Here is a 57,671-nt window from a genome sequence, read left to right as displayed (position 1 = left end):
AAACCCTCGGTATTCGCATCGGTGTTGAAGAAACCCGACGATACGTTCCCACCTCCGAGGACGTTCTGGTAGCCGGAAATGGCGTCGCCGTGGTTGAAGAAGCCCGATACGTCGTTACCCGTATTGCCGAAGCCGGATGTGGTCACCCCGGGCACGGTCAGGGCGCTGCCGATACTGGTGTTGTAGTCACCAGAATTGAACAAGCCGGTGTTGGTATGACCCGAATTGAAGAAGCCGGTGTTGAGACTGGACGAATTGCCGACGCCGGTGTTTAGGCTGCCCCCATTGAAGAATCCCGTGTTGAACGAACCGGTATTTCCGACGCCCACGTTCGCGCCGTTGCCGCCGTTGAAGAAGCCCACATCGGCCCCGGCGGCATTTCCGAAGCCGAAGTTCTGAACGCCGGCGTTCCCGAAACCTGCGTTCATGCTGCCGGCGTTCCAGAAGCCGGTGTCGGTGTGACCCGCGTTGCCGACGCCGAAGTTCTCATTGCCGGAGTTGAAAATGCCGAAGTTTCCATCACCGGAGTTGAAGAACCCGACGTTGTGGTCACCGGTGTTGCCGAAACCGATATTTCCGACGCCGGTGTTCAGCGCGCCAAACCCGATCTGGTTGTTGCCCGTGAGCCCGAAACCGATGTTGTTGTTGCCGTTGTTGCCGAACCCGAAGTTGTTGCTGCCGGTGTTGCCGAACCCGGTGTTGAAGCTGCCCTGGTTGCCGCTGCCGATGTTCTGCGAGCCGATGTTTCCGCTGCCGTAATTGTTGTTGCCGATGTTTCCGCCGCCGAGGTTGCCATCGCCCTGGTTGCCTGAGCCGAAATTGTTGGTGCCCTGGTTGCCGCTACCGAAGTTGACGTGACCGTTGTTGCCGCCGCCGACGTTGCTGTTACCGACGTTGCCGACACCGAGGTTCCCCGAGCCGACGTTGCCGCCGCCGAGGTTGGCGTTGCCGAAATTGCCGATGCCGGTGTTTCCGTTGCCGGTGTTTCCGCTGCCCGGATTCGCGCTTCCGGTGTTGCCGCCACCCAAGTTCCAATTGCCCTTGTTGCCCAGACCGGTGTTGATGTCAGGGAGACCGACGACGCTTGAGGCAGCCGCCGCGGGCACGCCCCCTAGCAGGGGGCTGAACACCTGCCCGATACCCGGCAACCCCGCCAGCGCCTGCTGCCACGACGGCAACGAAGCCGCGGCTGCCGAAGCCCCACCGTGGTACCCGACCATCGCCGCCACATCGGTGGCCCACATCTCCTCGTACAGACCCTCGGCAGCCGCAATCGCCGGCGCGTTCTGACCGAACAGGTTCGATAAAACCAATTGCACGAACGCATTTCGGTTGGCCGCCACTGCCAGCGGGTGAATCGTGGCCGCCCGCGCGGCCTCAAACGCACTGGCAACGGCCTTGGCCTGAGCCGACGCGCCCGCGGCCCGCTCCGCAGCCGTACTCAAGAACCCGGCATACGGTGCGGCCGCGGCGGCCATCGCCGCCGCGGCCGCCCCCTGCCAGGCCTGACCCGCCAGCCCCGACGTCACCGACCCGAACATCTCCGCCGCGGACCCCAACTCAGCCGACAGCCCGTCCCACGCCGCCGCCGCCGTCAGCATCGGCGCAGCACCCGCACCAGAGAACATCCGCAACGAGTTGATTTCCGGCGGCAATACCGAGTAATTCATGAGCGTCCCCTTTCGCTGAGCGACTACAGGCCACCCCGCTCCGATCCACCTGCTCGCATCACGTCAGGCGATCGGCCCCCTTCGCTCGACCTGTACAAATGGACTTTAGGGAAAACTCAGGCCGAAATCAGGGAATCGGTGAAAATAGTTCCAGCACAAGTGGATTAACGCACGCAACGATCGTTGGGCACACGGCATCGACAACTGGGCCGCCCGCTCCCGCGGGTAGCTGGGCGGCCCGAACGCCCGTTATGGCTGACCGAAGAAGCCCGCTTGGTTGTCGCCCTGGTTGAACAGACCCGCGCTGTTATCACCGGCGTTGCCGATACCCGAGCTGCCAGACCCGGAGTGGTAGATGCCTGAGCTGGATCCCAACGGCGCCGAGATTCCCACGCCATAGTTGAAGGCCTGGGAATTGGCGATGCCGGTGTTGTCGTGGCCGGTGTTGAACAAGCCGGTCTGTCCGTCACCAGTGTTCGAGAAACCCGAACTGTCGTCGCCGATATTCTGGAAACCCGAAGTCCGGTCACCCGAGTTGAAGAAACCAGAGACATTGGTACCGGTGTTTCCGAAGCCCGACGAGGTCGCCCCGACCGGAGTGACCGAGCTGCCGACAGCGGTGTTGAAGTCGCCCGAGTTGAACAAACCGGTATTGACGTTGCCGGCGTTTCCGAAGCCCGTGTTCAAGCTGCCGGCATTGAAGAACCCGGTGTTCTTACCCTCCGTCCCGAAAACCGCACCGCCAGAATTGAATGCGCCACTGTTGTCATGACCGGCGTTACCGAAACCTAGGTTGGCACCGCCCGCGTTCCCGAAGCCAACGTTGTTGCTGCCGGCGTTTCCGAAGCCGAAGTTCAGGCCGCCCGAGTTTCCGAAGCCAGTGTTGATGCTGCCGGAATTCCAGAAGCCGCTGTTGGTGCCGCCCGAGTTGGCGAAGCCGAAGTTTCCGTTACCGGAGTTGAAGAAGCCGAAGTTTCCGTCACCGGAGTTGAAGAAGCCGATGTTGTTGGAACCGGTGTTGCCGAAGCCCATGTTGCCGGTGCCGGTGTTCAGCGCCCCGATGCCAATCTGGTTGTCGCCCTCCAGGCCTATACCGATGTTGTTGTTGCCGTGGTTGCCGAAGCCGAAGTTGAGGTTGCCGATGTTGCCGAATCCGACGTTGGACGAACCGATGTTGGCGCTGCCGAGGTTGAAGGATCCGATGTTCGCGCTACCAAAGTTGTGGCTGCCGAAGCGGTTTGCGCTGCCCAGGTTGCCGTCCCCGAACACGTTGGCAAAGCCGAAGTTTCCGCTGCCGAAGAAGTTGCCGCTGCCCAGGTTGAGGTTGCCGAAGTTGCCCCAGCCGAAGTTGATGTTGCCGAAGTTTCCGCTGCCCAGGTTGGCAAAGCCCGAGTTTCCGCCGCCGAGGTTGATGTTCCCGTTGTTTCCGCCACCGAAGTTGACATTGCCGACGTTTCCGGGACCGAAGTTGAAGTTGCCGTGGTTGCCACCGCCGAGGTTCCAGACGCCCAGGTTGCCAAGCCCGGTGTTGATATCGGGCGGGGTGAACGGCGTAGGCGCCGTCAGCGCAGTGACGATGGGAGCCGCAGGGCCGAGGTCAAGCAGGAATGCCGGCGCACCGGCGCGACCGAAGAAGCCGGCCTGGTTGTCGCCCTGGTTGAAGAACCCTGCGCTGCCGTCGCCCGCGTTACCTACACCGGAGCTGCCACTGCCCGAGTGTGAAATGCCCGAGTTCGCCATTCCTGAGTTGTAGAAGCCCACACTGTTGTCTCCGGTGTTACCGACGCCGGTGGAGAAATGGCCCGAGTTGTTGAAGCCGGCGTTGTAGTCACTGGAGTTGTTGAAACCCGAGGCGTGGCCGAAACCGAAACCGCCATTTGTGTTTTGGAAGCCGGATGAGTCAATGGCCGAGTTGTAGAAGCCCGAGCTGCCCGCACCGGTAACCCCGAAGCCCGACGACGTCACACCGGCCGGGGTGAGCGCGCTACCGACGCCCGTGTTCAGGTCGCCGGCGTTCATGAAGCCGGTGTTGATGCTGCCCGCGTTCCCAAAGCCGGTGTTGGTGTCACCGGCGTTCCACCAGCCGGTGTTGTAGTTACCCGAATTGGACATGCCGGTATTGCCGATGCCCGAGTTGCCAAAGCCCATGTTATTGAAGCCCGAGCTGCCGAAGCCCACATTTGCCGCACCGGTGTTGCCGAAGCCGAAACTTTGCTCCGCGGCGTTGCCGAAACCGGTATTGAGGCCGCCGCCGTTCCAGAAGCCGGTGTTGGTGGTACCGGCGTTGGCGAAGCCGAAGTTTCCGTTGCCCGAGTTGAAGATGCCGAAGTTACCGTCTCCGGAGTTGAAGAAGCCGATATTGTTCTTGCCCGAGTTCCCGAACCCGAGGTTTCCGACGCCCGAGTTCAGCGCGCCGATCCCCACCTGGTTATCACCGGTGAGACCGAACCCGATGTTGTTGTTGCCGTTGTTGCCGAAGCCGAAGTTGAAGTTGCCGTTATTGCCGAACCCGACGTTGTAGAAACCATGGTTGCCGCTGCCCAGGTTGAGCGAACCATTGTTCCCGCTGCCGTAATTGGTTTCGCCGCTGTTGCCGCCACCGAAGTTTCCACCGCCGAAGTTGCCGAAGCCGAAGCTGCCGTCACCGCGGTTGCCCAAACCGAAGTTGAGATGGCCCAGGTTTCCGAGGCCGAAATTGCTGTAGCCGGTGTTGCCACTGCCCAGGTTGTAGGAGCCGAAGTTTCCGCTGCCGAAGTTCAGGTTGCCGGAGTTTCCCCCACCCAGGTTGACGCTGCCGTGGTTACCGCCGCTGAGGTTGAAGGAGCCGTTGTTTCCCCCACCCAGGTTCCAACTGCCCAGATTGCCCAAACCGGTGTTCACCGCCTGGATGGCGGCAGCGGCCGGCGCACCGAGGCCGGGTAAGCCCTGCAGCCAGGACGGCAACGCCGCCGCGGCTGCCGAGGCCCCGCCGTGATATCCCACCATTGCCGCCACATCGGCGGCCCACATCTCCTCATAGATGCCCTCGGCCGCGGCGATCGCAGGAGAGTTCTGGCCGAAAATATTAGACAACACCAACTGCACGAACGAATTACGGTTGGCCGCCACCGCCAACGGATGAATGGTCGCTGCCCGCGCTGCCTCAAAAGCACTGACCACGGCCTTCGCCTGAGCCCCCGCTCCAGCGGCCCGAGCCGCCGCGGCGCTCAACCACCCTGCGTACGGGGCCGCCGCGGCGGACATCGCCGCAGCGGCCGCCCCCTGCCAAGCCTGACCCGTCAAACCCGATGTCACCGAGCCGAACGACTCGGCCGCCGACGCCAGCTCAGCGGAAAGTCCGTCCCAGGCCAGGGCGGCCTCGAGCATCGGCGCCGAACCCGCGCCCGAGAACATCCGCAGCGAATTGATCTCCGGCGGCAAGACCGAGTAGTTCATGTGAGGTACCCTTCCGCTTCACCCAGCGCAGGTCGCCCCGATTTTCGACCTGTAAATAGGACTCTAGGAAAAATATCGGCGCCATATTCGCGGTTCAGTCAATTTGCTTCCGAGCAATTAACCAGCGAACGGACGAGTGGCCACTACGTAGATCGCCAATACCGCGAGCGGGGCCACCAAGGGCAACCACGGCAGCTGCACGGGAAACGACACCGCGACCAGACCGGCGAAGGTAAACCCCAGGGCCGAAACGATTGTTGGCCAGCTCGCCACGACGACACCCGCGGGCCCACCGGGCGCGTGCCGGCACACCAGATAGCCAACCGCGCACAGTCCCGACAACGCGGCCAGCACTTCGGGCGGATCGGCGGCCAATAGCACCGACACCGTCAGCAGCACGGCAAGCGTTGCCGCAGAACGAAACACCGTTGCGGCCGCGACAGCGACGACGGCGGCAATCGCGGCGACAACGGCTGGACCGTGCGCTCCAACCGTCGCGGCCCCCACCATCAGCACTCCGAATGCCGGCGCGAAGATCTGAGGTTGCAGTAGCGCCACCACGTCAGCGCCTTACCGCTAGCCGCCCGCGCAGCCGACGGCGCCGGTCGGGCAACGCACTCATCGACTGTTCCAACGACCGATCACCCGGCCAGGACAGCACATCCACACCGATGGTGGCCATGTCGCGATACATGGCGGAGCGCTGCAGCGACCACATCCGGATCACCAGCGGGTCCTGCTCACCTTCGAATGGCGAACTGTCCAGCACGTCGACCGCGACCACGACATGGCCGCGTTTGCGCAAATCGATGAGCGCCAGCGCGAATTCGGTGTCGAGCAGTGTGGAGAACGCGAAGACGATCGCCCCGGCGGGCACCGCGGCGCGCGGCGCCAGGGTCCCGGTGGTGTTTTCGAAGCGGTCACCGGCTGCCAGCACGGTATCGAGCACCCGATAGAACTGGCGCTGACCGATGTCGGCGCCCAGCCAGCGCGGACGATTCCCACCGAGCGCGACGATCCCGGCCCGGTCGCCGTTTCGCAGCGCGGTCTGAACCACTTGGGCGGCCCCCCGCACCACCCGTTCGGTGGCTAAGGTGGCCGGGCCCGCCGGCTGTTGATACGTGTCGATCAGCACCACCACGTCTGCGGCCCGGTCGGTCAACCGCTGCGTCACATGCAACCGGCCGCGGCGCGCGCTCACCGCCCAGTTCACCGCGCGCAACTGATCTCCCGGCACATAGGGGCGAATGTCGGCGTATTCGACACCGGGGCCGATATGCCGGGTGAGGTGGGCACCCAGCCGATCCAGTAACTCGGTCTGCGGGATCGACGTCGACTGTGGCGGTGTCAGCGGAAAGACGATGACGTCGGCCGCGTCGACGGTCCCCGATCCCCGCACCAATCCGCCGCGCGCGATGAGATCCACCCGGGCCCGGATGGGATAACGTCCCCAGCGTTGCGTCACCGCCGCAACGGTTTTCGCTGGCCGATCATCGGTTTCGACGACTTCGAGCTGCATGGGTTCGGGGGCAGAAACCGCGAATTCGACTGCCGCGGTCGGTGTTTCCGTCGTTACCCATAGTGCGACCCGGGCCCGCTCATTTTCGAAGCATCGTTGCGCATCCGGTTCGGCGTGCACCTGGATCGTCGGAACGGGTTGCTGCCAGCTGATCGAGCAGAGCACTCCGAGCAGGGGTGCGACGAACGCGATCAGCTGCCATTTTCCGCCGATGACCGCTGCGACAAGTGCTACCGCGGCACAGGTGGCGATCGCCAGCGTCAGTTGGGAAGCACGCCAGCGCAACTCGACTTCACGAGTTTGGATCACCCCGAGCCGCCTGCGCCTGCGCGCGGAACAGGCAACCGCCGCAACAGTTCTCCGATGACGTCAGCTCCCTGAATCTTGCGCACCCACATCTCTGGACGCAACGTGATCCGGTGCGCCACCGCGGCGATGGCGAGCGCTTTGACATCTTCGGGGATCACATAGTCGCGCCCGAGCAGCAGGGCACGGGCGCGCGCGAGCTGGACCAGGTCGAGTTCTGCGCGCGGGCTGGCGCCCACCGCCACCTGCGGATGGTTTCGGGTCGCGGTAGCCAGCGACACCACATAGTGCAGTACGTCCTCATGTACCGTCACCTGCTCGACCGATTCCCGCATGGCCAGCAGATCGTGCGCGTCCACCACCTGGTTCACCGTCGGCTCTGCCGAGCCGCGTTCCAGGCGGCGGCGCAGCATCGAGGTCTCGTCCCGCTCCGAGAGGTAGCGCAACTCCAGCCGGATCGCGAACCGGTCCAGCTGTGCCTCCGGTAAGGGATAGGTGCCCTCGTACTCGATCGGGTTGTCGGTGGCCAAGACGATGAAAGGCATTGGCAGCCGGTGGGTTTGGCCGTCGATACTCACCTGGCCCTCGGCCATCGCCTCCAGCAGCGCCGCCTGCGTCTTGGGCGGGGTGCGGTTGATTTCGTCGGCGAGCAACAGGTTGGTGAAAATGGGCCCACGCCGGAAATCAAAGCGCCCGGACTGCATGTCGTAGATGGTCGAGCCGAGCAGATCGGCGGGCAACAGGTCGGGAGTGAACTGAACCCGGGTGAATTCCAGACCCAGCGCGGCGGCGAAGGATCGCGCGATCAGCGTCTTGCCCAGGCCGGGAAGATCTTCGATGAGTACGTGTCCGCGTGCCAGGACGGCGGTGAGAATGAGCGTAAGGGCCGAGCGCTTACCCACGACGACACGTTCGATCTCGTCGAGCACCGCCTCGCAATGAGCGGTGGTCGTAGCGGCCGGCATAGTCATAGTTCAGTCATACCTGTTCCAACTTGTGCAGGATTGCTTCCAGCGCAGCACGACCGGGGCCCGGAGCGCGGTCACCGGTGCGGGTGACGTTGTTGGGGTTCACCCATTGCCATAGTTCAGTGCCGAAAAGCATTTCGCCGGTGGCGACGAAGGCGGCCGGGTCTCGCGCCTGCCGTTGCCCGGTAGCGATTTCGAACCGCCGGGCCAGCATCGGCCGCAGGTGGCGGTCCCAGTCCGTTCGAGTCGATTCCGACCAGCGGATGGTCGTCTCGGTGTTGGACAACCAGCGGCGCAACCCCGCCGCCAGATCATCGGATTCCGGGTCCGCCGGCGGGCCGCTCGGGTGTCCGAGGACACGGCGGACGTTGAGCAACACCAGAGCCAGAGCGACGCCCGCCCCGGCTACCACATAGCGGCGATCCTGCAATATCAGCGCCAGCAGCTCTATCCCCACCATGAGGAAAACGCCCATTACGATAAGCCTCTTCATGCCGGACTCCGGGTGCTCAGTTCATCACGGACCAGCTGCAGCACCCGCACCGCCACCTCGCGATGACCCTCGCTCATCACATGCGGACTGAATCTGGCTTCGGCGAACAGCTCTACCAGTTGGACGGCGTTATCCGCCTGCAGCGCATGACGTTCCACGGCCCGCGCCAGCACTTCGGTGGGGGTGTCGAATTCCTGGGGAGCAGCACCGGGCACGTCGGCCAGCTCACGCTCCATCGCCGCGTAGCACGCGATGATCGCTTCGCGGGGTTCACGACTCAGGTCGGCGATTTCGGCGAGCCCGACTTCGGCTGCCCGGGCCAGCGATTCGGCTGCCTGCGGCGGTGGCGTGGTCTTCGGAGCGTCGTCTTGGGCGACAAGAGCCGTTGTCGTCGGGCGCCGTCGCCGGGACACGATCACTCCGGCCGCAACGACCAATAGCAGCACGGGCGTGCAGGCGATCAGGATGCCGAGCATGTCCCCGTTTTTCTTGTGCTGCGTTAGCGGTTTGGGTGGTGGGGCGGTGCCGGGCGCCGACGTCGACGCGCTCGAATCCGGATTGGGTGCGTCCACGCTGACTTCGTGGGGTGCGAGTATGCGCGACAGCAGCAGCGCGATCAACAGCCAGGCCACAATCGCACCGAGCGCGATCAGCACCACGCGCCAATTCGGCCGGCCCGTGCCGCGGCCCACCATTTCAGGAAGTTGCCCGGCACTGGGCGCCACCGCACGTGGATCACGTAAGCGCGCGATGATCGAGAACACCAGTATGGCCAGCGTCGCGGCGATGGCCGTGACGAGCATCGTCAGCGCTGCCCGGTTTCCACCGGCCTCCGCGAGCCGCGATCCGTGCTGCGCCGGAAGGTATCCGCGAAGCGCGGCGGCAGCCAAGATCAACAGCGCGATCACGACGATAACGCGGCCCGTGGGCTTGTCAGACATCAACGCACCCCGAGGCAGTAATGCGCCTCATAGCCGAAGGCTAGCGGCGCGCAGCCGCGTGGGTCCAGCTTGTCACCGGGGCCATTTATCCGTCGCAAACATGTTCGATCTCGGTTTCCGGCCCCACCTCGAAGGCGCCGCGACACTGTAGCTGCCGCGACGACACGCCGAAAACGCTCACGCTAACTACAGCCTCGCGGAAAATGGGGTGAAGCTACCGTCGAGCACCTGCAGGTGGCCGATCGTGCGCCCGGTGACCGCGGCCGGGTCCACCAGCGCGAGTTGCACTGCGGCCCGGGCGAATTCGTCCGCGGAAGCGACGTCGTCGAACTCGCGCGCGTAGTAGGACAGGCCCGGAGTGAGGATCGGTTTGGACGGCGCCAGCGCGTTGACGGCGATGTTGTGCTCGGCAAGATCGAACGCCGCGCATTGGGTGAGGTGCTCGAGGGCCGCCTTGGATCCGCCGTAGCCGGGCAGGACGCCACCGCTGCGGTCGGCGTAGGGGCCGTCGCCGGGTAGCCGCGAGGCGATGGAGGTGATGTTGATGATCGCGCCGCCACCGGCGGTGATCATGTCGGGAGAGACCAGTTGCATCAGCTCATAGGCAGCGAACACCGCGATGTCGAAATGGCGGCGGAAGGCGGCCAACGGCGTGCTGACGAACCCTGGCCAGCCGGGCTTGGCCGCTTTGGCGGATCTGACCCGCGGCTGGTCGCCGGGGGCCGGCGGACGCCCCGGGGCGGTGAACGCGGCATTGTTGACCAGAATCGCAATGGGGCCCAAGGCATCTCGCGCCTCCTGCACCAGCCGTGCAACGTCCGCGCGGTCGGTCAGATCCGCGCGTACCGCCATCGCCTGCCCGCCGGCCGCCTCGATGTCGGCGACCGTCTCGCCGATGGTGCCCGGCAGCCGGTCGTCCCACACCCGTTCGGTACGCCCTGCAACGGCCACCGCAGCACCCTCGGCCGCCAGTGCCAAAGCGATAGCCCGGCCCAGTCCGCGACTGGCGCCGGTGACGATCGCGGTGCGCCCGGCAAGCCTCATCGGGTCACCCCGTGCACGACGATGGCGGTGGTCTGCTCGACCCAGGTGTCATCGAGTTTGTCGTCGGGAGACAACAGCATTCGCAGCATGGTGGCTCCGCCGATCAATTCGATCAGGCGTTCCGGGACGACGTCGGGATGCGCCTCACCACGCTCGACGGCCTCCTGCAGCCGCACCCGCACGAGCGTGAACAGGTCGGTGAAGCGGGCCAGAACGCGGGCGTTGAGTTCGGGGTCGGCCGTCATGTCGGCCACTAAGCCCGGCAATGCGGCCCGCACTACCGGGGTGGTGAACACGTCGCGGGTGGCCTCGATCATCATCCGGATATCGGCGGCGAAGTCGCCGGCCGGAGCCTCGAGCGCGGTGGGCGCCACCGGGAAAGCCGCCTCGTGCACCAATTCAGCCTTGCTCGACCAGCGCCGGTACAGCGCGGATTTCGTGGTTCCGGCTCGCTCGGCGACGGCAGCCAAACTGAGGTTCGAATAGCCGATTTGCACAAGCAGTTCCGCAGTAGCCGACAGGATGGCCGAGTCGATGCGCGGATCCCGGGGCCGCCCGGCGCCGGGGCCCTTGTCAACCGAGGACGGGTCTGCTTTCATAACGCTACCTACCGTATCGTAATTACCTCACGAAGGAAGCCCCGTGGCCAAAGACTCGGCCCCCGACAACGTCGACCGCCTCCAGCGCTCGAGCCGTGACGTGAGCACAGTGCCGGCGGTGATGTCGCGATGGCTGGGCACGGTGCTACCCGACGGGGTGACACCCGAAGTGACCGTGGAAAGCGGCGTGGACTCCACGGGCATGTCGTCGGAAACCATCATCTTGACCGCTCGCTGGGAATCCGGCGGCCAACCGGTTGAGCAGAAGCTGGTGGCCAGGGTGGCACCTGCTGCAGACGACGTGCCTGTCTTCCCCACCTATCGGCTTGACCATCAATTCGAAGTGATCCGCCAAGTCGGCGAACTCACCGACATCCCGGTTCCCCGCGTGCGCTGGATCGAAACCACCGGCGAGGTTTTGGGCACTCCTTTCTTCCTGATGGACTACGTCGACGGCGTGGTGCCACCGGATGTGATGCCATACACCTTCGGCAACAACTGGTTCGCCGACGCACCGGCCGAGCGGCAACGACAATTGCAGGACGCCACCATCGCAGTGCTGGCAAAGCTGCATTCAATCCCGAACGCGGAGAAGACGTTTGGCTTTCTCACCGAGGGCCTCGCCGGAGACACCGCACTGCGCCGGCACTTCAGCTGGGTGCAGTCCTGGTACGACTTCGCCGTGCCGGACATCGGCCGTTCGGCACTGCTGGAACGGACCTTCGAATGGCTGGAAAGCAACTGGCCATCCGACGCGGCCGCGCGTGAGCCGGTACTGCTGTGGGGCGACGCCCGGCTGGGCAACGTCCTGTACCGCGACTTCGCCCCGGTCGCGGTGCTGGACTGGGAGATGGTGACGCTAGGCCCGCGGGAGCTCGACGTAGCCTGGATTATCTACGCCCACATGGTATTTCAGGAGATGACCGCCCTGGCGACGCTGCCCGGCCTGCCGGAGGTGCTGCGTGAGGAAGATGTCCGCGCCACCTATCAAGAACTCACCGGCGTGGAACTTGCTGACCTGCACTGGTTTTACGTGTACTCCGGTGTGATGTGGGCGTGCGTGTTCATGCGTACCAACGCGCGGCGAGTGCATTTCGGCGAAATCGAAAAATCCGACGACCCCAATTTCGCAGAATCGCTTTTCTACCACGCGGGATTGATGAAGCGTCTGATCGGAGAGGAGCAGTAATGTTAGGCCCGCTCGACGAGTATCCGGTACACCAGGTACCTCAGCCGATCGCCTGGCCCGGTTCCTCCGACCGTAACTTCTACGACCGCTCCTACTTCAACGCCCACGACCGCACCGGCGACATCTTCGTGATCAGCGGCATCGGCTACTACCCCAACCTCGGCGTCAAGGATGCCTTCGTGCTCGTGCGCCGCGGGCATACCCAGACCGCGGTGCACTTGTCGGACGCCATCGACTCCGACCGGCTGCACCAGCACGTCAACGGTTATCGAATCGAGGTCATCGAGCCGCTACGCAAACTTCGGCTGGTCCTCGACGAAACCGACGGCGTCGCAGCCGATCTCACCTGGCAGGGGCTTTTCGATGTCGTCCAGGAACAGCCGCACCTGATGCGCACGGGCAACCGGGTCACCCTGGACGCGCAACGGTTCGCCCAAGTCGGCAGCTGGAGCGGACACCTCGTCGTCGACGGCGAGGAAATCTCCGTCGACCCCGCGACGTGGATCGGCAGCCGCGACCGCTCGTGGGGCATCCGGCCGATCGGTGAGCCCGAACCGGCCGGCCGGCCGGCCGACCCGCCGTTCGAAGGCATGTGGTGGCTGTACATGCCGATGGCGTTCGACGACTTCGCCGTTGTGCTGATCATCCAGGAGGCGCCCAACGGCTTCCGGTCCGTCAACGATTGCACCCGGGTGTGGCGCGACGGCCGCATCGAACAGTTGGGCTGGCCGCGGGTGACGACCCACTACCGCTCCGGCACCCGCATCCCGACCGGGGCCACCATCGACGCGACCGCTCCCGACGGCACGCCGGTCCACTTCGACGTGGAATCCAAACTGGCGGTGCCGATTCACGTCGGCGGCGGCTACGGCGGCGACGCGGACTGGCTGCACGGCATGTGGAAGGGCGAAAAGTTCGTCGAGCGGCTGACCTACGACATGAACGACCCGGCCATCATCGGGCGGTCCGGCTTCGGCGTCATCGACCACGTGGGGCGCGCGGTCTGCCGCGACGGCGACGCGGATCCAGTCGAGGGCTGGGGCCTCTACGAACACGGCGCACTCGGCCGCCACGACCCGTCGGGATTCGCCGACTGGCTAACGGTCGCGCCGTAGCTCGTCGACAATCTCGGCCAGCGTCTGCAGCCCGATAGGCGAGGGCTGATAGAGGCACACCGTGTCCGAGACACCCGAGACCCGGTCCCGGATGTAGGCCGCGATCTCGGCGGGGGTACCGCAACCGGCCAGGGTGTGCAGGATCTCGTCGTCGATCAGGTCGGCCATCTCCTGCCAGCGGCCCTGCTTGGACATCCCGTTGAGTTCGGGTTGCAGATCCTCCCAGCCATGGGCGGCCAGCACCGGACGATAGGCCGGGGTCGACCCGTAGAACGCCAGCAGCCGACGCGTGCTGGCATCGCTGTCAGCCGAGGACACGATGATCTCGGGGATGATGGCGAAGTCCTCGGCTCGCCGTCCGCCGGCGGCGAGGCCCTCGCGCACCGCCGGCATCGTGTGCTGGTGCAGGAACCGTTTGGAGCCGAACGGCATCACCAGCAGGCCATCGGCGTGCGCGGCGACGGCCTGGGTGAGCTTGGGACCCAGCGCGCCGACGTAGATGGGCGGCGGGCCATACGGATTCGGACCGGGGTTGAAAGTCGGCGTCATGAGCGTGTGCTGGTAAAAGTCGCCGCGAAAGTTCAAGCGGGAACCGGTATTCCACGATTCGAAGATCGCCCGCAAGGCAGCGACCAGTTCGGTCATCCGGGCCACCGGCCGGTCGAACTGGGCGCCGAAGCGCTTCTCGATCTGGGCCCGCACCTGGGTGCCCAGACCGAGGATGAACCGGCCGCCGCTCAGTATCTGATGATCGTTGGCCTGATGGGCAAGGTGTATCGGATTTCGCGGAAAGGCGATCGCCACATTGGTCATCAGGTCCAGACCGCCCACCGTGGCGGCCAGGGTCAGCGGGGCGAAAACGTCGTGCGGTCCTTCGAAGGTGGCCACCCCGCTAGCGCCGGCGTCGCGCAATTCCCGCGCGCGCTCGGCAGCATCGGTGAGCCCATACAGGGCGGTGTAGACCTGCAAAGTGCCCGCCTGACCAGGGGAAGCAACTGACGATCGAAATTTATCCTACGGGGAGCCGACTAAATGGGGTTCACTATAGGGCGTGACAAACCCTCCGCGGATTGTCGACGTTGTCGTGGTGGGGGCCGGCTTCGCCGGGCTGTCTGCAGCCCGTGAGTTGACCCGACAGGGCCACGATGTGCTGGTATTCGAGGGGCGCGAGCGTGTTGGCGGTCGCTCTTTCACTGGCAGCGTCGCAGGATTACCAGCCGATATGGGCGGCTCATTCGTGGGCCCCACCCAGGACGCGGTCCGAGCGTTGGCGGCCGAGCTGCAGGTGCCGACCACCCCGACCCCCCATCAGGGCAAGAACGTCATCCACTGGCGGGGCGGGCCACGCGCCTACCGCGGGACGATTCCCCGGCTGTCGCTGGCTGGGCTACTCGACATCGGCCGGTTGCGTTGGCAATTCGAAAGAATTTCACGCAACGTCCCGATTTCGGCACCGTGGGACGCCCGACGGGCTCGCCAACTCGACGAGGTGTCGTTGGGTCAATGGTTGCGTTTGGTCCACGCGACCGCCTCCTCGCGCGACCTGATGGCGATCATGACGCGAGTGACTTGGGGATGTGAACCCGACGACGTGTCGATGCTGCACGCCACCCGATATGTCCGCGCCGCGGGCGGCCTGGACCGGCTGCTCGACGTCGAGAACGGTGCCCAGCAGGACCTGTTTCCGGGTGGCACTCAACAGATCGCCGAGTTGGCCGCCGCCGAACTCGGCTCCCGGGTGGTGCTCAACGCGCCGGTCCGTCGCATCGAGCGGCACGGCGCGGGTGTGACGATCACTTCCGATCAGGGCCAGGCCGATGCCGGGTTCGTCATCGTAGCGATCCCACCGGCCCATCGCGCAGCCATCGAGTTCAGTCCCCCGCTACCGCCCGAATACGAACAGCTCGCCAAAAACTGGCCACAGGGCCGGCTCAGCAAGGCCTACGCCGCATACGAGACGCCGTTCTGGCGTACCAACGGTTTCTCCGGCCAGGCTCTGTCCGACCGGGGTCCGGTGTTCATCACCTTCGACGTAAGTCCTCATGACGGCCCCGGTGTTCTGTTGGGATTCGTCGATGCCCGCGCGTTCGATTCGCTGCCCACCGAGCAGCGCCGCCGCGATGCGTTGCGGTGCTTCGCGGCACTGTTCGGCGAGGAGGCGCTCAAACCCCTCGACTATACCGATTTCCGCTGGGGCACAGAGGAATTCGCACCGGGCGGCCCGACGGCCGCGGTGCCGCCGGGCTCGTGGACGCGATACGGGCGATGGTTACGTGCGCCGGTCGGGCCGATTCATTGGGCGGGCACCGAAACCGCGGACGAATGGACCGGATACTTCGACGGCGCGGTCAGGTCCGGCCAGCGGGCGGCCGCCGAGATCGCGGCCCTGCTATGAGCTGATTCGGTGCACCCGAGACCGGGCGACCGATTCGGCCAGGACGCGCAGCTGGCGATTGACCTCCTGCGGTTGCTCCAGCATCGAGCAGTGGCCGCCGGGCAGTTCGACCAGACCGACGACGTTGGGCGCGGTGGCCGCGATCTTGCGAGACTGGCTGATCGGCGTCAGCCGATCACGTTCGCTACCGATAACCAGGGTCGGCACCGTCAGACCGTCCAGGTTGAGGTAGCGCGATCCCATTTCCCCGACGAGCATTCTGGCGCAGCCACCGCGCCCCGCCGGTGACGTCTGCACGAACAACTCGTAGATCAGGTTTGCCGCACTTGGGTCGGCATCGGCGGCAACCGCCATCATCGCGACCAGCTGCCGAGCCGGTATCCGGATCGCGCCCGGAAGCGGGAAGCCGCCCAGGGCGCCGATCAGGCTCCGGCCGGCCAGGACCCGGGCCGCCGCCAACCCCTTGGGCACCGGCAGGAAGCGCACATTGGACACCAGGTCGCCGGTGGTGGTGTTGATCATCGCCACGGCGTCCGCACGCCGGGAAACCTTGTGGCGGTAGCGTTGCGACCAGGCTGCGATGGTGATGCCGCCCATCGAATGCCCGGCGATCACCGCGCGCTCGTGCGGAGCCAACGTCGCGTCCAGTACCGAATCCAGGTCGGACGCAAGGTGTTTGAGACTGTAGCCACCCCGGCGCGGGATGCCGCTGCGTCCGTGACCCCGGTGGTCGAAGGCGATCACCCGGTAGTCGGAGGCAAGGTCTGCGATTTGGTAAGCCCACGCCCGCAGGGCGCAAGTGATGCCGTGGGTCAGCACTATCGGGTAGCCATCGGACGGCCCGAACACCTGGGTGTGCAATGGGGTTCCGTCGGCTGCGCGGACCGTCAGGTCGCGGCTGGGCGGCAACTCCTCGGGCAGCCGGAGTCGCGTACTGCCCCGGGTCGACTTCCGAGCACTCATCGCCGCTCCCCCTTCGAACGCGGCCGCATTGCCGCCTTCCGGTTGGACGCGAGTTTACCTGCACGTAATGGGAAGCCGTCGCAGTTTGGACCAGATTTCCAGGCACGAGATGTGAGAGGCTGACACTCGTGTCCCAGTTATCCCGTCGGGAATTCCTGGCGGCGGCGAGCTTGACCGGCGCCGGGCTGGCCGCGGGCTGCACAACCAATCGTCCGCCGGCGCGCAGCACCAAGATTTCGCGTCCGGGCACTACCACCACCGCGCCACCGGACACCAAGTCAGTGCTCGTGATCGGCGCCGGGATGGCGGGTTTGGGTGCCGCGCGCAGCCTGGCCGACGCCGGATGGCCGGTGCGAGTGATCGAGGCCCGCAATCGAATCGGCGGCCGCGTGCATACCAATCGCGATTGGGGGGTGCCGCTGGAAATGGGTGCGTCCTGGATCCATGGCGCAACCAACAATCCGCTGGACGAGCTGGCCGACAAGGTGTCAGCGCAGCGCAGTCCCACCGAGTACTACAAGTGGACGGAACTCGCGGTGGACCCTCGACTGGCTCCGCTCACCTACACCCAGGCCAGCCAAACCAAGTGGCGGCATTTCGTGGAAGATGCCGGCGACGACGTCGACGGCGGGTCATTGGGCGCCGCGGTCGAAGCCTCGGCCAAACGCGAGGAGCTTTCCGACACCGAGCGCGCTGAATTGGCCTTCTTCGTCAACACCGAGATCGAGGAGGAGTTCGCCGCCGACGCGAGCCAGCTGTCCGCTACAACGTACGATCTGGGCCGCTACACCGACGGCCCGCAGCTGGTGATCACCAGCGGCTACGACGCAATCCCGCGGCTGCTGGCCGAAGGGCTGCAGATCGTCCTCAATACCGTCGTCACATCGGTTGAGCGACACGATGATTCGGTGACGCTGCGGGCGGGCAACCAGATGTTCGAGGGCCCGGCCGCGATCGTCACCGTTCCGCTGGGCGTGCTGAAATCCGGTGCCATCACCTTCGACCCACCGCTACCCGACGGACACGCCCATGCGGTGAGCGCCTTGGGATTCGGCGTATTGTCCAAGAGCTACTTCCGGTTCGACAAGCGAACCTGGGACGTTCCGAATTCGTTCTACCAGTATCTGGGCGCTGACGACGGCATGTGGGCGCAATGGTTGAGCTTGCCGGCCGACGCGGGACCAATTGTGTTGGCTTTCAACGCGGGTCACCGGGGCCGGTATGTGGAGTCAGCCGCTGGCGGTGATTTGATGAACAGCGCGCTGCCGATCGCCCGGCGGCTGTTCGGAGCTGACATCGCGCCCCTGGAGATCAAGTCGTCGACGTGGAGCGTCGACCCATATGCAGTGGGCTCGTATTCATTTCACGCTCCCGGCTCAGGACTGGACGACCGGCGCCGGCTGCAGCAGCCGATCAGCGACCGGCTGTATCTGGCCGGTGAGGCCGTCGGCACCGACAATCCGGCCACCGTGCACGGCGCTCTGCTCAGCGGGCGGCACGCTGCGGCTGAGCTGATGAACCGGTTACGTTGATGCTCAATACTTTTCGAACGCGGGTAGCTCACGCCAGCTCGGCCAGGTGGTCTCCCAGACCCGGTGGATCCGGCCGTCGCGCAACCCCGCGATGAGCACCACCTCGATGCGGCTCGGCTGCTCGCCGGGACGAGACGTGGTGATCCACACCCGCGCGGCGACCTTGTCGGGGGCCGCCACCCAGGCCTGCTCGTCGTATTCGACGGCGTAGCTGATGTCGCTGGCATATAGCTCGCGGTGGCTGTCGCTGAACTCGGCGTAAGTTTGGCTCAGCCCGTCGGAGTACATCACGAAGTCCGGGTGGTAGTAGTGCTCGATCAGCTCGGCGTTCTTAGCGACGACCATTCGGTCGAACATCTCGCGCAGCAGGGCCACTGGGTCTGGTTGGCTCAAGCCGGCAGCTCTTCCCTGTTGCCGCGGCCCAGGTTGCGGAAACCAGCACAGGCTTGTTTGACACCCAAGATGAACGGCAGCGACTGCATCTCGAACTTCATCTTCGCCGAGAACCGGCCGACGGGGCTGCGCTCGGGCACCTCAGGCACCTCCACCGGCAGGGCGAGGTCGATGTAGAAGGTGGACGTTTGGCCGATGCCTTCGAAGTCGTGGGTGAGCGGCAGCGAACGCTGACGCATCGACTCCTCCAGGCACTGCGACACCACGTCGGTCATCAGCACGTATTCGGGTATCGGTACCGAGTTCTTGAGCATCCGGTGCACCAGGATGACGTCGACACCGGCGAGCTCGACGCGGCGCTTCACCTTTTGCTCGGCCACCTCGCCCTCGTGCACCACAAACTTGAGCGAAAGGTTGCCCAACTGGGCGCAGCTCTGGCAGGTGCAGGATGCGTCCTTCTTGATCCGTTCCTTACGGGCCAGAAATGCCTGCCGCATGATCGCCAACCGTTCACACACCATTCTGGCGTTGCCCCCCGGCGCCCAGAAGAATGCGGCATCGCCTTCCAACTTCGCCAGCTTGAGGCCTTTGCCGGCATCGATGACCGCCTCCAGCAGCGCGGCCACCGCCTGCTGGGCGTGCGCCAGGTGCATCCGGTTCCACGTCATGTAACGCGTGTACCCGCCGATATCCGCGATGAGCAGAACTGCACGCCGGATCGCCATGAATTCGGCAGTTTACTAGTCGCTAGAGAATTGGTCTGCCCCCGGTGACCGCCACCCGTGCGCCCGAGATGTAGCTCGCCTCGTCGGAGGCCAGCAATACGTAGATCGAGGCCAGCTCGGCCGGCTGTCCGGCGCGCCCCAGCGGCACGTTGTCCCCGAACGACTTCACTTTCTCCGCAGGCATTGTCGACGGGATCAGCGGCGTCCAGATCGGGCCGGGGGCAACGCTATTGACCCGAATGCCGCGTGGGCCGAGGAGTTGAGCAAGACTGGCCGAGAAATTCGCTATCGCCGCCTTGGTCGCCGCGTATGGCGCCAGCGTGGGATTGGGAGAGTCGGAATTCACCGAGGAACTACCGATGATCGACGAGCCTTCGCGCATGTGCGGCAGCGCCGCCTTGGCGAGGTAGAAATAGGCCCCGACATTGAGCCGGAACGTGTGGTCCCATTCCTCGTCGCTGATTTCTTCCAGGCTCTCGTGGGTCATCTGGAAGGCGGCGTTGTTGACCAGCACGTCGATCTGACCGAACTCCGACGCGGCCCGCTCGACGACCGCGCGGCACTGTTGCGCATCGGCCAGATCACCCCGAACCAGCACGCATTTGCGACCCGCGTCTTCGACATACCGCGCGACGTCCTGAGCGTCGTCGTCCTCATTCAGGTAGGCGATGAGCACGTCGGCGCCCTCTCGAGCGAAGGCGATCGCGACGGCTCGGCCGATTCCGCTGTCGCCGCCGGTGATCACCGCGCTCTTGCCGGTCAGCTTGCCCGATCCGGTATAGCTGTGCTCGCCGCAGTCCGGGACGGGATCCATCTGCGCCTGTACACCGGGGACGGATTGCTGCTGTTCGGGAAATCCCATGTGCAGGGCATAACCGTTATCGGCGGGGGTAAACCTGAGGCGTCAATTTCCCGAATTACTCAGTCCCACAACCAGATTGATCGTGACCGCTAGAATTACCGCCCCGAAGAGGTAGGACAGCACCGCCTGACAAAGCGCAATGGCACGCAGTTTGCCTGTCTGCAAGCTGGTGTCGGAGACCTGGTAGGTCATGCCGACGGTGAACGCGAGGTAGAAGAAGTCCAGGAATCGCGGCTCTTCGGCGCCATTGAAGTTGATCCCGCCGGTGGGCTCGGAGTAGTAGATGTCGGCGTAGCGGACGCTGAAGACGGTGTGCACGACGAACCACGCGGCGACAATGCTGACCACCCCGACCGCAGCCGTGACATCCTTCTCGACCCCCGCCTTGGAACCCGCGGCGAGCAGATGCGCGACACCACCCACACTCGCCACGCTCGCCACCAGGATGATGGCGTCGGTGACCCAGCCCCTCGGCGGGTCCTCGGGGCGGACATGTTCGCGGGTCTGGACGGAGTCCATCGGCAGCACGACGATCCATGTCCAGGCGAGGTAGACGAACGCCGCAGCGATCCAGCCCGCGGCCGGCGCGTATCGCAAGCCTGCCGCCGAACTGATGAGCATTGCCGTCGCGACTCCGAGCAGTGCCGCCACGATCAGCCGAATCACTACGCGCGTGCGTACCGTCGCCATGGCTACCCTAAGTGCAGCAATTTGGATCCAGTGCGGCACACAGAGCCTGTAGCGCATCCGGACGCACCCGATGGAACACCTTCATTCCGCGCCGGTCCGAGACCACCAACCCGGCCTTACGCAGCTGAGTCAGATGATGACTGACCGTCGACTCGCTGAGGTCCAGTACCGCGGCAAGTTCGCCCGAAATCTCCTCGCCCGCAGATGAACTGAACAAGTACGAGATGATCTTGACCCGGACCGGGTCGGCCAGCGCCCGTAGCCGCAACGCGATCTGCAGTGCATCGTCGTCTGACAACTGCCCTGAAGCCACCGGGGCGCAGCAGACCGGTGCGGTCGTGTCGATCACCGGCAGCGCTCTGGGCATAGGGCCACATTGCCACAAAGTTTGACATATATCAAAAAGGTGGCATGCTGAGTGTCGTCGAACTACTTCGATATATGTCTCACAGGTTTGGAGGATTTTCCATGTCTCGAGTGCAGCTGGCTCTCAACGTCGACAACCTCGACGACGCAATTGCGTTCTATTCCAAGCTGTTTGGTTCCGAACCGGCCAAGGTCAAGCCCGGTTACGCCAACTTCGCGATCGCCGATCCGCCGTTGAAGCTGGTCCTGCTGGAAAACCCCACGCAGGGTGGCACACTTAACCACCTCGGGGTGGAGGTCGAATCCAGCGAAGACGTGCACGCCGAGATCGGCAGGCTGGCGTCTGCCGGGATGTTCACCGAGGAAGAAATAGGCACCACGTGCTGCTTTGCCACCCAGGACAAGGTCTGGGTCACCGGGCCGGGCGGCGAGCGGTGGGAGGTCTACACGGTGCTGGCCGACTCCGACACCTTCGGCGCAAGCCCTCAGCACCCCGCCGAGAACGGCGACGGCGTGTGCTGCGGCGGTGCCGCCGCCCAGACCGCGCCGTCATGCTGCTGAGTTCGGCAGCACGTCGATGACTGACACCGTCCCTCGTTCTGGGCTCGCCGCTGCGACAAGGCTTCCCACTCTTGATCGGCTGCTGCCGGTTTGGATTGCGGCGGCCATGGCTGCCGGGTTGTTGCTGGGCCGATTTGTCAAAGGCTTGGGCACGGCGCTGAGTGCCGTTGAGCTCGACGGCATTTCGTTGCCGATCGCACTCGGCTTGTTGATCATGATGTATCCGGTGTTGGCCAAGGTCCGCTACGACCGGCTGGACACGGTCACTCGCGACCGCACGCTAATGGTGTCCTCACTTCTGCTCAACTGGGTGCTGGGGCCTGCGGTGATGTTCACCCTTGCCTGGCTGCTGCTGCCGGATCTGCCCGAATACCGCACCGGCTTGATCATCGTCGGGCTGGCCCGCTGCATCGCCATGGTCGTCATCTGGAACGACCTGGCCTGCGGCGACCGTGAAGCCGCCGCGGTCCTGGTCGCGCTCAACTCGATTTTCCAAGTCGCGATGTTCGCAGTTCTGGGCTGGTTCTACCTCGCAGTACTGCCCGGCTGGCTCGGGCTGGCTCAGACCGACATCAGCGTCTCCCCCTGGCAGATCGCCAAGTCGGTGCTCCTGTTTCTCGGCGTGCCATTGGCGGCGGGATATCTATCCCGACGCTGGGCCGAAAAAACCAAGGGCCGCAACTGGTATGAAACCCGCTACCTGCCGAGGATCGGGCCGTGGGCGCTCTATGGGCTGCTGTTTACGATTGTGATCCTGTTTGCGCTGCAGGGAGACCAGATCGCCACTCGGCCTTGGGACGTGGCCCGCATTGCCCTGCCGTTGCTGGCCTACTTCGCGATCATGTGGGGCGGCGGCTTCGCCTTCGGCTACGCCGTTCGACTCGGTTATGCACGCACCGCGACCCTGGCTTTTACTGCCGCCGGCAACAACTTCGAGCTCGCCATCGCCGTGGCGATCGCCACGTACGGCGCCACCTCAGGCCAGGCACTGGCCGGCGTGGTAGGCCCGCTGATCGAGGTGCCGGTCCTGGTCGCTCTGGTCTACGTCTCCCTGGCGCTGCGGCGTCGCTTCCCGACATGACCGGCCCCAGCGTCCTGTTCGTATGCGTGCACAACGCCGGTCGATCCCAAATGGCGGCCGCACTGCTGACCCACTTCGCCGGTGACCGCATCGAAGTGCGTTCCGCGGGAACCGAACCCGCCGAGCAGATCAACCCTGTGGCCGTTGCTGCGATGGCCGAATTGGGCATCGACATCACCGCGGCGGCGCCCAAAGTCCTCACCGATCTGGCCGTCGCAACCAGCGACGTCGTGATCACCATGGGCTGCGGCGACACCTGCCCCTTCTATCCCGGGGTGTCCTATCGCGACTGGAAACTTGACGACCCCGCCGGCCAACCGCTTGACGTCGTACGCCGAATTCGTGACGACATCGCTGAACTAGTGCGTGCCTTGATTGACGAACTACTGCCTGTTCAAGACGCGTGACCTCCCGTTTGGACGCGCTGCTTTGACCCCGCCTCATAGTTGCGATTAGTGAGATAACTGTGTAGATAGTCGTCGGCCAGCAGACGGGGAATCTGGTGGCGGTGCTGCGGCGATGGGTCAAAGCGGAGAACCTTCGCGCCGTCCACCGTGGCTACCGGAATGTTGTAGTCGGGGTTTTCTTCGACGAACTTGATCAGCTTCTTGGTCGTCAGGTTCTTGGCGTATTCACGGTCGGACTGCACGAGTCGCGCGACGTAGGCCATCTTGGCTCGCATAGTGGGGTCATCCATCACCGCGTTCTCCAAGTCGGCGAACCCGTCGATGCGGACCTTCGCGGTGACGGTGGCAAGGGTTTCGCGGGCCAATCGGCGCGCCTTCTGGTCGGCCTGCAGTTTGGTCTGGATCAGCGTCACTGTCGTGAAGTAGGCGAACCCCGCGCAGGTGAATACGTCGAATCGCGGTTCGTAATAGAGCACTTCGCCTTCGATCGGCCGATAGATGCCATCGCGAGGTATGAGGGTGATTCCGCGCTTGCGGGTCGCGATGCCGGGACCCTTCAAGCGGTGGGCGACGATCTGGCTCGGTCCGGTGCCGACCGCGTGGGCCATTGCGACCGCCTGGCCACCACCGGCGTCGTTGGGAACGTCGCCGCGCCGAATCTCGGCGTCGACGGCGGCGAGCTCGGGGATCTCGCTGAGGTTTTCCACGAGCACCTGGGCTGAGCTGGTTTGGTAGGACGGGTCGTAGTCAAGGAATTGCTTCTGCGACAGACCTGTCGCGGCTCCCACGACGTCTTTGATCACGTCGGCAGCCATGTCACTGACTACGTCGAACCTCGACACCTGTGCGCCGGCCAGCGCCTCGCCGCGAATCACGAAATTCGCAAGGGCGGCAATGCTTTTGCCGACAGCTTCGGTGAGCGCCTCCCGGGCTGTATCCGCGGTCATGTGCGCCCCTTCAGTTGGATCGCGACGTCGTCGCCAAGGTAGCGACATTCGAGCGGCCCGCGCTGCGGGATGTGATTGCGCTTGGCCAGCAGCATGGTGACGGTGCCGTTGGTAGCCGTCACCTCATAGAGGCGGAAGCCGAAAACGGCAAGGGCCGGATTCAAGTGGTAGAGACCGGCACGAACGTAGATCACGACCAGCAGCACCACGAGCGCCCAGGTGGCGGCGACGGCGGGCCCCCTGGCCCCGCCGAACAGCGCAACAACGAGCGGTACGACATAACTCGAGGTGAAAGCCAGCACCCGCTCATCGGCACGCCGAACGGACGTGGTTTCGACAACTCGCGATTGAACCTTCGCCAGACTGCGCAGCACGACGGCCAGGAGCAGAACCGCCGCTGCCGACGCCCCTAGGATCACCCAACTGACCCAGCCGAAATCGGTGAGCTTGAGGACGGCGAGCAATGCGACCAACGGCGCGAACGCCGAGGCCAGCAACCCTATGCCGACGACCCGTTTCATATCTCCGACCCTACGGCCGGGCACCGACAGATTTTTCTACTGGGCGTCGGCGGCGCTGCGGCCATGGCGCCCAACGCATCTCGTCACCAGCGAAGGCTTCGCGTAGCGCATCGCGCTGCGGCACGTCGAGCGGTGCGCGGTCCCAGCTGACCCCCGTCGGGAACTCGTACCAGCGTTCGTGCCACCACGTATCGTCGTGGACAAGTCGCTCACCGAAAGCGCCGGTAACGCACACCTCCACGTAGCCGCGAAGCTGTTCTGCGCAGTGCTCGACTGGCTCGTCGCAGGCGTCGCAACCGCATACCGGCTGATGGGTGCCGCCGTCGTGACCCATCCGCACCAGCACCCCCGGAAACGCGTCGAACACGATCGTCAGCGCGGAAGCGGCAGGATCGGCCGGCACCAACCGAACGACCGGCGCCGGTTCAGGGCTGTGTCGGTCCGACTCGGTGCTCAACTCACGGGTGACATCGAATCGCTGCTGGAGGTCGTTTAGAAGCGAGTGTGCGACTGTGTGCAGTTCTCGGTAGCGCTGTGCGTCGGTGACCCGGCCGTAGGCTTCCGGCGGCGGACCCTGGCTCCCCCACATATGTCCCACGTTGGTCATCCTTGCTCGTGGCGAGAGGCATTGACCACACTTCCGCACCGACGCGGGAGTGCCCGCGGGCATGAAAATGGCCCCCAGGCTTGCGCCTGAGGACCATTTCCGCTAGCAGCCGGGGACAGGATTCGAACCTGCGACCTCTGGGTTATGAGCTACGGACCAGGGATTTTCGGGTGTTGAGCCGGTCTCATTTGTGCAGGTCAGCAGGGGTCAAGCGTCAGGGTGGTCGCGCCTGGTTGCACTGATTTGGGGTGTTTCGCAGAGGTGTTGTTCCCAAACGTGTTCCCAAGTCCCGCGTCGAACAGAGTCCCTACATGAGCTCGCCTGCATAGCGTGCCACGACCGCGAGAAACTTCGAGTGGTATGCACGTTCCGCGAAGAGACGCGCCCCCGGAGCTTGCACCACCGCACGTCCTACTAACGCAGAACAATTCCCACTTCGACCGCACAGTCGTGTTGGTTGGCGGCGAATCCGGTGGTCTGAAAATCGAGACCCGCAAAGCCAACCACGTCCGCTCCTCTTACTCTTCACGATCCGCATTCCGGCAGATAAGACGGCAATCCCGCAACAACGGCGCGTGGTCTGCAAAGTTGTCTCCACGCCGCCCCGAATTACTGTGTAAGTTTCATGCGACCCTAAGCAATCGCAGCGCCGATTCACGCAGCTGATCGTCGTCCAGCAAGGCAGATTGACTGCGTCTATGCAGCAATCTGATTCCATCGCTACTATTAGCTAACTCAATGTCATACCGTCGGTGCCATGTGTTGTGAGAGGCCTTAATGCTCGTCGTTCGCGCGCTGGATTCGCGTTGTTTGTCACAGAACCACCCATGGAGCGTCATAGATATATCTGTAACAAATGCACAGCTCGCCGGCGTACTTGCAGGTTTTATACTTTTGGCTCTGACCACGCTTCTAACGATAAAGCGATCGAAAAAATCCTATTTCAGGTTTGGAGTCAAGCACGCAGTAGTCCTGCTTGGGTTGGGTGTCATCGTGTTGGGGGTGGATGCCTACCTTTTCGGGTCAGTTGCTGCAACTAGGCCGTCAGGGGAATTAGGATGGCCCGACCAGGTTGCTCGCCCAATATGCCAAAGAGCATGGCTCGGATTCCTGCCGGCGATCGGGCTACTGACTCTTGGCGCGGAACTGCTTGTAGCTGGCCTTGCATGGATGATCGTGGGTCACGGCCAGCCAACAGAAAGGTTCCGGCTGGCCAGGAGCTCCAGCCAGGCCTTCATGTTTGTGTCAACAGGAACGTTGGCCTTTTCGCTCTCCACTTCGCTGGTATTCATCAACGCTCTCCAAACCGATTTCGGCTTCGGCGGTGGAGTTGGGCTCACATGCTTGAATGTTTCTGCTTGGATTCTGGCAATCGCGTTCTTTGCGGCAGTGATGTGGAGCCTGCAGTGCGCACGCAGAAAGATTCAAAAAGAAACACGCCAAGTTAAACCAGACAGATTAGCCTCTGTCTGGTCGGAAATTGACGATTACGATCCTAACGACACGATTCAAAGAAAATTGGATAAGGCGTATTTTTGCATCGTCATCTGTCTTTTCTGCGCCGTTGCGCTCACATGGATTCTGACAACTTACCCCTCCTTTTTCAACGGGACGAGCATGAGGTGGTTCGGCGCAGTGGCTGGCTTGGTGACATGTCTGGGCTTGCCAGGCATCACTTTTGTGATGCTCGCCCGAGCGCTCCCTGGAATGAATCAGGAGCCACAGCTCTCAGCTCTTCCTTCGCCGCCAATTTCCAGGGTCAACCAAGTTCCCGGGGCGCTAGCCCGGCTCGTGGTGATCAGCTTCGCGGTCATCATCGTCGCTCACAGGTACTTCACGGACCGGCTTCATTAAATCGCCGCTCGCCAAACTTCGCATTGGACGCCGAAACTCTCGCGTGGTCATGGCTAGGCGATCTCGGTTCACTGATTCAAAGCCGTTTCGCAGAGTTTGTCCCTAAACTCTGTCCCATTGAGGGGCCGGGATGCCAGATTATGGACTGCACCCCACACCAATTTGACGGCCGAGGTGCCTTAAAGCGGTGCAATCGAAAACGCGCCAAGTCATTTCATATGGCGTACCAGTTCTGCAGGTCGCTTCAGCGATTTTCAAGATGTTCGTCGTCCACTGCGAGTTCGCGAGCTCGGATCTTTTCGCTGGAGCGATATTGTTCGGCCTCTGGACGTTCGACGAACTCGAGTAAGTTGCCACCGACCTCGGCCAATGCCGCTTTCACATCGGCCGGCGTGACGTAGAAGTACTCACGGCGGAGATTGACGCGGTTGACCCGCCTGTGAGCGAACCGCTGGTGGAGACCGATTTCCACGCCAACAGCATCATCGGAAAAGAACAGTGCATGGACGTCGAAGCCAAACGGGACTGATGCGTCACCAAGTTCGCGGACCCGGTCCATGGGGTCCAGCCGCCTTGTCATTCCGATCTTGATGATGCCAGGTCCGAAGGAACCGATGTTGCTGACGATATAAACGTATCCGGCACGGATATTCGCTGTGCGGTAATCGTTGTTGGCGATCGATTTGTCAATGTCCGCTATCTTCGCCGCAAGCACCTCGCGCTCGTCCTCGCGGTCACTGTCAACAAGAGCCGCCAAGGCGGCGGCGTAGTGCGCCCGTTCCTTCTCAAGTCGTTCACGCTCGGCGCGGAGTTCGCGTTCCGCTTGCTGCTCCTCACGAAGGCGGGCACGTTCGTCCCGGGCTGCTTCTCGTTCCTCCTGGACCTTCATCTGGTAGTCGGAGGTAAGTGCGAGTTCACGTAATCTCAGCTCGTGATAGGCAGGATTGATGCGCATCTCCATCATCGACGCGTATCGCGCTATTGCTGTGGCTGCACTCGTCAGCCGATTTTCCGCCGCCTTGAGGTTGCCCGCCTTGACGTATCGCACGCAGTTCTCGGCCTCAGCGTTGTACGCCCTTAGCATGAGCTTCGCCAACTCTGCTGTCATCTTACGGCCTTTAGCTAACGAGTTGTCGAATGTGAACCGGGTCGACACCTCAATAGCGCGTCCTTCAGCGATCAATGACTTTACTTCCGCCGAGATCGCTGCCAGTGCATGTTGATAGTCGACGGCGTTTTCTAGCGGGTGTCTGTAGGTGTAGATCCCGACATCATGAAGAACCTCGATTCCGTGGCGAAGCGCCTCCTTCTCAGCGAGTGAATCAGCGAGTTTCTCTTGTAGTAGACGATTTTCGCGAAACAGCTCTGCTAATGCGGAGTCGCCTACGGAAGGGTCTGGAGAACCCATTACCGGACTCCGCGGGTCATATTGATCGCCTTCAGTCCGAACGCATTCTTCGATGCCAGCGCCCGCAGGTGCACTAGGGTCTCTGCCGGATCCACGTTCGCCAAATTCAGCTTGGAAAATTGTTCACGATCTGACGCGGCCGCGATGAACGGGAAAGTCTGCGCAAGCCCGGTTGCCGGATTGACCGCTTCGGTCTGCACGGTAAGTGAAATGGTCTTGATCCGTTCTTCACGGTCACCTTCGAATACCTCGTGAAATGTACGGACTGCCACTGCCGCGACAGCGCCGTTATAACGCTCTCGTCGCTCCTTCTGAGTACACGGCGTTTCCCGTATTTCGTCTGAAGTAGCGATGTACCTATACGCCTTCACACTGGGCATCTCCGACGGCGGGGGAACGATAACCGCGACGGTGAGTTCCCCGAGCTCCGCGTCGAAGCTGTAGTCGTGTTCTACAACGAATGCCTCGGGGTAGACCGAATTCCCAAGTACCACGCCAACATACTGAACGACCGCGTCCGGGTGACCTGCAGCCAATGAAGCGCGAAACTCGTCAACTTTGGCGTTCGCTTCAGCGACGGCACGCTCACGAGCAGCACATGCCTCTCGATACTCGTGCAAGGCAGCACCTAGCTTCTCAGCGCGCCGATGCTCGGAGGCAGCGTGTTCCTCCAGTAGTTGGGCGTTCTTTGCCGGCAGTACTCGATTCACGTAGTCGGACCACTGCCTGTGCGCAGCGTCCCAAACCGCACGAGCTTGAGCGGTCGCCTCAGCATGCTTCTGTTTGCCAAACAACTTCGACAAACCTGTTGGCGACGGTGGCGCGACAAACTGGGGTTCGGGCGGGGGTGCTTCTAGCTGCGGCTGCGGCGGGGCAGCCCTGAGGTCCTCATGAGCGAAAGGTGGGTGCTGGACCCGCTGCTTTAGCGAATCAATGTCGACGTAGTCGTCGACCTCCAGCGTGGCGGCCAGAATCGAGTCGATCTGGCTGAAGATCTCAAGGACCTCGGCAGTCCGAGACTCCGCAGCAGCCTTTTGTGCGTTTACGTGCGCTTCCTTCGCTGCTCGCACTGCGGCGGCATGCTCCATTGCCGATGCCCGTTCCGCTGCGCCCTGCACACGAATGTAGTCGCGCCAGGCGCGTTCTTGCTCTCTCACAGCCCTGTTGTGCGCCTGCACTGCCGCTGCGTGTTCTCGACGCTGACGTTGCTCAGCCAGCCGCGCTTGGTATTGCAACTCCGCAAAGAATCCTCGGCGTCTCCCCACTATGCGAATCCTACTAAGGCGCTGTCGAGGGCGTCAGGACTTTGCTCGACAGTCAAACCATGCACAAAAAGCGTGGCGCCACGACCGCGTCGCGTACAGAGCGCAGAAGAGAGAAAGCAGCAGTTACTGCGACACGCCGCCGAACACATGCTCCGTGCGCTACTTGGTAGACCCCGTAGTCGCTGATATTTCTGGCACCGACAATCTCCTCTATCTGTTCCTTCACCACAAGCTGCGCACAAAACGCACCGCTTTGCGGTGCGACCCCCTTGCCGACGAGGCATGTCAGATGTCGGGATGCGCAGAACATTGCGGGGAGTCGCTACGCGACCTCGACCAGGCGCCTGGCGTTTGCCAGCGCGTACCAGGGTGACAAGATGTCCCGCGTCCATCGGTTCGTGGCATGCCTTGGCGGCCGTAAAAATGACGCGCGCTAGTGCGCGGCAATCGCGTCGGACGCGCTGCGAGAACACCACGAATTCAACACCTCGCAGCGCTGGCCGCGCGGCCGCCGATGTTTCAGCGGAAGAGTTCGACGACTTGTCCCCTGATTGCCCACTGCGGACCATCCGATTCAGCCCGGAGCAGTTCGCCGGCTACGCACAAATGGTCCGTCGGGTTCCACTGCACACATCGATCATCCGGCACCTGCGCGCGGCCGGTCTGGTCACGCCCGCCCCCAAGAAACGCCCCAAAGCTTCCTACATCCGCTTTGCCGCCGATCTGCCCAACGAACGCTGGCAAGCCGACTTCACCCACTGGTGGCTAGCCGACCGAACCCATGTGGAGATCCTGTGCTGGATCGACGACCACTCCCGCTACGCGCTCTGCCTCACCGCGCACCGCCGCGTCACCGGCCCGATCGTCCTGGACGCATTCAGCAAAACCTGTGCTGCTCACGGCGTTCCGGCCTCAACATTGACCGACAATGGCATGGTCTTCACCACCCGACTGGCCGGCGGCAAAGGCGGACGCAACCACCTAGAAGTCGAGCTGCACCGACTCGGGGTGCTCCAAATCAACTCCACGCCCAATCATCCGACCACCTGCGGGAAAGTAGAACGCTTCCACCAAACGCTCAAACGCTGGCTGACCCACCAACCACGTGCCACCACACTTGCCGACCTACAAGCCCAACTCGATACCTTCGTCGAGGAATACAACCATCACCGCCCGCACCGCTCCCTGCCGCACAAGGCCACCCCAGCCACCGCCTACAGCGGCCGACCCAAAGCCCAGCCCGGCAAACGCACCGACACCCACAACCGCGTACGCCGCGACCGCGTCGATAACACCGGCAGCCTCACCTTGCGCCTGGCCGGCCACCTGCACCACATCGGCGTCGGCCGAACCCACGCCCGAACCCACGTTTTGATGCTCGTTCACGACCTCGACGTCCGGATCATCAACGCCGCCACCGGCGAAATGATCCGCGAGCTAACCATCGACCCGACCAGGAACTACCAACCCCGAGGACTGCCCAGCGGCCGCCCAAAGAAAAAGCCCTGAACCCAAAATGCAGGTTCAGAGCTATTCCGATGTCCTGACACATCACACTGGTAGCGGGGACAGGATTCGAACCTGCGACCTCTGGGTTATGAGCTAGCCGGTCGTCGTGTCCCCTGGTGCGGCTAGTCTCGTAGCTGCAGCTCACACAAGTGCTTTGGTCGCGGGCGGCACGCCGCGTTACCCACCATCTCAGCCATTGCGTCGCGTTTCGTTCACAAATCCGTTCACAAGCTGGCCAGGCCGGGTCGTTCCCCAGACGGTCTTGATCGGCCTTGCGCAATGGGCCCTTGCCGCTGCTTACTTACGCGCCGTGCCTCTGCCCTCTGGTTGGTTCAACGGGATTTGGCGGATTAACAATGGAGTGTCGTTCCTCCCCGACAAGCACCGCCACACTGTTGCCCACCGGTGCGGCGGTAACGCGCGGGAAGCCGGTTCCTTCGCCCATCTGCACCGATTCGCCAACAGTGGAGGTTGTCAGGACCGGGAGATGCGTTGCAGCTGACCAAGTATTCGCGCTGTCAACAAATCTCTTTCGTCACGGGTCCATTCCCGAATCTCGGGCATCGCGAGCGGCCGGCCAAGCGGATCGAGCACGCTGTCCACGTATTCTTGGCACCATCCGCGCCATTCCGATGCGGCAGCCCGGTCGACATCGTCTGGTAACCGCTCGATGACGCGATCCATCGCAGCGATGTACTCGCGGAGCTGGAATCCCTCGCGCCACCGCGCGTGCTGCTCGCGCAGCACCTCTGCTCGCACATTCTCAATATGCAAAACGAGCGCGCGGCGCTCGGCTTCGGCCTGCAGTCTTTCGCGCTCAAGCGCAGCCAGTCTTTCTTGTTCGCGGCGACGCTCGGCCTGTTCGGACCGCCGCTCAATCTCCCACAAAATCGTCGGTAGGAAGTTCTCAACCCGCGTTCGCTTGGCAGGCGAATCCGACCACGACTCACTGACGCCCGAACTACCGCCAGACTCCCAGATAAGCCCGACAGCAAGGGAATCCCCCGCCGCGGCATCGGGCCGCTTCGGCGACTTCCCCCAACGCGGGGGCGGCACCTCGCGGTACTTTTGCCAGACGCCGATCGTGTGGCGGTAGCCGCGAATCTTGATCGCAACATGGCCGGCTTCAGAATGTCGATAGTGATAACGCCGCGGCGGATTGGCGGGTTCCACGCGATGTCCTCGAGCGTCAGCCTCCACTGCGAGCGCTTGCAGGATGCGCAGCATTCGGCGTTCCGACGCGATCGACATCGTCATGAAGTCCCGCTCGTGGAGGCCCGCGAGGGCTGGGTGCCATCTGCCGATGCGCACCGCTTGAACGACCTCGGGCGCGGGCGTCGTCCGCCAATATGGCGCGTCCTCCAGGCGGATCACCGAGATTTCCCACCGGCGGCCCATCTCGACGGTCAATTGCTTGCCTTCGGGCGCAAGCTTGTGGCGGTTGATTGCGGCTGCCAACAATGCGTACGGCCGCCGCCCTTCTTTGGACTCGCGCTGGACTTCCCCGCCGGCGGCGATCACTTCAGCGAGCAGTTCCCGTGCCGGACTGTGGAGTTGCTTAGTTGACTGCACTGATGACGGACTTTGACGCCGCGGATCGACCGGCCGCTCAGCGACTGCGGCCGGTTTGGCCGGTGTATCGAGATCCATCTGGGGCCTGCGAGGCCGCTTGGCCCAGTGACCTTGCGGGTACTGGCCTTTCGTCAAATAATGCTCGCCGGCGGGGAGGAGGGCGGCACTCCAGACGCCGCCTCGCTTCGATACCGTCACAAGGCGGCGCGAAACCAGAGCGGCTGCTGTGGTCTTGAAAATGAAATCTGTCCACCGCCCATCGGGACAGCCATCGCTGATCCAACGCAGAACTTCGAGCTGGCGATGATTGAGCGGAGTATCGAATGCCACGTCGGAAATCGTCGGACGCTCTTAGCTGCCTTGCAGCCGCGCCACCTCTGCTTCGAGTTCCTGGATCCGCCGTTCGAGCGCTCCCCGTGTAGGTTTTCGGACGGCTGAAACCGATTCGAGGCGTGTCGGCTCCGCAACAAGGCCGACGGCCCGCGCGTCGATCACGGTCGCTGGGTCGCAATCACATTCGGTACATCTGACCGAGCCGCTAAACGCAGAATGTACGGTCAGATGGCTTCGGTGAGCAGTCCGTTCGATCGTGTGCCCGCAGTAGAGGCGCAGCCGCCAGACCATCAGCTCATGGGGAGGCGTCGGCGTCAACAGGGCGTGAATGCGATCCAGTTGAGACGGCGACATCGGCGGCGGAGGACAGCACCTGCCGCAGTGCATCGTCAGCGAACCGGCGATGCTGTGGCGGTGGGATCGGCACGAAGCGTGCGCGGCTTTGAAGCGGGACTGCTCGGCCTCATAGCGCACTCTTTCAGCATCGGAAAAATTCATCGTGCCCTTGAAATCGAACGGCTCGTTGTCCACATATGGAAGACCGCACCCAGGGCACGGGGCCCCCGCGCGATACTGCTCGAACGTCAGCTGCGCGACATCACATCGCATGGAGTCACGCAGACGCTGTCGATCCTCCTGCCGACGTTCATCTCTTGCGGTCAGCTTGAATGGCTTCGTGAGGTCACCGAGACGCTCATATGTCTCAAGATCGACAGACACCGACGGAACATAGAAGCCCAGGGTGTCGCCGCGGTAGATCAGTTACTCCTATGAGGTAAACACCTGCCGGTATGAGAGGTACACCTTCTGGCCACGCTTGCGACTATCAAGCGCGCTGGCCTGCTGCGCTGGACCGCGCGGGCTGGGCTCGAACCGTCGACCAACGGACTAAGAGCCGCTAGGTCTAGCTCTATAGCAAACTCTGCTGGGTCCGAAATTTCGCTGGCAGCGGCTGCTATCCCCTGGTTTTCCAGAACTTTTGATCACAATTCGGGCCTAGCAGCGGGTGCTAGCGCATCGCGGCAAACCAGGACAACAGCGAAAGCATTACGACAAACGACCGACGCGGTGTGTCTTGCCCGGCCGCGATGACGGCTCTCGCTACCATCGAGGAGGCGGAGACAGGTGCTTCGCAAACTGCTGACGCCAGGTGCGTTGGCAGGGCCTCTGAGATAGCCACCCGGCAAGATGGTTATCCCCAAATTGGGACAGCGCAACGACAAAGGAACCAGCCACGCTCGCGACTCCGCCGGGAAGTCGGGAGTAGGGGTGAAGGGTTTCTATGTTGGTCGCTCATTACTATCTCGTTGTTCTCCTCATAAGCATGGCCGGTCTGGGCGCTCGGCTCGGTGCTTGGTTTCTTTGGCTCGTCTACTGCTTCCTGGTCACGCACTTCAAACCGGATGAGGCGCACAGGATCATCGCGTCATCCGGTCGCTGGTTTCCTTTCAAGGCCTGGCGCTCACCGCGGAACAGGGGAAGCCCGTGAGCCGGCGTTGCTTAGCGAGGACTCGGTACGGTGACTACTTCGTGCGGGCGCGCTTGCCGCAGCACTTACGACGGCGTTCCTGCTATGGACTTCACGGCTGCGCGCGCCAAGAAGGCCCGGTTTTCGGATGAGGTGTCCAATTTCTCGATCGACAGAACTGGCGGCGCAACGGGCAGGCGTCCAGCCAGTTCGATGACCGCTTCAGGCTTGAAGACGCGTTCTAGAGTGTCAGAGTTGAAGACAAGCTCGTCCGACGTTCCGTCACTACCTCGCCATCGGTTCACAGTCACCATCGCCTGGGCGACTCGATCCAATTGATCAGGCTCACCACTACTTATCAAAGTGTCACCAAGCTCGTGGAAGTTCTTGTCGGTACTCAACCTCGATATGACAGATACGATTGAGTTGAAATCCAGATTTGAATCAAGTACAGAATCTAGGTCATTCATAAGGCGATCGCGATAAATTCCCGAAAATCCTTCCAACGCACGGGCCATCCGGTCATCCGAGTGGCGGCTCTCTGCGGCCATCATCCGACCTACAAGCATTAGTACATGATATTCGGAGAGGCCGCTAGCGAAGATGCTCTCTGCAGTCAATTCGCCGGAGATTAGCGACTCGAGTGTTTCCGTCGCAACCCATCTCCATAGAACACGCTCACCCGAATCGAATGAAGGCACCTCCTCCGGAAGCGCCTTTATTCGATCGAATAGAAATACTACCAAACTGAGGCTAGCGCCTACCCATACATCAGCTCGAAGCTTTTGTCCTTTTTCGTACCCCAGCGCCGCTAATTGATCATTTTCGCCATCGAGAATCTCGCTGTAGCGCAGCACACCAGGATCTGTCGCATTGTCTACAACGATATTGGTAATAGCCGACTTAATAAGTTGGTCTTGAATATCGTTCTCGGGAATGCCGAATAAGAAATACCGATGAAAATAGTCGTCGTCGGATAAAGAGCGGGGGTGAGCTCTCGCGTACAGCATGTCCGATCTGATGCCCGGAAACAGTCCTGCCAATACGCGCTTGACGACGATGACGTCATCGTCAAGATCGACCGCGTCCCGAATGCGCCTAATCCATTCTCCGTCACTGATATCTGACGAAGTGTAGCCAACCAACTCTTTTCCGGACTGCAGGGCGCTCTTCCACGCTTGGATACGATCGTAAATGCCATGGTAGAAAACACGAAGAAAGCTAAGCGCTACGAAATCGACTACATCAATTTCTTCAAAATCCAACATGCCGCCGAAGGACAAGAGCTGTTCTCCGAAACGATTTTGAGCTCTGGGCGTCACAAATGCAGGCGCGAGCACGCCGATAAACTCCGAAAAGCGTTCAGCTTGCGAATCTTTTAACCGGATGTTGTGCAGTGTTATGAATTTGACAATCGCTTCCGATAACAACCGGCGCTGGATTACGGGGGCAATGGGCGGTACTTCGAAGGGGTATTGGACAATCTTCTCCATGAATACTGAAGACCGTCTGCCCAGGGCGCGGGTCTCTAAGAGTTTTTCGACTGTTGCGTGATCATAAGCGATTAGATAATGGACATTGGGGAATCTCCCCAAGAGCCGGACAACTTTCAAGAGGGCGAGTAGTTCGTCGGCATCGAGTCGGTCAATATCGTCAGCTACCAGCAATACTCGGGAACCGAGAGATTCCAGTGTCTTGGATACGTCCTCAAACTGCTTATGCCACGGTGTATTAGTCAAATCTAAAAGACTCTTGGCGGCGCCAGATACGCCAGATCCGACTACCGGGATTGCACCAAGCAGAGGCGAAAATGCCGCGGCGTACTTTTTGAGGGAATCCTTAGCGTTACGAGCCTTTTCGTCGTTTCCTTCGAGAAGCGACGCCAGGGCCGAAAGAAATTCCAATTGCAGGCCAGTTGCATTATCGGAAGCCCATGGCGAAAAGTTCGCGATCTTCCAGTTATCAGTCAGATTGTCTAGTATGAATTTGATTAACGAAGTTTTCCCACTACCCCACGGGCCCACCAGGCCGAAAACGGTGCTTTTCTGACCCGGGGTACAAGCATTGATACGATCTGCCACCATATCTGCGAATCGTTTGCGGTCAAGACGGTCCTCTAACTGCGAGTCGAGTGCGTCATCTGTCCAGAGAGGGATTGGTGACGGGTCAGTGCTCTCGGCGTCAGTCACAGGACGTCATGGTCACACAACCGAGTCCCTTTTGCTACGCCGAACCCCGCTTCCGCCGCTCGAGGCCGACAACGTTGTCGCGATGGTTAGCAACCGGGCGGTCAAACTTCGGCGGTGCTGTGTCGTCCTCTCTGACGTAGTCCGCGTAGGTGGTCAGCGTCAGTACGAAACTGGAATGCCCCAGCCACTTGGATACCTGCCGCCGAGTGGCGATAACGCCGTGACAAGTCGCAGAACCTTCGGAGTGCCGCCGACCCGGGGCGATCCTGGTGGGCGTTTGCATCCGTTGATAGCGGCTTCGTCCGTACGATCTGCTTGTGTGAGCAAGGGGGCGAAAAGGGCTAAAGCGGCGCCGCGCAGTGCGTCACCTCGCGACCCGCACCTCGTGGTGTTCTTCAAGAGGCATCCCGATGACGACCCAGGGGAGACCGCTCCCGGATACGAATTCATCTCAGGCTGCCCGACCAAGGTCGAGGCGACTATGTACGCGGTTCTTCAGGCAGTGGCTGCCGCACCTCCCATGCGTTTCGCAGGTGGCGGCCACTGGGAAGCGATGCACGGGAGCATGACAGGCTGGTTTGAGGTACGCGTGGACGGGTCCAAGCCTCGCATGCATTATCGGCTTTTCTGCCGGCTCGACTACAACGCCGAAGGCGCAGACCGTCCGTTGCTTGTTGTGATTGCAGGCATGAGCAAGCCCATTCGAACGGTATTCAGCGAGAGCGACTACTCAGACATCCGCGATCTTGGAAATGAATATTTTGCCCGCAACCCCCGGTCGCACCTCTAGCTACGAGGCGACCGGGGAGGTTATGCAGAGGCGCGCATCGGCTCGGTAATGCGCTTGCGCTCCTCTTTAGACATCGGCTGCAACGTCACCTTCATACCAAGAGCGGCGGCGACCTCTGCAACAGTGGCCAGAGTCGGGTTGACAGCTTGGGCTGATAAAAGTCGCCGCACCACGCTCGGTTCCGACCCTATGGCCCGAGCTAACCCAGCTTTAGTCAAGCCCGACGCCTCTCGTAGCTCGTCGAGCTGGTTGATCACGGCGTCAATCGCGGCGATCCGTGCCGTTTCGACTGCGTGGTGTCGCGCAAACTCCGGGTCACGGAGCCTATCCGCCAACAGGGCGTCAAGTGAAGTAGCCATGATCCTCTCCCTCCATTTGCACTTCCACAGCTCCTACCTCCGTGGCATACATGTTACGGCCAAGACGCGCACACATCAACCACCGAAATAGCAGCGATGTTATGTCCGTCTGATCTCAAAAGCGCAGTTCAACGCGGGTTTTGACACCTCACGGCACCCGCGCTGTCGCACTGATTTGAGGCAGTTTCACTGAGTGTTGTTCCCTAATCTTGCGCTCACGGACCGCCCGTAGCGGGTCGATTCCTCTTCGAGCACAGCCAGCGCGTCCTATTCTCGGCAAGAGGGCGCCACCGCGCTCGCCCCCGAGAGGCCCTGGACTCAGGAGGGCGTCAGCAGGCCGAGACTGGCTAGCCGATATTCCATAGCTTGACGTGAAACTTCAAATCGATTCGCCAGTTTCGAGACGATTGCCGCGTCAGCTAGCGGTCTACCTGCGAGGAGCGACTTCAGCGCACGTTCGAGGAAATCGCGAGGCATCAAGAGTTCAGCCGCGAACTGGTTCGCTTCAGCTTCTTCTTGACTCGTGGTTGTGGCGCTCGTCGTATCTCTGAAGTTAACGTGCATCTGGCGCTCCAAGATTAGGCTGTGCCCTTTGTGAAATTGCATGTGCCCAAGCTCATGAGCGATTGTGAAACGTTGCCTCACCTTTGCGTTGGCGCTGTTCACGCCAATGACAGGAGCGGCATTGGCGGAGCGGTAGAGCAGACCGGATATGTCCACTGAATCAAACGGCTGATAGCTAACAACCGCACCGGCCATACGTGCAAGGTCCTCGACGGGCACCGCAGGTTCTGTCACGCCTGCCTCTTCAAGCATCCCTTGCGCGACGCGCGATATCTCGTTCACTGGATCGCGCGATCCACCGAGAGTTCGGGACTTTCGCTGGAGTCAGGCTCCTGGTATATCACTCTGCTAGCCCAAGACCGCAGAGCGTCATCACGGACGTGCCGATCTAAGACTGCTTGGCCAGCATCCCCGCGACTGAAATCGATTTCTCCGAACATTCCGCTAATCGACACGCCAAGCGCTTGGGCAAGCAGCGGCAATATGGACAACGGCGGGTTCTGGTTACCACGTTCGAGGTTCGTCATGCTCGTGCGACCGAGATTCACCCGCTCAGCAAGTTCCGCCTGAGTCATTCCTCTTCTCTCGCGAAGGCGTCGCACAATAGCGCCGAAGTCGACTAGGAAGTCGTCAGTCACAACTCTAATAGTGGCGGACAGAAGACGGGATGTCAATGACACTGACATCTGGCTTGGTAACTTGGTCTATTACGTCACCACTATTGACACCGCGCTGCACGCGTGGTTACCGTGGCTGACATTCGCTGTGTTATAGGACACAGCCGGCTTCAGTCGCTTAGGAGGCAATCGTCCATGCCGAGAGCGCGGCGCCAGCTAGCAGAACGACGGGTGCTGCAAGCAACGGTGGCCGCGCTGAGAGACCTCAAACGTTCGCGGGCAGACCAGCCGGGTAACCGCGCCACGTGGCTGCAGCCCGCCTGGCCAGTCGCATTCGTCATCGATACTCATCGCGAACGTCTAGTGGAGTTGCTCGTAGGAGACGCAGAAATTCGAACGGCTGTCAGGGCGAAGCTATCTTCATCCGTCGACGACGAGGTTCTTGACTGTTCCTCTCCGGACGAGCTTGAACAAGCGCTGCGTCGCACCCCGGATCCCCAAGGCTTTTTCGAGGCCGTGGCTACACATAACGACGCTGTGGTGGCTCGCTCTGCGGTCCCATTCCTACTTGGCGCGAGGGAGATTCCGGAGCGTAGCGCCAGTAATGTATCCGGCTCGGCTCCGGAGCCGAGCTTGCCGAAGAAGGATAAATCAACTCGAACATCTAGCTCAGCCGCCTCGCCAGAAGAGTTAGAAAATTTGAGGAAAATACGGCGCAGTCTTGAGAAGGCTGCCCGCACTGCAGAGGAGGACGCAAAGAGACTGCGGGTTCAGCTCGCCCAGGCCCACAAAGAATTGAGTGAGGCTCAGAACGAGATCGCCAGGGTCCGTGGCGAATTGCCGTCTCGGAAAGAACGGCGTGCCCTCGCGAACGCATCACAGCTACAAGCCGAACTCGAGCGGACGAAGCGGGCATTGAAGCGGGCGACCAATGATCGTGATACGGAATTCCACAGCCTCCGAGGGGAACTGGCTCAGTTGCGCGCCGAGCTATCCCGTACCAGTGCTGAATTGGAAGCTGAGCAGCGCGGCCGACGGAGGCTGACAGACGAACAGGTCGACTCAACAGAACGCGCTCGCCGACTCCTGCAGCTGGTTAAGCGGGAAATCGTCGGTCTTGAAAAGCGCTGCGATGCTGAGCGAATGGGACCGGGGCGCACTCGACTTAAAAAAGCGTTGGATAACCAACGCCGCCTTGCTGACCTGCTTCGAGAAATCTACGGCCTCGACGAGACCGCGGAGGTGCGGAGTATCACCTCCACAACGACAGCAGAGCCGGCACGGGCTGATGTCGACGTGCTAGCCGAGCGCCGGGGGATTCGGGTGACTCCGCTTGGCGGCAACGACCACATTGGAGGCAGCGCTGTACTGATTGAAGCGGGCAGCATGCGCCTACTTGTTGACGCGGGGCTGCGTCCGAACGCTCACCTGAGCCGCCCTGGCCCAAAGGGAATTGACGCAGTGACAAGCGGCGAGCTCGATGCAGTTATCGTCACGCACGCCCACGCAGATCACGCTGGGTTTGTGCCGTGGGTCGTTGAACGACAACGACGAGCGAAGGTGATCTGCACCCCCGAAACTGCGGCACTACTTCCGACAGTATGGGCGGATTCCGTTCAGGTGATGCGCGCGGAAGCCGATGCGATGCGTGTACCCGGCGACGACCATGCGGAGCCGCCATATGGCGACGCAGAAGTGATGCAGGCTGAGGAGCGACTTGAGAAACTCGCCTACGGTCGGACACTCAAGATCCGCGATGTCGAAATCACACTGTTCCCCGCCGGCCACGTGCTCGGCGCCGCGGGAGTTGTAATCCGTTCTGGCGGAAGGTGTGTCGTAGTCACTGGTGACATCGACGACCGTGCGCAGGAATCCGTTGGCCCAGCCAAAATTCCACCCAAGCTGGCGAAAGATGCTGACTTGCTTGTGGTTGAGACGACTTACTGCGATAGCCGTCATAAAGACAGGTCCAGCGAATCATCCCACCTAGTGATTGCAGCTCAAGACATCGTAGCGGCCGGAGGCAGGGTGTTGATTCCCGCCTTTGGGCTGGGACGAGCTCAGGAAATCGCCCTGCTGCTCGGTAAGGGGTTGCCGGATGTCCCCGTCCGCATAGACGGACTTGCGCGCAATATCTCGGAGATATACGAGCGCAATGGCGCGCCCGAGATCTTCACCGGCCATGTAGCCAGGGTAGAAAACCGCCTCCGGGAGATACTGGGTTTTCATAATGGCATCGTCATTACGACGAGCGGCATGCTTACCGGCGGAGCCGCAGTTCCCTGGGCTAGAGCAATCCTTCAAGAGCCTGAGAGTGGGCTATTCCTATGCGGACATCAGGATGAAGAAGCGCCGGGTAGGCAACTGGAGCTTCTTCTCGATGCGGACCCCGATTCACCACGCGAGATCCACCTTCGCGACCCGAATACCCAGCAGCTCCTGACGATCCCGGTTCAGGCAAAGGTAGATCGGTACAACCTAAGTGCACATGCCGACCTCGACGGCCTCCTCAAAATAATTGACGAGGCGAATCCGAAGGCGATCATGTTGGTACACGGCGAGCCCCGCCCTCAACGGCGCTTTCGCGCTCAGCTAGAGGCGGCGAAGAGGGTTGTTGTCGACAACCGTGAGACTTGGGACAGCGAAAGTCCTACAACTGACACCCGTAGCGCTCGGTGGCGACATCCTTCGCGTTACAGCGGTCGAGCGGGCTTACGCTAATGGCGTCGACGAGTCTCACCCAGTGGTTGCGGGCGCTTTCCCGGCGAGATGCGCTCCTGCGGTCTTGGATTTCGGGTTCGCCACCGAGAACTTCGCTGTGCGAAACCGAGGCCCTTGCATTGGTTGCACTTGCAAGCAAACAGCAAAAGAACATTACACTCGGACATCCCGGCGGATCTGCAACCCTTCCGCTTCTGACAGCAGTCCATGCAGCGGCGCTGCAACTTGATGGATACCCTTCGCCTTTCCAGCCCGTGCGAAATGGTCCGGTCGTGTACCTAACACGACAAGCGATTCGGCTGAAGCAGATAGTTAATCTTGATGCCGCAGAGGCGCCAGTTAGCCCTGCACTCAAGGCAGTTCGTTTGCGCGCAGACGGTTTAGTGGTGCCCATGTCGGGCGGCCGTGCGCGGGCGTTCGAGCTTCGAAACAAGCTTGTCATTTCGAAGGAGTTGCCGGCTGCGGCTGGTATGTCGCTGGCCGCTGTGATCATCGACGGTGCTGACGAGGACGATGCCTTTGTCGAGAACGCGGTGGCATGGGGCAAGGATTCGGGCGCGCCGGTAATTTTATTTGAAGACTCGGCGCGTCGACGCTGGCCCGCGCGGACGATGACATACTCGTGCGGGTGGGCGGAATTCGCTCGCCATGCCGAAGCCGAGTCCGACCTCTATCGGATTGCTACACGTCGCGGACACGCGGCTGTACTAGATGTCGGAGACCAACCAGGTCTCGCGAAATCTGCGTTATTGCTTGCGGATGCACGCGGGCGCGGACGTTCGCTGCCGCCAGTACTTATCGAAGCCGCGACGATCTGGAGACGCCTAGATGAGCTTGTGACACCGCTCCGCGATTACGATGCCGCGTGCCCGCGGTGGCGTACTCCGACGCTAAGTGAGCGCATCGAAGATCTGATGCAGCGCCGCGCGTCCGACTTCCCACCCGGATGGCGGTCATGGGCTGAGACATGTTGGGCGGGAATCAAAGAAGGGATAGTCGGCACGTGCGAGAACTTCTCGGACTCAAGCCCGAAGGCATCTCTCCTCGCAGAGCTTGTACATACTGAGCTCTCGGCGGGACGCAAGATTGATATAGCTCTTCCCAGTCGAACAGCTCGAGATGCAACTCTCAGGTACCTCGCGAAGGTCGGAGTACTGATCCCCGTCGATGGCTCCCTTGAGATTCGGCGCCTCGTTGACTCGGATGCGTGTTGGCGGAGCACGCCCACGCTGTTGGCCTCTCCCCCGGGCTATGCCTTGCGGCACCGGCTGACCGGATGCGACATCGGTCCTATCAACGTCCTGTGCTACAAACACGAGATCCATGCGCTCCGTCGGGCCCTCGACCGGAACCTTGACGAGCTTCTTCGACCGTACGGCGCAATCGAAGACCTTGCACCCAAAGGCTTATCATTGGAGATTGATCGGCCTGATTCGGTGCCCCAGATCGTGCTTGAATCGGTGCCAATACGCAACAACCCTAAGGGTTCACGGCGACTCCTTCTCGATTTCGCTTCGTCGGCGGACGCGAAAATTATCGATGCGCTCCAAATTTCGCAAGAATTGCCCGATCTTCCGGATGATGATGGGTCTGTCGAGCAGCCGGGTACCGCGTTCCGCGATAGGTTAACGGCGTTCGTGCCGCTTGAGGTCGTCTCCGATCGAGACGGTGAGGCGCGAGTGTTCAATGTGCCTGTCCACCATCGTATTCTGCGCATCGCGGCCGGCAGCGCGTCACGAATATCCGTGCTCGATGTCCAACCGGGCATGCTCGTCGCAGATCTGGTAGAGCCCACAACGTTCGACCGTTTGCGTACCTTGCTGATGGAGTCACGTGGGGCTGTTCCCAGGATGTTTCTGGCGGCTTGGGAGCAGGCCCTTACGAACGCATTAGACCGTTGCGGATCCAGCAACGCACTTGCAGAGGAGCTCTCGAGGCAAGGATCAACAATCGGCCGAGCAGCGGTCGGAGAGTGGACTGACGTAGATCGCATCGGACCGCAGGACTCGGCTGATGTTGGCCGAGTCGGTCGAATTGCTGGGCACCCCATTGTTGATCAAAACGCGGCCGCAATTGCCGAAACTATGCACCAGTTGCGACTACTGCACCAGCGGGTCGGCCGCACAGTTATCGCGTCAATCGGTGGCGACGAAGAAGATCTGGACGACATTGAATCTCTGCTCGGGCCGGACGCTGTAGCGATTGTCAATGAAACGGTCGTCTACCGAGTCGCTGGCGTCGGCAAGATAGTTGGTCGGGATGTTTCGTAGCAACCCCAGAAGTTCGAACGGATCCTCGACGTGAGCGAACCTGGAGGTGAGCCTATGCGGAACTTGCGAGTCGACCGCAACGCAGACCAAGTACGACTTTCCGAACACTTGATTGACACAACCCGAAATCGGCTCGCTGGCCGAGACCGGCAGGGGCGCAGACTTGTCGACGTTCGGCCTCGTGAACGAGTAGTGCTCGGTGTGTTGTCCCCTCAACTGCCTCCTGCCGCGCCGCCGGCGCCCTCTGCGTCAGATGTTCCTAGTGAACCTGGAGTACCAATTGACCATCTCCCGGCGAGTGAGATTGGTCTTACGGCACTCGTCGCTCCAACCGACAGGAGCCTCACTCTGCAGGTGCGAACACGATTCGCCCTCTACTTGCAGCACGCGCCAACGCATTCTGAGCAGGCCAGACATTCCGGACTTGAGGACGTTGATCCGCTCCCTCCGGTCGACGAGCGCGCCGACGGCGATGACGTCGCAGATGTTGACGACGCGGGCGATGGCCTCCCGGCCGCCGCCCAACTTCCGGCTCCGCCCGGTGACGAAGAATTGGCCAACTTGCCGCCGGAAGCCGCGGCAGCCGTGCAGGCCGCCGTCCAAGGGGCCCATGACGACATGCGCGGACGGCAAAGAGGCGCGCCTAGCGATTATTTGCGGCCGGTCTACCAGCGGTACGACGTGGAAGTTAGCCACGATCTGATCATTCCGATTCCCGATGATCCGAGGCCGCTCACGAGAGGAGAACAGGCTGCCTACGCGAGCGCAATTTCCTTGGCTGTTCAAACTCAGCATCCGTCGAGCACGGGCGAGTATTCCGGAAGCCTCCTGATACCTCTCAGAGGGAGCTCGGCGGTTCGCGTGCCCCGCACAGTTGTCGAAGATGGCGAACAGGTCTATGAAACTTTCCTGCGTGAGCATGCGCAGCATGATTGGACCGCGCCCGTACCAATAGTTGCGTTCCGTGCAACAGTTCAACGAGTACCTGACGGTCCAGTTCGGCTGGCCCTGACACTCGTCAACTGCTCTCCAACACCGGTGCGCGACCGCGGCTATCTTCCCGAAATGTCGGTTTATGACGCATCTTTTAGTGCTGATGTGAGTGGCGGAATGGTCGTACCGACTGAATACCGTTTGGTCGAAAGGGATTACAAAACTGATCCGAGAGTCTACGCACACGGCAGGTTCTGCTGCCTCGACGAGGAGACGTTTGCCCGCAACGGCGCCTTAGCAACGACAACCATGCCGGTTTTTCGCCAGCTTGTCTACGAGTCCAAACCAGAGCTGGAACCCGCGTTTCGCGACCTTGCCGATGATCCCCTGCCGGTTTTAGAGCGCATCCAGCGACGTATGCGCGAATACCTGCGCGCATGGAATGAGTACCTGGCAGATGCCGCCCTGGACGAACTATCACAAGCCGCATGCGAGGCTGATCGCGCCGCCTTCGCAGATGAGCTTCGGCGATTCAGCCGCGGTATTGACTTACTGCGACGGGACCTCGAAGGCCCTCGGCTCGGACTCGGAGTTGCGTTCATGCGCGCGAATGAAGCCTTTGCGTTAATGAACACCGAAGGGGGCCTGGATTCGCCTGGGCATCCCACTGCGTCATCATGGCGTCTCTTCCAAATCGTATACGTGGTTGCGAATCTCGCGGCCCTGGCAGCACGCGAGGCACCAGCAGAACAACAGCTAGCGTGGGCAGAGTCCCGTCACGCGGACGATAATCGGGCCACATACGATGACATGGACGAGCTCGCAATTGCCGACGTCCTGTGGTTTCCGACCGGCGGCGGAAAGAGTGCCGCCTTGTATGGAATCGTCGCCGTCGGAATGTTTTTCGATCGACTGCGTGGCAAACACTCGGGCGTTACGGCGATGATCCGGTTCCCTCTTCGGATGCTTTCAGTGCAGCAGCTAGAAAGAGTGTTGCGACTAGTGGCGGCATGCGAGCAGGTCCGCACGAACCACGGTGACCCAGGCAGCGAATTCCGATTGGGCTACTGGGTTGGCCGCGGAAACACGCCAAACAAGCTGACCGACCCTAACGATGAACGCTGGCATGACATCCAGTGGATGGCCGAGCAAGGCGAGCAGTGGAGACGGACCAAAGTGGTCATACCCGCATGTCCGTTCTGCGGTGAGTCACAGGTTGTCTTGGATCCCGACCCCGATCGAGTGGTACTCGCGCACCGGTGCGGAAATTGCCATCGGGTGCTGCCAGTCGACGTCAGCGACGATGAGATCTACCGCCGGCTGCCTGCAGTGGTCGTCGCAACGGTAGACAAGATCGCTTCGCTGAGCTTCACTGCGCACGCGAGCCATCTCACGCATGGTCCCGCGTTCCGCTGCCCGGATCATGGGTATGTCACGTATCCGCAGGGCGCCAGCGGAAGGTGTCTAGCACGCGATCATTGTGGGCTTCCATCGGACTCGTGGGAACCGGTATTTATCCAAGATCCTGCGCCAGCCCTGGTCATTCAAGACGAGCTGCACCTCCTGGGTGAGGAGCTTGGCACATTTGCCGCTCATTATGAGACTCTTTGGCAGCACCTCTGTGTTGCTGGCAGCGGCCTACCAAGCAAGGTACTCGCAGCAACCGCCACGATCAGTGATTACGAAAACCAAGTCATACAACTGTATGCGCTGCAGCCGCGTCGATTTCCAACCGACGGATGGCGAGACGGCGACAGCTTCTATGCTGGCAGGCACGACCATCTGGTGCGGCGAATCTTCGTCGGGGCGTTGCCGACACAAATGGACGTTGTCGATTTCAGTCTTACCGCCGGCGACGCAGTCCGCGAAGAGCTGGCCAGCCTATCCAGACATGAGCCTGCTGACGTTTGTCGCATGCTCGGTTTGACGGTTACGACGCCAAATGAGTTGCCAGAGTTGTTATTTCGATATGAGCTTCAAGGCTACTACTGCAACCGAAAGACTCACGCCGACCGGGTAAACGCACACGCCGAGACGGCAGGCACACGCTCGGATCCGGGGTTTCGTTCCGTGAGGCTCAATGGACAAACTCCGCTAGCTGAGATCAGCGAAGTGATCCGCCGAGTCGAGCGGGAAACGCTCGAGATACCTGCAGAGGAGAGACTCGCCGTCATCGCCGGCACCAGTCTCATCAGCCACGGCGTGGACCTCGCCCGACTCAACCTCTTGTTCATTCTTGGTATGCCGAGCACCATCGCGTACTACGTGCAAGCAACGAGCCGCGCAGGGCGCAGCGATGTCGGCATCGTCTTTACGGGCCTCGCAAGGCATTTCGTTCGTGATCGCAGCGTATTTCACTTCTTTGACACCCAGCATCGGTATGTCAATGTTCTCGTCGAACCGGTGGCGCTCAATCGCTTCAGCAACCATGGTCCACGGAAGACGGCGAGTGGGGTGGTCGCGGCACTACTCACGCAGCAGTGGGGCCGCGACGCCACCGTCTTATCACTGGGAAATATGACTGCTCCTTCTGATCTGACACGCGCCAATACTGTTCGGCGGCTCATCGAGAGGCTGAGGGCTGTTGCAGGAACGGATCCGACCGCGGACCCGGTCACCCTGCTGCGGGCGCAGGCTCGAAGCTCCTACGGGGTGGACGCAAGCGTGCTGGACCGAAACATGTCGGTGCGCTTCGCGGAGACAGTGGACCAACAGATCGCTGGCTTGGTAGCGAGCATCGAAGCCGCTCATGAGACGCTACTAAGTAGATCGCTCAGGCCACGGCCTCCAACAAGTCTGCGGGATGTCGACGCGAGCGCCGACTTCGGCGCTGCTGGATATCCGGCGCGACGGCGTTTTGAATTTCTCGGCGGCAGAGAATACGACAACGACGAAGAAGATTTCGCGATCGCGAACGAGGAGCAATAATATGGAGCGCTCACGCGTAACAGTGGAGTTCTCCCATTTGCCTGGCCAAGTGTTCGAGCACGAAGCTAACGGGGTGTATTGCACGACCACTCGAATAAACGGGGCCACCCCCAGCGAATTGCGGATGGCCACCGTCCTCGAGGCGCTTGAAAATGTCCTCGAATTATGGAGTGCCGCGGGTGGATTGCACGTCGGATTCCCCAATCCCGTTACTGACCACGATGACCAATTTCGGCTTGTTGTACCACGAAGCGTCGACTTCGATGTATGGCCGGCGATGTTCTTTTGTAGTAATCCACGGTGCGGTCACATCATCTCAGCACGCCGGGTCGATGAGCTGCCGCCCAGACGACGTTGCCGTCAATGTCGCAACGGTTCGTACGGGCAGCTGCCGTATTTTCAGGTCCACTCCTGCGGATTGAGGCGCGAGCTCACACTGCCGCACTGTCCCGAGCACGCCAACAGCGCAATAGGTTTCGAGGACTCGGGATCTTTCTACACGGCGCGATTCCGATGCTTGAGATGTCGCCGTCCTCTAGGAGTGGAGTTCCGACAATGCCAGTGCCGGCTGGGTTGGCGCGAGGCTCGAAACAATGCAGATCGAGTCCTCACGCCAGTCACGGCTCGAGATTCACGGGCATTCTTCGGACATCACCTCACACTGGTTTCAGTCGGCGGCACACGATTGACCGATGCCTTGCGTGCTCCACGGGGGGTTCACTACGCTCTCGGACACTACGCCGGAACAGTCAATTCGCTTGACCGGCTTGAGGACGAGGCTCGGGGTCGGCGCGCCTCAGCCAACGATGCCGGCATACAGGCTCTACATGAACTGCAACGACAACATCCAGATCTTCCCGCCGATCTCCTTGCAACGCTTACCAGTGAACTCAATAGTCAGCGTGGCGATGAACCCGAGTTGGAGCGCACTGCGCAGGTACTTGAAGCACAGACTCTGGATGCGGCCCGGCTAGACAGGCGCGTCATGGAGCGTGCGTTCTTACACGCGGAATGCGCTGTGGACGATCTAACGACTATCGCTGCCAGCATGCGCGATGACGGTCATGTCGACCTAGCAAGGCGTCTCGAGCGAGGCTTGGCCGCAGCTTCGCAAGCTGGGATCGCTGACATGAAAGTTGTCAGAGACTTCCCAGTTGCGTTGGTGGGATACGGTTTTACCCGCGAATATCCAACTCCACAACTAGCCCGTCTCGCACCGTTACCGCACGCAGATGACGATCGGCTACCACTTGTGGCCGTCGAGGCGCGCACAGAAGGCATCTTGTTTGAGCTTGATGCAACAACGCTATGGACCTGGTGTGCCCGAAACCGATGGTGTGCAGCGCCACCCGCGGAAGTCGACCAAGTGGCTGCACGGGCCTGGCTGCTGAATCAAACTTACGCTCAAGAGGAGTCGGAGGTCGCCGCCGCCATCCGTCGAGTCACCCATGCCTATTGTCATTTGCTGATCCATGCCCTGGCGAATCATTCCTCCTACTCATCGAATTCCGTAGCTGAGTACTTGCTTGAGCGCCAGGCCAGCGCACTCATCTACGTTGCGAAGTACACAAGCTTCAATCTCGGCGGTCTAGCCACGCTGGCGGAGCAACACCTCCAGCGCTGGATCGACTCGGCCACTCAGAGCGCATGGACGTGCGTTCACGACCCCGTCTGCCTGGCCGAACGCGGCGGCTGCCACAAATGCCTTGCAGTTGCGTTCGGATGCGAGCGCTTTAACAAAGGCTTGGACCGTGGCTATTTGGTTGGCGGCGGCCCGCAAGACATCCGCGAAGGTTATTTATACACGGCGCAACAGTCGGTAGCCTTATCTGCCCTTGCGGAGGAATAGCACCACCTCTCGACCGCCAAGGCTTCTTACCGGGACACGCGAGCGCTGTTGCACAGCAACACGCTTACGACGAAGAATCCACAGAGCTTCAATGCTCAGTCCGGCGCGCTGCGCCAAGGCCGCCAGCATCAGATCCGTCGGTACGGCGACACCGAAATACGTCTGGGTGGAGATCACGCATGCCACGGGTGCGCCCGGGCGCGTCACGCGCGCAATCTCATTTAGAACGATCCGCATGTCGTCGAAGTACCCGACAAGCATTCGCATGGTACGGCCGGCCCCAGGCGGGTTACGCCGGGCAGCCTCGCCCACTGCCCGCAGAACCTCTACGACCGCTGGCTCGATGAAGGCAGGGGATACGGGCGCGGGCGACTCTAGATGTGAGCGAAGAAGTGATTTACGCAAGGCTCTAAGTTCAGCGGCCGTATCGACGAAACCGCCCACTGCTAACTCAAGTTGATAGACCGCCGTGTAGTCATACCGATTCGGATACGGGGGGCTGAACACGACACATCCGACGGAGTTGTCATCTAGCGGCAGATCACGGGCGTCTGCTCGGTGAACGATTGCTGCAGCATCCCCGCTTGGCAGCTTCGGAAGGTCATCGGCGATGGCCCGTGCGGCGGCCCGAAACTGGTGAACCACATCCATCCGTGAGAAAAACAGGTCTTTCCGGCCAGGTCGGGTCGTCCTACCCTCACGCCTTGGCGAGCGATGCCGAAGACTTGTACCGTCCTTCACCGACGTACTGACCGTTTCCACCACAGAGAGCAGTGCGAGGTGGGCTAAGTCCGCCTCTAGCGAGTTGCCCCGTGGTGGAAGCGTTGAACGAAGAGCAGCTAGTGTGTCCGCCACCTCGGCCGAAATCGCCCACGCCGCAGCGGGTGCTGGGAAGTCCTGTCGTCGTGCGCCGCGCCCTCTTCTCGCTGCGGCCCCGATCGTTTCGGCACAGATCCTATCCAGCCGATCAGCATCTGCAAACCGCGCGGAAAGCATGGTCTGCGCCGCCCACTGGGGGTAGTCCAAAAGTTCGACGCCGATGGAGGGAATATCGCGCTCGACCGCAACGTAGAGAGACGTTCCGGAACCGGCGAAGGGGTCAAGAAGCGGGCCGTCAACTCTTCCCCAGTGATCCAACACCTCTCGTACAAGCGCTGGAGAGAACGCCTCCTTGTATGCCAGCCAACGAAGCCCAGCCTCATCCCTACGTCGCGGACCCGCGAGTACGCCAAGATCTAGGCGATGGTGCGTCACTGCCGCTAAGAGCTCAGTAATCGAGTCGAGACGTCCTTCATCAGTGCTCGCAGCATCAAGGTCGCTGCGCCACTTTTCGAGAATTGTGCGACGCTCCACCATGCAGAGTCTGCCAGCGATGAAGGACAAGGAAGCCGAAGTCGCAACTCGACACGACAAAAAATGCAACTCTCCTGGCCGCGCACAGAACCAACAGTCTGCTCGATGGGCGACGGTGACCGACAAGCCCTTGGGCTTGCCCGGCGAGGCCTTTAGAGTTCGAGTCCGTAGTCGCGGTCCATGCCGCACTCGGCGGATCGTCCGATGTCGGCGGCAAGGCGTTGGCAGCGCTCATAGACCGCGCGTTGGGCCACAGTGTGTTCGCGCCAAACCCGGTGGCGTGCGGCGCGACGGGCGTCGTGGTGATCGAGCAGGCGGCCGACGACGTCGGGGAGGAACGCACGATCGGTGTGCGCGGCTTCGGCGTGCATGGTGCGTGGGCGCTCGTCGTTGGCGGCGATCGTCCGGAAGTATTGTGCGGCGGCGTATTTGCTGCCTCGGCGCAACTGATGGACCTCGCCATGATCTATTAGGTGTCCATGTTCGTGGTCGGCTTCGCCGGCCTTACAGGTGTAGATGTAGGCGTGGTTGGTGTCGCGGCCGCGGCTCATGGCCACATAGGCCATGGCCCGACTGGCCGATTCGCCGATGACGGCGTGCGCGGTGTGGGCGGTGACGCCTTGTGCGGCGTGCACAGTGACGGCGTAACCCAGGGTGACGTGCTCACGCAGATAGTCACTGTCAAACAATCCTCGGGCTTTGTCGGTAAGCCGTTCGGCGGCAATCCGGTTGGTCCTCTCGTCGATGACCACCACGCGCCAGCGGTTGCCATTGCGCACCTGCTCAGCCTCGCGGTCAGCGCCGGGCGCGGCGTCTACTCGAATGCGCGGGTCGTTGTGCCGACTGATGATCAGATCGCCGACGCGGATCGTCTGGCCGCGAGCCGCCTGCGCGGTGGGGCCCTCGACAGTGAGCGTGTCGTGCAAACGCATGTTCAGCGCGTCGGCCATTTCCCAGGTGTCGCACACGAGTAGGGCGTCCTTTCCGGCCATGCGGTCGGCCAGGTAGGCGTCGTGGGCGTCGGCGGCCATGGTGACCGCATCGCCGGTGTGCAGGCGATCGTTGGTGCGGTACCAGCCGATGGCTTTGCGTAGGCGGTTGCCTCGCCCAGACCGCAGCGCGAGCGAGGCGTCGCGTTCAGCGGCGTCGCGCATCCGCCACACCTCGGACCGGCGCTGCGACCATGGCAAGTCTTCGCAGAGGTGCTCGAACATGCCGCCGCGGGCTTTGACCGGGGTCAGCTGGTAGGCGTCACCGACCAAGACCAGCTTGGCCCCCGCCGCGGTGGTGGCCTCCAGTAGGCGGCGCAGCTCGGGGGTTCCGACCATGGCGGCTTCGTCGACGACGAGCACGGTGCGCCGGTTCAGCGTTAGTTGGCTGTTGTCGAGAAGGTGTAGCGCCTTGGCGACGGTGAACCCGCGGTCGCCCGCGTCGTCGCGCATCGCCTCATCCACCGCTTTACCAGTCGGCGCGAGCACCAGCACTTCTTTGGCGCTGCGCGCCGCGGCAGCGCGCAGCGCGCGCAGCGAGTGCGTTTTGCCCGCGCCGGCCGGCGCTTGTAGCGGCTGCACTAGATACGGCGAGTGCGCGATGGCGGCGATGGCTCGCGTCTGATCCGCCGACAGGCCGGCCCAATCCTCGGGGCGCACATCCAGGCGCGCGCGGGTATCGAGCGCGTCGACCAGCTCGAAGACGCGCTCTTCCTCGGCGATCACCGCGTCCACGGTGAACATCTCGTGGCCCTCGCGGTGATGCGCGTCGCGCGCGGCGCTGATGCGCACCCCGACCCGCTCGACGATCTGCTCGATCAGCGCACGCGGATCCCCCGGCGCGTGCACCGGCACCAGCGCGCCCACCCACTGCACCAGATCCGCGCGGGTGCACGCCGCCTTATCGATCCCGGCGACCAGGCCCGCCAACCGGGCGCGGTCGGTCAACACCCGCGGCGCGGCGCGCCGCGCCGCCTGCGCCTCGATGTGCGCGGCGCGGTCCAGCGCCAGACCGCGCGCATCAGCGCGCCACTCGGCTTGCAGTTGCGCCCAGGAGGTGAACTCGGGCTTGGCCGGCCGGGTGGCTTTCTGCGCCGCCGCCAGCTGCTGCGCGCTCGGCGCCCCGTCCACCATGACCAAGTTGTGCTGCGCCCACTCGCGCAACTGCGACGAGCGCTGCGACCACGCCTTCACGCACTGGGTGGTGATGCCCGCGATCTCGGCCATCCCGGTGTGCGAGTCCACCGGAAGCCATTCCACGCCGCGTTCGGCGTGCAGTTCGTGACGCAGCGTCGCTTGATAGATGATGCCGGCGGCTTTGGCTTCGTGATACAGCGACTTGGAATCAATCGACACCACGACCCCGTCGGCGCGGGCCTGGCGGTTGGGCACGATCACATGCGTGTGCAGGTGCGGGTCCCCGCAGCGCGACGTCTCGTGCTGATACGCGATCGCCACCAACCCCGGCAGCCGTTGCAAATGCTTCATCCCCGTGACCGGGTTGTGCACCCGGGTGTAGCCGGCGTGCCGGTGCAGATAGTTCATCGCGGCGTCGACTGCGCGCCGGTGCGCCTCCGACACCGCCTTGTCGTTGATGCCGGTGGTCAACCCGCGCAGCAACGACACACTCTTAGGCGCGGCGAACGTCAGATCAAACCCGTGCACACTGCCCTTGGACAAGGCGCGTCCGGCCGCACCGTTGGGCGCGATGCCCTCATCAAGCCAACGCTGCACCACCTCAGGAACAGCGCTACCCCCATCGACCGCGCGCCCATCCAACCCGACCAATTCCACAGCCCGCGCCGTGTCACCCGCGACCAACCATGTCGGTGTCCGGGTATCACCCTCGGAGTAGTACTCCCCCAGCCCACCGTTGGCCCGCTGCCGATCCGAACCGGCCCGCGCAGCGTGGCGGGCGGTGTCGTTGTAATAGTTGATGCTCCATCGCGACAGCCGCGAAATCGTCAGCACAAGCGATCACCTCACAACATCGGCGAGCGAATCCAACTGCAGCGGCCGGGATTTGGGGGCGCGCGCAGCGCGGCCCCAAATCAGTATTGCACCCCTTGTGCCAATGTGCCGTGCAGATTTTTGGCGGTCGGTTGTGATTGAGTTGCGGCGATACGGGTGAGCGTAAGTGTAACGGAGGGAATGCTTTTGGGATATTACGAGAAGGGTTAGGTTGTGGACCGCGAGGGAGCTGGGGATAAGCGTGGTCGTGTGCTGGTCCGGGGGCATATCGCGCGGCCGCGGCGACTTGCACCGGACGCGCTGCCCCGCGAACCCACGAAGCCACGCACAAAAGTTCCGCATGAAGCGTCACTGCGGAGACTTACAGTGGTAATGGGAGCTTTGGCGAGACCGAGGCGATCACCGCCCATCAAGGCGCGAAGCCGACTGGGCGACAACCTTACACGGCGCATTCGGCGCGTCCGACAAACCCTTACCCGATAGGACTCTTCGAGGGTGGTGAATGAAATTGGAAGACAACGTGTTTAACAACCTGCCCCTTCTGCTCGCGGTTCCGCGGGCCGCGCAACTGCTGGGAATCAGCCGGGCTGCGGCCTACCGACTGGTGGCCTCCGGAGAGCTGCCGGTCCGTCGGCTCGGCGGCCGCGTCTACGTGGTGACCGCCGGCCTTCGTGAGCTGGCTTCATGAAAGGCTCTGTGTACCAGCGCGGTAAGACGTGGACGTATCGGTTCCTAAGCCCAGACAAGGATCCTGCGACGGGCACGTATCCGACGATCTCTAAAGGCGGGTTTTCAACCGAGAAAGAAGCATGGAAGGCATGCCGCGAGGCGATGCGCGACGCCGATCGCGGCCGCATCGTGAGTCCCTCGACTCGCACAGTTGCTCAGTTCCTCGCCGAGTGGCTCGCAGCCGTAGAGGCATCGCTGGATGCGACGACGTGGCAGAACTGGAACGACTATGCAAACGCGTACGTTGTTCCGCGGATCGGCGAAGAGCGGCTTCAAAAGCTGAACGAACCACAGCTGTTGAAGCTCTACGCAATGCTCCTCGCTGAGGGGCGAGTCAAGCGTGATCGGAATACCGAGATGTTCCGCTACTGGTCCACTTGTGTCGCCAACGGCGAAAACCCAAAGCCTCTCGAGATCTCCGAGGCATGTGGCACGACCATCCACGCGGCGCGGACGGCGCTACGCCGGTACAAATCGGGGATAGTCCCAACCGCGCTCTCCCCTGGACTGGCCCCCAAAACGGTGCGCAACATCCATGCGATGATCCACCGAGCCCTCGTCGATGCCGTCACGTGGAAATACATCGCATACAACCCGGCGAGCAACATCAAGCCGCCCAAGCGGCTTCGCAAGAGACGTACCGTGTGGGACCCCAGCGAGATTCAAAAATTCCTCATGTCGGTGCAGCGCGATCGGTTCGCGGCGCTGTTCCTGCTCGAACTGACCACCGGTATCCGACGGGGCCAGATCTGTGGCCTTAAGTGGTCAGCGGTCGACCTTGATGCTGGCGAAATCACCGTCCACGACAGTCGAGTGGTAGTCCGAGGGCACGCGCGGGACAAAGCCGGAGGCAAAACCCGCAACGCCGACAAGACCATCTCAATCGACCGAACCACCCTCGCCGCGCTACGCAGCTGGCGCGAGCGGCAAAACCGCGAGCGAGAATTGCTCGGCGCCGCCTTTTACGCCGGCGATTACGTGTTCACCTTCGAGGACGGTCGCCCACCGCATCCGGGACACGATCCGACAGCGCTTCGACCGCCTAGGTGCGGCTGCCGGGCTTTCACGAATCACATTCCATGATCTGCGGCACTCGTACGCGACCAGCGCGTTGAAAGCCGGGCTGAGCCCGAAGGTGGTCAGCGAGCGGATCGGACACGCGAACGTTGGGTTCTTTCTCGAGACCTACGCCCACGTCCTTAAGAACGACGATCGAGACGCCGCCGAGCAGGCAGCGTCGTTTCTGATAGGTGCCGGCTGGGATCCGGAATCAGACGATGAGCAGGACTAACAGGCTCTTCGGATCTTGCCGGGGTGCTGCGTTCATCGGACGACGATGGATGTGAGGACCCGCCAGTTGGGCTTGCCGGCGTAGAGCAGTGCTCGAATGCGGTAGTTCTCGAAGTTGGTGAAGCCGTAGCCGATGCGTTTGATGCGTTTGATCAGGTTGTTGAGGGCCTCGGTGGGCCCGTTGCTGACGCGGGCGATGTGGAAGTTGCAGATCTTGTCGAACCAGGCTTTGAGGGTGCGGGCGAGTTTGTTCAGTTCGGGCGGCAGGCCCGGGCGTAGGCAGTGGTCGATCAGTTCGGAAAGCATCGCGCGGGCGGCGTGGATGTCGGTGCAGCGGTAAAACTCGCGCACTCGTTCCTTGACGCGGTAGGCCAGGGCGACTTCGCCGCGGGGATCGCCCAGTTGCAGCAGTGAACTCAGGCGGTGGGTGGCCTTGGCGTCGAGGCGTTCCTCACCGGTGAGCAGCACCCGGCGGACCCGGTAGAGAGGATCGTGACGCCGGCCGCGGTGGCCTTTTTGTTCACGCTGCACGCGTCGTCGGATCTCGTCGAGGGCCCGGTTGGCCAGTTGCACGCAGTGGAAGGGATCGACGACCTGCTGGGCTCGGGGCAGCATCACCGTGTAGACCGCGGCGTAGGTCGCCGACATGTCCAGGGCGCCAAAGCGGATGCGGTGTTTCCACGCCAGGGGTTGTTGGTCGATCCAGCCGGCGACATCGACATAGCTTCGGGTGGGCAGGATCTCGATGATCTGGTGGTTGGCAACATCAGCGACGGTGGTCGCATACGAACGGCCCTGACGGCTGCACAGTTTCACAAACGAGGTCTCGTCCAAGCCGATCGCGGACGTGGCGTTTAGGCGACGCCGGTCGGCAGCCAGCAGTGCCCGACCGTAAGTCATGACCGCGTCGTTGACGGTATGCCAATCGCAGGACAGCTCACCAGCCACATCGGAGACCGCACGACCTGTCCCGACCTGCATCGTGGCCCATTTGGCGCAGCGCGTCGTCAGCAGACAGTTCTTGGCCGCGATGCGGTGATCGGCACTCGTCCAGCTCGGCCCCGCACAGTCGGGTCGCCGACAGATCAAACGGTGCTTGCGCCACGCCAGACGCATCGGCTGACCGTAAACGGGCAGGTCGACATAGCGCACGGTCGGGCGCTCCTTGATCTGGCCGGCGCCCCCACACATCGGGCATAACCGATCGACGACGATCTGCTCGATCACCAGCTCGACATCGGGACCGATACGTCGATAGGCCAGAACGCGGACGTCCTTGAGCCCGACCAGCGCTTCGACGATCTGACTAGACATCCCAGGTTCGTAAGTCGTCAAGCAGCGGCTGTCCTGCGGTGTGCCCAGGCGGTGTGTTCGTTGTAGG

General features: G+C 62.2%; 46 protein-coding genes and 3 pseudogenes (1 of these 49 running past the window's edge). 16 read left to right on the top strand and 33 right to left on the bottom strand.

Translation table 11 applies throughout. The features are described from left to right. From AWC27_RS04895 to AWC27_RS04855, 10 genes and pseudogenes are all read right to left on the bottom strand, one after another. Positions 1–1,106, bottom strand: the 5' portion of a protein-coding gene (locus tag AWC27_RS04895; RefSeq protein ID WP_425437469.1) for a beta strand repeat-containing protein. Its footprint begins 196 nt before the window's first position; the window shows 1,106 of its 1,302 coding nt (coding positions 1–1,106); it begins with the start codon at positions 1,104–1,106; its stop codon lies beyond the left edge, outside the window. Between the two features lie 74 nt (positions 1,107–1,180). Then, positions 1,181–1,670, bottom strand: a pseudogene (locus tag AWC27_RS33115) (PPE family protein); the annotation flags it as partial. Between the two features lie 249 nt (positions 1,671–1,919). Beyond that, positions 1,920–5,105, bottom strand: coding sequence for a PPE family protein (locus AWC27_RS04890; protein ID WP_083111045.1), 3,186 nt, complete (start codon positions 5,103–5,105; stop codon positions 1,920–1,922). Between the two features lie 117 nt (positions 5,106–5,222). Then, positions 5,223–5,615 carry a hypothetical protein gene (locus AWC27_RS04885; protein ID WP_083111217.1) on the bottom strand — a complete coding sequence of 131 codons (393 nt, stop codon included), beginning with the start codon at positions 5,613–5,615 and terminating at the stop codon, positions 5,223–5,225. 52 nt (positions 5,616–5,667) lie between these two features. Then, positions 5,668–6,933, bottom strand: coding sequence for a DUF58 domain-containing protein (locus tag AWC27_RS04880; protein WP_085669453.1), 1,266 nt, complete (start codon positions 6,931–6,933; stop codon positions 5,668–5,670). Continuing rightward, positions 6,930–7,901: an AAA family ATPase gene (locus AWC27_RS04875; protein ID WP_085669452.1), complete on the bottom strand. Its 972-nt coding sequence runs from the start codon at positions 7,899–7,901 to the stop codon at positions 6,930–6,932. The genes AWC27_RS04880 and AWC27_RS04875 overlap by 4 nt, the downstream gene beginning before the upstream one ends. A 7-nt stretch (positions 7,902–7,908) precedes the next feature. Further along, a complete protein-coding gene (locus AWC27_RS04870; RefSeq protein WP_085669451.1) occupies positions 7,909–8,391 on the bottom strand; it encodes a hypothetical protein in 483 nt (160 codons plus the stop codon). Further along, the gene (locus AWC27_RS04865) at positions 8,388–9,332 is read right to left on the bottom strand and encodes a DUF4129 domain-containing protein (RefSeq protein ID WP_085669450.1); all 945 of its coding nucleotides are present in this window, start codon (positions 9,330–9,332) and stop codon (positions 8,388–8,390) included. The genes AWC27_RS04870 and AWC27_RS04865 overlap by 4 nt, the downstream gene beginning before the upstream one ends. Positions 9,333–9,518: 186 nt before the next feature. Continuing rightward, positions 9,519–10,376: an SDR family NAD(P)-dependent oxidoreductase gene (locus AWC27_RS04860; protein ID WP_085669449.1), complete on the bottom strand. Its 858-nt coding sequence runs from the start codon at positions 10,374–10,376 to the stop codon at positions 9,519–9,521. Then, entirely contained in the window at positions 10,373–10,975 is a 603-nt protein-coding gene (locus tag AWC27_RS04855) for a TetR/AcrR family transcriptional regulator (RefSeq protein WP_085669448.1), read from the bottom strand. The genes AWC27_RS04860 and AWC27_RS04855 overlap by 4 nt, the downstream gene beginning before the upstream one ends. A gap of 43 nt (positions 10,976–11,018) precedes the next feature. Here AWC27_RS04855 and AWC27_RS04850 point away from each other — a divergent pair, with 43 nt between their 5' ends. Both AWC27_RS04850 and AWC27_RS04845 read left to right on the top strand, forming a co-directional pair. Next, a complete protein-coding gene (locus AWC27_RS04850; RefSeq protein ID WP_085669447.1) occupies positions 11,019–12,164 on the top strand; it encodes a phosphotransferase family protein in 1,146 nt (381 codons plus the stop codon). Further along, the gene (locus tag AWC27_RS04845; RefSeq protein ID WP_085669446.1) at positions 12,164–13,279 is read left to right on the top strand and encodes an Rv3169 family protein; all 1,116 of its coding nucleotides are present in this window, start codon (positions 12,164–12,166) and stop codon (positions 13,277–13,279) included. The genes AWC27_RS04850 and AWC27_RS04845 overlap by 1 nt, the downstream gene beginning before the upstream one ends. Here the strand turns inward: AWC27_RS04845 and AWC27_RS04840 are convergent. After that, positions 13,262–14,248, bottom strand: a complete 987-nt coding sequence (locus AWC27_RS04840) for a TIGR03617 family F420-dependent LLM class oxidoreductase (RefSeq protein WP_085669445.1) — start codon at positions 14,246–14,248, stop codon at positions 13,262–13,264. The genes AWC27_RS04845 and AWC27_RS04840 overlap by 18 nt on opposite strands. An 82-nt stretch (positions 14,249–14,330) precedes the next feature. Between AWC27_RS04840 and AWC27_RS04835 the strand changes: the two genes are divergently transcribed. Then, complete coding sequence (locus AWC27_RS04835; protein WP_083111054.1) at positions 14,331–15,674, top strand: flavin monoamine oxidase family protein; 1,344 nt, start codon at positions 14,331–14,333, stop codon at positions 15,672–15,674. Here AWC27_RS04835 and AWC27_RS04830 read toward each other — a convergent pair. Next, the gene (locus AWC27_RS04830) at positions 15,669–16,637 is read right to left on the bottom strand and encodes an alpha/beta fold hydrolase (RefSeq protein ID WP_085669444.1); all 969 of its coding nucleotides are present in this window, start codon (positions 16,635–16,637) and stop codon (positions 15,669–15,671) included. The genes AWC27_RS04835 and AWC27_RS04830 overlap by 6 nt on opposite strands. 128 nt (positions 16,638–16,765) lie before the next feature. On the opposite strand from AWC27_RS04830, the gene AWC27_RS04825 reads away from it, so the two are divergent. Beyond that, complete coding sequence (locus AWC27_RS04825; RefSeq protein WP_085669443.1) at positions 16,766–18,169, top strand: flavin monoamine oxidase family protein; 1,404 nt, start codon at positions 16,766–16,768, stop codon at positions 18,167–18,169. Positions 18,170–18,172: 3 nt separating this feature from the next. Here the strand turns inward: AWC27_RS04825 and AWC27_RS04820 are convergent, their stop codons facing one another. From AWC27_RS04820 to AWC27_RS04800, 5 genes are read right to left on the bottom strand one after another with little or no spacing between them, the layout of a single operon-like run. After that, positions 18,173–18,526: a nuclear transport factor 2 family protein gene (locus AWC27_RS04820; protein ID WP_085669631.1), complete on the bottom strand. Its 354-nt coding sequence runs from the start codon at positions 18,524–18,526 to the stop codon at positions 18,173–18,175. Positions 18,527–18,558: 32 nt separating this feature from the next. Further along, positions 18,559–19,287 carry a DUF2652 domain-containing protein gene (locus tag AWC27_RS04815; protein WP_083111057.1) on the bottom strand — a complete coding sequence of 243 codons (729 nt, stop codon included), beginning with the start codon at positions 19,285–19,287 and terminating at the stop codon, positions 18,559–18,561. A 22-nt stretch (positions 19,288–19,309) separates the two neighbouring features. Next, positions 19,310–20,149: a glucose 1-dehydrogenase gene (locus AWC27_RS04810; protein WP_083111058.1), complete on the bottom strand. Its 840-nt coding sequence runs from the start codon at positions 20,147–20,149 to the stop codon at positions 19,310–19,312. Positions 20,150–20,191: 42 nt separating this feature from the next. Next, positions 20,192–20,860: a DUF1345 domain-containing protein gene (locus AWC27_RS04805; protein ID WP_372510954.1), complete on the bottom strand. Its 669-nt coding sequence runs from the start codon at positions 20,858–20,860 to the stop codon at positions 20,192–20,194. Further along, a complete protein-coding gene (locus AWC27_RS04800) occupies positions 20,847–21,206 on the bottom strand; it encodes an Rv2640c family ArsR-like transcriptional regulator (protein WP_083111060.1) in 360 nt (119 codons plus the stop codon). The genes AWC27_RS04805 and AWC27_RS04800 overlap by 14 nt, the downstream gene beginning before the upstream one ends. A 101-nt stretch (positions 21,207–21,307) precedes the next feature. Between AWC27_RS04800 and AWC27_RS04795 the strand changes: the two genes are divergently transcribed. Together AWC27_RS04795 and arsB are read left to right on the top strand one after the other, a co-directional pair. Next, entirely contained in the window at positions 21,308–21,766 is a 459-nt protein-coding gene (locus tag AWC27_RS04795; protein ID WP_083111061.1) for an ArsI/CadI family heavy metal resistance metalloenzyme, read from the top strand. 16 nt (positions 21,767–21,782) lie between these two features. Next, positions 21,783–23,254, top strand: a pseudogene (arsB, locus tag AWC27_RS04790) (ACR3 family arsenite efflux transporter). Here arsB and AWC27_RS04780 read toward each other — a convergent pair. From AWC27_RS04780 to AWC27_RS04770, 3 genes are read right to left on the bottom strand one after another with little or no spacing between them, the layout of a single operon-like run. After that, positions 23,242–24,201: a hypothetical protein gene (locus AWC27_RS04780; protein ID WP_083111064.1), complete on the bottom strand. Its 960-nt coding sequence runs from the start codon at positions 24,199–24,201 to the stop codon at positions 23,242–23,244. The pseudogene arsB and the gene AWC27_RS04780 sit on opposite strands and share 13 nt — an antisense overlap. Next, positions 24,198–24,722 (bottom strand): hypothetical protein, encoded by a 525-nt coding sequence (locus AWC27_RS04775; protein ID WP_085669442.1) that lies wholly within the window; start codon positions 24,720–24,722, stop codon positions 24,198–24,200. Before AWC27_RS04775 ends, AWC27_RS04780 begins: the two co-directional genes overlap by 4 nt. A 10-nt stretch (positions 24,723–24,732) precedes the next feature. After that, positions 24,733–25,329 (bottom strand): DUF6226 family protein, encoded by a 597-nt coding sequence (locus AWC27_RS04770; RefSeq protein ID WP_085669441.1) that lies wholly within the window; start codon positions 25,327–25,329, stop codon positions 24,733–24,735. 777 nt (positions 25,330–26,106) lie between these two features. On the opposite strand from AWC27_RS04770, the gene AWC27_RS29920 reads away from it, so the two are divergent. Beyond that, entirely contained in the window at positions 26,107–27,183 is a 1,077-nt protein-coding gene (locus tag AWC27_RS29920) for a hypothetical protein (RefSeq protein ID WP_139836777.1), read from the top strand. A gap of 244 nt (positions 27,184–27,427) precedes the next feature. Here the strand turns inward: AWC27_RS29920 and AWC27_RS04760 are convergent, their stop codons facing one another. Next, positions 27,428–28,591, bottom strand: coding sequence for an SNIPE associated domain-containing protein (locus AWC27_RS04760; RefSeq protein ID WP_085669439.1), 1,164 nt, complete (start codon positions 28,589–28,591; stop codon positions 27,428–27,430). After that, positions 28,591–29,748: a hypothetical protein gene (locus tag AWC27_RS04755; protein WP_139836776.1), complete on the bottom strand. Its 1,158-nt coding sequence runs from the start codon at positions 29,746–29,748 to the stop codon at positions 28,591–28,593. Before AWC27_RS04755 ends, AWC27_RS04760 begins: the two co-directional genes overlap by 1 nt. Positions 29,749–30,396: 648 nt before the next feature. Here AWC27_RS04755 and AWC27_RS04750 point away from each other — a divergent pair. Further along, a complete protein-coding gene (locus AWC27_RS04750) occupies positions 30,397–31,365 on the top strand; it encodes an integrase core domain-containing protein (RefSeq protein ID WP_169726720.1) in 969 nt (322 codons plus the stop codon). 474 nt (positions 31,366–31,839) lie between these two features. On the opposite strand, the gene AWC27_RS04745 is transcribed toward AWC27_RS04750, so the two are convergent. The 4 genes and pseudogenes from AWC27_RS04745 to AWC27_RS33425 all read right to left on the bottom strand — a co-directional run. Further along, entirely contained in the window at positions 31,840–33,267 is a 1,428-nt protein-coding gene (locus tag AWC27_RS04745; RefSeq protein WP_085669436.1) for a hypothetical protein, read from the bottom strand. A gap of 21 nt (positions 33,268–33,288) precedes the next feature. Beyond that, positions 33,289–33,990, bottom strand: a complete 702-nt coding sequence (locus tag AWC27_RS29915) for a hypothetical protein (protein ID WP_139836775.1) — start codon at positions 33,988–33,990, stop codon at positions 33,289–33,291. An 834-nt stretch (positions 33,991–34,824) separates the two neighbouring features. Further along, positions 34,825–36,927 carry a KAP family P-loop NTPase fold protein gene (locus AWC27_RS04730; protein ID WP_139836774.1) on the bottom strand — a complete coding sequence of 701 codons (2,103 nt, stop codon included), beginning with the start codon at positions 36,925–36,927 and terminating at the stop codon, positions 34,825–34,827. 34 nt (positions 36,928–36,961) lie between these two features. Then, positions 36,962–37,126: pseudogene (locus tag AWC27_RS33425) on the bottom strand (tyrosine-type recombinase/integrase); the annotation flags it as partial. A gap of 120 nt (positions 37,127–37,246) precedes the next feature. Between AWC27_RS33425 and AWC27_RS04720 the strand changes: the two are divergent. Next, positions 37,247–37,717 carry a hypothetical protein gene (locus tag AWC27_RS04720; RefSeq protein WP_085669431.1) on the top strand — a complete coding sequence of 157 codons (471 nt, stop codon included), beginning with the start codon at positions 37,247–37,249 and terminating at the stop codon, positions 37,715–37,717. Positions 37,718–37,737: 20 nt separating this feature from the next. Here AWC27_RS04720 and AWC27_RS04715 read toward each other — a convergent pair whose 3' ends face one another. The 3 genes from AWC27_RS04715 to AWC27_RS33110 form a co-directional block, all read right to left on the bottom strand. After that, positions 37,738–38,076 carry a helix-turn-helix domain-containing protein gene (locus tag AWC27_RS04715; protein WP_085669430.1) on the bottom strand — a complete coding sequence of 113 codons (339 nt, stop codon included), beginning with the start codon at positions 38,074–38,076 and terminating at the stop codon, positions 37,738–37,740. Between the two features lie 318 nt (positions 38,077–38,394). Then, positions 38,395–38,922 (bottom strand): ImmA/IrrE family metallo-endopeptidase, encoded by a 528-nt coding sequence (locus AWC27_RS04710; protein WP_085669429.1) that lies wholly within the window; start codon positions 38,920–38,922, stop codon positions 38,395–38,397. Continuing rightward, positions 38,919–39,326, bottom strand: coding sequence for a helix-turn-helix domain-containing protein (locus AWC27_RS33110; RefSeq protein WP_085669428.1), 408 nt, complete (start codon positions 39,324–39,326; stop codon positions 38,919–38,921). Before AWC27_RS33110 ends, AWC27_RS04710 begins: the two co-directional genes overlap by 4 nt. Positions 39,327–39,488: 162 nt before the next feature. Here AWC27_RS33110 and AWC27_RS04700 point away from each other — a divergent pair, with 162 nt between their 5' ends. Beyond that, positions 39,489–41,978 carry an MBL fold metallo-hydrolase gene (locus AWC27_RS04700; RefSeq protein WP_169726718.1) on the top strand — a complete coding sequence of 830 codons (2,490 nt, stop codon included), beginning with the start codon at positions 39,489–39,491 and terminating at the stop codon, positions 41,976–41,978. Between the two features lie 119 nt (positions 41,979–42,097). After that, positions 42,098–44,248 (top strand): DISARM anti-phage system protein DrmE domain-containing protein, encoded by a 2,151-nt coding sequence (locus AWC27_RS29910; protein ID WP_211281557.1) that lies wholly within the window; start codon positions 42,098–42,100, stop codon positions 44,246–44,248. 249 nt (positions 44,249–44,497) lie between these two features. On the opposite strand, the gene AWC27_RS30810 is transcribed toward AWC27_RS29910, so the two are convergent. After that, positions 44,498–44,944 carry a hypothetical protein gene (locus AWC27_RS30810; RefSeq protein WP_211281556.1) on the bottom strand — a complete coding sequence of 149 codons (447 nt, stop codon included), beginning with the start codon at positions 44,942–44,944 and terminating at the stop codon, positions 44,498–44,500. Between the two features lie 165 nt (positions 44,945–45,109). Between AWC27_RS30810 and AWC27_RS04690 the strand changes: the two genes are divergently transcribed. Both AWC27_RS04690 and AWC27_RS29905 read left to right on the top strand, forming a co-directional pair. Then, a complete protein-coding gene (locus AWC27_RS04690) occupies positions 45,110–48,109 on the top strand; it encodes a C-terminal helicase domain-containing protein (protein ID WP_211281555.1) in 3,000 nt (999 codons plus the stop codon). A gap of 1,018 nt (positions 48,110–49,127) precedes the next feature. After that, on the top strand, positions 49,128–49,958 hold the full coding sequence (locus AWC27_RS29905) for a Zn-binding domain-containing protein (RefSeq protein WP_139836772.1): 831 nt from the start codon (positions 49,128–49,130) through the stop codon (positions 49,956–49,958). Here AWC27_RS29905 and AWC27_RS29900 read toward each other — a convergent pair. Next, positions 49,935–51,311, bottom strand: coding sequence for a class I SAM-dependent methyltransferase (locus AWC27_RS29900; RefSeq protein WP_139836771.1), 1,377 nt, complete (start codon positions 51,309–51,311; stop codon positions 49,935–49,937). The two genes, AWC27_RS29905 and AWC27_RS29900, sit on opposite strands and share 24 nt — an antisense overlap. Positions 51,312–51,463: 152 nt before the next feature. Continuing rightward, positions 51,464–54,271: a MobF family relaxase gene (gene mobF, locus AWC27_RS04675; protein WP_085669422.1), complete on the bottom strand. Its 2,808-nt coding sequence runs from the start codon at positions 54,269–54,271 to the stop codon at positions 51,464–51,466. A gap of 502 nt (positions 54,272–54,773) precedes the next feature. Here mobF and AWC27_RS04670 point away from each other — a divergent pair. From AWC27_RS04670 to AWC27_RS32595, 3 genes are read left to right on the top strand one after another with little or no spacing between them, the layout of a single operon-like run. Continuing rightward, positions 54,774–54,959, top strand: a complete 186-nt coding sequence (locus tag AWC27_RS04670; protein ID WP_085669421.1) for a helix-turn-helix domain-containing protein — start codon at positions 54,774–54,776, stop codon at positions 54,957–54,959. After that, positions 54,956–56,083, top strand: a complete 1,128-nt coding sequence (locus AWC27_RS04665) for an Arm DNA-binding domain-containing protein (protein ID WP_276075827.1) — start codon at positions 54,956–54,958, stop codon at positions 56,081–56,083. Before AWC27_RS04670 ends, AWC27_RS04665 begins: the two co-directional genes overlap by 4 nt. Next, positions 55,974–56,291, top strand: a complete 318-nt coding sequence (locus AWC27_RS32595; RefSeq protein ID WP_342744500.1) for a tyrosine-type recombinase/integrase — start codon at positions 55,974–55,976, stop codon at positions 56,289–56,291. Before AWC27_RS04665 ends, AWC27_RS32595 begins: the two co-directional genes overlap by 110 nt. A 32-nt stretch (positions 56,292–56,323) precedes the next feature. Here the strand turns inward: AWC27_RS32595 and AWC27_RS04660 are convergent, their stop codons facing one another. After that, the gene (locus AWC27_RS04660; protein ID WP_085669420.1) at positions 56,324–57,604 is read right to left on the bottom strand and encodes an ISL3 family transposase; all 1,281 of its coding nucleotides are present in this window, start codon (positions 57,602–57,604) and stop codon (positions 56,324–56,326) included. Positions 57,605–57,671: the final 67 nt, after the last annotated feature.

The organism is Mycobacterium szulgai, assembly GCF_002116635.1.
Classification (GTDB): Bacteria; Actinomycetota; Actinomycetes; order Mycobacteriales; family Mycobacteriaceae; genus Mycobacterium; species Mycobacterium szulgai.
This window is presented reverse-complemented; position numbering and strand designations above follow the sequence as displayed.

What these genes read in the sequence shown, in the direction of transcription:
- AWC27_RS04890 (WP_083111045.1), bottom strand. Translation starts at nt 5,105, where the DNA reads ATGAACTACTCGGTCTTGCCGCCGGAGATCAATTCGCTGCGGATGTTC.
- AWC27_RS04885 (WP_083111217.1), bottom strand. Translation starts at nt 5,615, where the DNA reads ATGGTGGGGGCCGCGACGGTTGGAGCGCACGGTCCAGCCGTTGTCGCC.
- AWC27_RS04875 (WP_085669452.1), bottom strand. Translation starts at nt 7,901, where the DNA reads ATGACTATGCCGGCCGCTACGACCACCGCTCATTGCGAGGCGGTGCTC.
- AWC27_RS04870 (WP_085669451.1), bottom strand. Translation starts at nt 8,391, where the DNA reads ATGAAGAGGCTTATCGTAATGGGCGTTTTCCTCATGGTGGGGATAGAG.
- AWC27_RS04865 (WP_085669450.1), bottom strand. Translation starts at nt 9,332, where the DNA reads ATGTCTGACAAGCCCACGGGCCGCGTTATCGTCGTGATCGCGCTGTTG.
- AWC27_RS04860 (WP_085669449.1), bottom strand. Translation starts at nt 10,376, where the DNA reads ATGAGGCTTGCCGGGCGCACCGCGATCGTCACCGGCGCCAGTCGCGGA.
- AWC27_RS04855 (WP_085669448.1), bottom strand. Translation starts at nt 10,975, where the DNA reads ATGAAAGCAGACCCGTCCTCGGTTGACAAGGGCCCCGGCGCCGGGCGG.
- AWC27_RS04845 (WP_085669446.1), top strand. Translation starts at nt 12,164, where the DNA reads ATGTTAGGCCCGCTCGACGAGTATCCGGTACACCAGGTACCTCAGCCG.
- AWC27_RS04830 (WP_085669444.1), bottom strand. Translation starts at nt 16,637, where the DNA reads ATGAGTGCTCGGAAGTCGACCCGGGGCAGTACGCGACTCCGGCTGCCC.
- AWC27_RS04820 (WP_085669631.1), bottom strand. Translation starts at nt 18,526, where the DNA reads ATGTTCGACCGAATGGTCGTCGCTAAGAACGCCGAGCTGATCGAGCAC.
- AWC27_RS04815 (WP_083111057.1), bottom strand. Translation starts at nt 19,287, where the DNA reads ATGGCGATCCGGCGTGCAGTTCTGCTCATCGCGGATATCGGCGGGTAC.
- AWC27_RS04810 (WP_083111058.1), bottom strand. Translation starts at nt 20,149, where the DNA reads ATGGGATTTCCCGAACAGCAGCAATCCGTCCCCGGTGTACAGGCGCAG.
- AWC27_RS04800 (WP_083111060.1), bottom strand. Translation starts at nt 21,206, where the DNA reads ATGCCCAGAGCGCTGCCGGTGATCGACACGACCGCACCGGTCTGCTGC.
- AWC27_RS04795 (WP_083111061.1), top strand. Translation starts at nt 21,308, where the DNA reads ATGTCTCGAGTGCAGCTGGCTCTCAACGTCGACAACCTCGACGACGCA.
- AWC27_RS04780 (WP_083111064.1), bottom strand. Translation starts at nt 24,201, where the DNA reads ATGACCGCGGATACAGCCCGGGAGGCGCTCACCGAAGCTGTCGGCAAA.
- AWC27_RS04775 (WP_085669442.1), bottom strand. Translation starts at nt 24,722, where the DNA reads ATGAAACGGGTCGTCGGCATAGGGTTGCTGGCCTCGGCGTTCGCGCCG.
- AWC27_RS04770 (WP_085669441.1), bottom strand. Translation starts at nt 25,329, where the DNA reads ATGACCAACGTGGGACATATGTGGGGGAGCCAGGGTCCGCCGCCGGAA.
- AWC27_RS29920 (WP_139836777.1), top strand. Translation starts at nt 26,107, where the DNA reads ATGCTCGTCGTTCGCGCGCTGGATTCGCGTTGTTTGTCACAGAACCAC.
- AWC27_RS04760 (WP_085669439.1), bottom strand. Translation starts at nt 28,591, where the DNA reads ATGGGTTCTCCAGACCCTTCCGTAGGCGACTCCGCATTAGCAGAGCTG.
- AWC27_RS04715 (WP_085669430.1), bottom strand. Translation starts at nt 38,076, where the DNA reads ATGGCTACTTCACTTGACGCCCTGTTGGCGGATAGGCTCCGTGACCCG.
- AWC27_RS33110 (WP_085669428.1), bottom strand. Translation starts at nt 39,326, where the DNA reads ATGTCAGTGTCATTGACATCCCGTCTTCTGTCCGCCACTATTAGAGTT.
- AWC27_RS04670 (WP_085669421.1), top strand. Translation starts at nt 54,774, where the DNA reads ATGAAATTGGAAGACAACGTGTTTAACAACCTGCCCCTTCTGCTCGCG.
- AWC27_RS04665 (WP_276075827.1), top strand. Translation starts at nt 54,956, where the DNA reads ATGAAAGGCTCTGTGTACCAGCGCGGTAAGACGTGGACGTATCGGTTC.
- AWC27_RS04660 (WP_085669420.1), bottom strand. Translation starts at nt 57,604, where the DNA reads ATGTCTAGTCAGATCGTCGAAGCGCTGGTCGGGCTCAAGGACGTCCGC.